At 63.6% G+C, this 49,081-nt stretch carries 39 protein-coding genes (1 of these 39 only partly in view); 20 read left to right on the top strand and 19 right to left on the bottom strand.

Annotation, left to right across the window (positions count from 1 at the left end; all coding sequences use genetic code 11):
- The 3 genes from ACF8FG_RS11090 to ACF8FG_RS11080 all read left to right on the top strand — a co-directional run.
- Positions 1-273 (top strand): hypothetical protein (locus ACF8FG_RS11090; protein ID WP_392518785.1); only part of this gene is annotated, 273 nt, incomplete at its 5' end.
- Positions 274-397: 124 nt separating this feature from the next.
- A complete protein-coding gene (gene purL / locus ACF8FG_RS11085; RefSeq protein WP_070383511.1) occupies positions 398-4,297 on the top strand; it encodes a phosphoribosylformylglycinamidine synthase in 3,900 nt (1,299 codons plus the stop codon).
- A 3-nt stretch (positions 4,298-4,300) separates the two neighbouring features.
- A complete protein-coding gene (locus ACF8FG_RS11080) occupies positions 4,301-4,612 on the top strand; it encodes a YqfO family protein (protein WP_119714109.1) in 312 nt (103 codons plus the stop codon).
- Positions 4,613-4,715: 103 nt separating this feature from the next.
- Here the strand turns inward: ACF8FG_RS11080 and tatC are convergent, their stop codons facing one another.
- Genes tatC through tatA form a run of 3 tightly spaced genes read right to left on the bottom strand, consistent with a single transcriptional unit; the run spans position 4,716 to position 5,997 of the window.
- Positions 4,716-5,477, bottom strand: a complete 762-nt coding sequence (gene tatC, locus ACF8FG_RS11075; protein ID WP_070383513.1) for a twin-arginine translocase subunit TatC — start codon at positions 5,475-5,477, stop codon at positions 4,716-4,718.
- Entirely contained in the window at positions 5,474-5,764 is a 291-nt protein-coding gene (tatB, locus tag ACF8FG_RS11070; protein WP_318078925.1) for a Sec-independent protein translocase protein TatB, read from the bottom strand. Before tatB ends, tatC begins: the two co-directional genes overlap by 4 nt.
- A complete protein-coding gene (tatA, locus tag ACF8FG_RS11065) occupies positions 5,764-5,997 on the bottom strand; it encodes a twin-arginine translocase TatA/TatE family subunit (RefSeq protein ID WP_070383514.1) in 234 nt (77 codons plus the stop codon). The genes tatB and tatA overlap by 1 nt, the downstream gene beginning before the upstream one ends.
- Before the next feature lie 145 nt (positions 5,998-6,142).
- Between tatA and gspK the strand changes: the two genes are divergently transcribed.
- Positions 6,143-7,108: a type II secretion system minor pseudopilin GspK gene (gspK, locus tag ACF8FG_RS11060; protein WP_318078926.1), complete on the top strand. Its 966-nt coding sequence runs from the start codon at positions 6,143-6,145 to the stop codon at positions 7,106-7,108.
- A 118-nt stretch (positions 7,109-7,226) separates the two neighbouring features.
- On the opposite strand, the gene ACF8FG_RS11055 is transcribed toward gspK, so the two are convergent.
- Entirely contained in the window at positions 7,227-9,302 is a 2,076-nt protein-coding gene (locus tag ACF8FG_RS11055) for a PhoX family phosphatase (protein WP_014589884.1), read from the bottom strand.
- A 223-nt stretch (positions 9,303-9,525) separates the two neighbouring features.
- On the opposite strand from ACF8FG_RS11055, the gene ACF8FG_RS11050 reads away from it, so the two are divergent.
- Genes ACF8FG_RS11050 through ACF8FG_RS10995 form a run of 12 tightly spaced genes read left to right on the top strand, consistent with a single transcriptional unit; the run spans position 9,526 to position 19,953 of the window.
- On the top strand, positions 9,526-11,166 hold the full coding sequence (locus ACF8FG_RS11050) for a lipoprotein UxpA (RefSeq protein ID WP_318078927.1): 1,641 nt from the start codon (positions 9,526-9,528) through the stop codon (positions 11,164-11,166).
- Positions 11,166-11,588: a pilus assembly protein PilZ gene (locus tag ACF8FG_RS11045; RefSeq protein WP_070383517.1), complete on the top strand. Its 423-nt coding sequence runs from the start codon at positions 11,166-11,168 to the stop codon at positions 11,586-11,588. Before ACF8FG_RS11050 ends, ACF8FG_RS11045 begins: the two co-directional genes overlap by 1 nt.
- 21 nt (positions 11,589-11,609) lie before the next feature.
- On the top strand, positions 11,610-13,346 hold the full coding sequence (gene gspD / locus ACF8FG_RS11040; RefSeq protein WP_070383518.1) for a type II secretion system secretin GspD: 1,737 nt from the start codon (positions 11,610-11,612) through the stop codon (positions 13,344-13,346).
- Positions 13,346-14,794, top strand: a complete 1,449-nt coding sequence (locus tag ACF8FG_RS11035; RefSeq protein ID WP_014589888.1) for a GspE/PulE family protein — start codon at positions 13,346-13,348, stop codon at positions 14,792-14,794. Before gspD ends, ACF8FG_RS11035 begins: the two co-directional genes overlap by 1 nt.
- Positions 14,795-14,797: 3 nt before the next feature.
- The gene (gene gspF / locus ACF8FG_RS11030) at positions 14,798-16,000 is read left to right on the top strand and encodes a type II secretion system inner membrane protein GspF (protein ID WP_019438123.1); all 1,203 of its coding nucleotides are present in this window, start codon (positions 14,798-14,800) and stop codon (positions 15,998-16,000) included.
- 17 nt (positions 16,001-16,017) lie between these two features.
- Positions 16,018-16,452, top strand: coding sequence for a type II secretion system major pseudopilin GspG (gene gspG, locus ACF8FG_RS11025; RefSeq protein ID WP_003254997.1), 435 nt, complete (start codon positions 16,018-16,020; stop codon positions 16,450-16,452).
- Between the two features lie 2 nt (positions 16,453-16,454).
- On the top strand, positions 16,455-16,886 hold the full coding sequence (gene gspH, locus ACF8FG_RS11020; RefSeq protein WP_003254996.1) for a type II secretion system minor pseudopilin GspH: 432 nt from the start codon (positions 16,455-16,457) through the stop codon (positions 16,884-16,886).
- Positions 16,883-17,251 carry a type II secretion system protein GspI gene (locus ACF8FG_RS11015; RefSeq protein ID WP_014589890.1) on the top strand — a complete coding sequence of 123 codons (369 nt, stop codon included), beginning with the start codon at positions 16,883-16,885 and terminating at the stop codon, positions 17,249-17,251. Before gspH ends, ACF8FG_RS11015 begins: the two co-directional genes overlap by 4 nt.
- Positions 17,248-17,838: a type II secretion system protein gene (locus tag ACF8FG_RS11010; RefSeq protein ID WP_134697469.1), complete on the top strand. Its 591-nt coding sequence runs from the start codon at positions 17,248-17,250 to the stop codon at positions 17,836-17,838. Before ACF8FG_RS11015 ends, ACF8FG_RS11010 begins: the two co-directional genes overlap by 4 nt.
- Entirely contained in the window at positions 17,835-18,911 is a 1,077-nt protein-coding gene (locus ACF8FG_RS11005) for a type II secretion system protein GspL (protein WP_318078928.1), read from the top strand. The genes ACF8FG_RS11010 and ACF8FG_RS11005 overlap by 4 nt, the downstream gene beginning before the upstream one ends.
- Positions 18,908-19,294: a type II secretion system protein GspM gene (gene gspM / locus ACF8FG_RS11000; RefSeq protein ID WP_076402623.1), complete on the top strand. Its 387-nt coding sequence runs from the start codon at positions 18,908-18,910 to the stop codon at positions 19,292-19,294. The genes ACF8FG_RS11005 and gspM overlap by 4 nt, the downstream gene beginning before the upstream one ends.
- The gene (locus ACF8FG_RS10995; protein ID WP_014589894.1) at positions 19,291-19,953 is read left to right on the top strand and encodes a hypothetical protein; all 663 of its coding nucleotides are present in this window, start codon (positions 19,291-19,293) and stop codon (positions 19,951-19,953) included. The genes gspM and ACF8FG_RS10995 overlap by 4 nt, the downstream gene beginning before the upstream one ends.
- Positions 19,954-20,354: 401 nt before the next feature.
- Here the strand turns inward: ACF8FG_RS10995 and ACF8FG_RS10990 are convergent, their stop codons facing one another.
- From ACF8FG_RS10990 to ACF8FG_RS10980, 3 genes are all read right to left on the bottom strand, one after another.
- Complete coding sequence (locus ACF8FG_RS10990) at positions 20,355-21,116, bottom strand: siderophore-interacting protein (RefSeq protein WP_014589895.1); 762 nt, start codon at positions 21,114-21,116, stop codon at positions 20,355-20,357.
- Entirely contained in the window at positions 21,109-21,654 is a 546-nt protein-coding gene (locus ACF8FG_RS10985; protein ID WP_014589896.1) for a PadR family transcriptional regulator, read from the bottom strand. Before ACF8FG_RS10985 ends, ACF8FG_RS10990 begins: the two co-directional genes overlap by 8 nt.
- Before the next feature lie 89 nt (positions 21,655-21,743).
- Positions 21,744-24,893, bottom strand: a complete 3,150-nt coding sequence (locus tag ACF8FG_RS10980) for a transglycosylase domain-containing protein (RefSeq protein ID WP_392518782.1) — start codon at positions 24,891-24,893, stop codon at positions 21,744-21,746.
- Between the two features lie 391 nt (positions 24,894-25,284).
- Between ACF8FG_RS10980 and ACF8FG_RS10975 the strand changes: the two genes are divergently transcribed.
- Positions 25,285-26,703 (top strand): amino acid permease, encoded by a 1,419-nt coding sequence (locus ACF8FG_RS10975; protein WP_003254987.1) that lies wholly within the window; start codon positions 25,285-25,287, stop codon positions 26,701-26,703.
- A 36-nt stretch (positions 26,704-26,739) separates the two neighbouring features.
- On the opposite strand, the gene ACF8FG_RS10970 is transcribed toward ACF8FG_RS10975, so the two are convergent.
- Together ACF8FG_RS10970 and ACF8FG_RS10965 are read right to left on the bottom strand one after the other, a co-directional pair.
- The gene (locus ACF8FG_RS10970) at positions 26,740-28,359 is read right to left on the bottom strand and encodes an FMN-binding glutamate synthase family protein (protein WP_318078929.1); all 1,620 of its coding nucleotides are present in this window, start codon (positions 28,357-28,359) and stop codon (positions 26,740-26,742) included.
- 285 nt (positions 28,360-28,644) lie between these two features.
- On the bottom strand, positions 28,645-32,925 hold the full coding sequence (locus ACF8FG_RS10965) for a DEAD/DEAH box helicase (protein ID WP_318078930.1): 4,281 nt from the start codon (positions 32,923-32,925) through the stop codon (positions 28,645-28,647).
- 136 nt (positions 32,926-33,061) lie between these two features.
- On the opposite strand from ACF8FG_RS10965, the gene ACF8FG_RS10960 reads away from it, so the two are divergent.
- Positions 33,062-33,475, top strand: a complete 414-nt coding sequence (locus tag ACF8FG_RS10960; protein WP_014589900.1) for an NUDIX domain-containing protein — start codon at positions 33,062-33,064, stop codon at positions 33,473-33,475.
- On the opposite strand, the gene metR is transcribed toward ACF8FG_RS10960, so the two are convergent.
- Positions 33,459-34,376, bottom strand: coding sequence for a transcriptional regulator MetR (gene metR, locus ACF8FG_RS10955; protein ID WP_003254981.1), 918 nt, complete (start codon positions 34,374-34,376; stop codon positions 33,459-33,461). The genes ACF8FG_RS10960 and metR overlap by 17 nt on opposite strands.
- Positions 34,377-34,571: 195 nt before the next feature.
- Here metR and ACF8FG_RS10950 point away from each other — a divergent pair, with 195 nt between their 5' ends.
- On the top strand, positions 34,572-35,567 hold the full coding sequence (locus ACF8FG_RS10950) for an alpha/beta fold hydrolase (protein ID WP_392518781.1): 996 nt from the start codon (positions 34,572-34,574) through the stop codon (positions 35,565-35,567).
- A 117-nt stretch (positions 35,568-35,684) separates the two neighbouring features.
- Here the strand turns inward: ACF8FG_RS10950 and ACF8FG_RS10945 are convergent, their stop codons facing one another.
- The 7 genes from ACF8FG_RS10945 to ACF8FG_RS10915 form a co-directional block, all read right to left on the bottom strand.
- Positions 35,685-36,020 carry a GlpM family protein gene (locus ACF8FG_RS10945; protein WP_014589902.1) on the bottom strand — a complete coding sequence of 112 codons (336 nt, stop codon included), beginning with the start codon at positions 36,018-36,020 and terminating at the stop codon, positions 35,685-35,687.
- Positions 36,021-36,044: 24 nt separating this feature from the next.
- Positions 36,045-37,373, bottom strand: a complete 1,329-nt coding sequence (locus ACF8FG_RS10940; RefSeq protein WP_010952238.1) for a sigma-54 dependent transcriptional regulator — start codon at positions 37,371-37,373, stop codon at positions 36,045-36,047.
- Positions 37,370-39,274, bottom strand: coding sequence for an ATP-binding protein (locus ACF8FG_RS10935; protein WP_019438135.1), 1,905 nt, complete (start codon positions 39,272-39,274; stop codon positions 37,370-37,372). Before ACF8FG_RS10935 ends, ACF8FG_RS10940 begins: the two co-directional genes overlap by 4 nt.
- 68 nt (positions 39,275-39,342) lie before the next feature.
- Positions 39,343-40,077 (bottom strand): amino acid ABC transporter ATP-binding protein, encoded by a 735-nt coding sequence (locus ACF8FG_RS10930; protein ID WP_014589904.1) that lies wholly within the window; start codon positions 40,075-40,077, stop codon positions 39,343-39,345.
- Positions 40,074-40,745: an amino acid ABC transporter permease gene (locus ACF8FG_RS10925; protein ID WP_003254970.1), complete on the bottom strand. Its 672-nt coding sequence runs from the start codon at positions 40,743-40,745 to the stop codon at positions 40,074-40,076. Before ACF8FG_RS10925 ends, ACF8FG_RS10930 begins: the two co-directional genes overlap by 4 nt.
- Positions 40,746-41,492 carry an amino acid ABC transporter permease gene (locus ACF8FG_RS10920; protein ID WP_010952242.1) on the bottom strand — a complete coding sequence of 249 codons (747 nt, stop codon included), beginning with the start codon at positions 41,490-41,492 and terminating at the stop codon, positions 40,746-40,748.
- 145 nt (positions 41,493-41,637) lie between these two features.
- On the bottom strand, positions 41,638-42,555 hold the full coding sequence (locus ACF8FG_RS10915) for a glutamate/aspartate ABC transporter substrate-binding protein (protein ID WP_020190710.1): 918 nt from the start codon (positions 42,553-42,555) through the stop codon (positions 41,638-41,640).
- 332 nt (positions 42,556-42,887) lie between these two features.
- On the opposite strand from ACF8FG_RS10915, the gene ACF8FG_RS10910 reads away from it, so the two are divergent.
- A complete protein-coding gene (locus tag ACF8FG_RS10910; protein ID WP_318081857.1) occupies positions 42,888-47,210 on the top strand; it encodes an NEL-type E3 ubiquitin ligase domain-containing protein in 4,323 nt (1,440 codons plus the stop codon).
- Positions 47,211-47,237: 27 nt separating this feature from the next.
- Here ACF8FG_RS10910 and glpD read toward each other — a convergent pair whose 3' ends face one another.
- On the bottom strand, positions 47,238-48,776 hold the full coding sequence (gene glpD, locus ACF8FG_RS10905; RefSeq protein ID WP_070383523.1) for a glycerol-3-phosphate dehydrogenase: 1,539 nt from the start codon (positions 48,774-48,776) through the stop codon (positions 47,238-47,240).
- 220 nt (positions 48,777-48,996) lie between these two features.
- Positions 48,997-49,081: the 3' end of a DNA-binding transcriptional repressor GlpR gene (gene glpR, locus ACF8FG_RS10900; protein ID WP_003254962.1), read on the bottom strand. Its footprint extends 671 nt past the window's final position; only the last 85 of its 756 coding nucleotides appear in the window; the start codon falls outside the window, past its right edge — the gene reads right to left on this strand; it ends in the stop codon at positions 48,997-48,999.

Below are 49,081 nucleotides of genomic sequence, written 5' to 3'. Positions count from 1 at the left end.
CGAAGCGCCGCGCGGGCGGCGCTCGATCTTATAGGCGCAGAATGTGTCGAGCCGGACACTTGGCGGCGCTCGATTTCACAGGCGCAGAATGTCTTAAGGCGGACACCTGCGGCGCTCGATCTCACAGGCGCTGAATGTCTCAATGCGGACACCCGGCGGCGCTCGATCTCACAGGCGCTGAATGTGTCGAGCCGGACACCTGGCGGCGCTCGATCTCGTCTCGAGCCGGACACCCGGCGCCGCTCGATCTCGTCTCAAGCCGGACACCTCTGAAAACTGACCCCGAAGTCCGGTTCCGCCGCCCGGCAGGCGTGGCTTAGAGCAGGTGCCGAAAGCCATCGAATTAGGCTAGAATGCACGGCCTCTAAGCACACCCCTTCCTGAGGCTGTCCCGACGATGTTGATCCTGCGCGGCGCTCCTGCCCTTTCTGCCTTTCGCCACGGTAAATTACTCGAGCAACTGAGCCAGAAAGTCCCCGCTGTTACTGGTTTGTATGCCGAATTTGCCCACTTCGCCGATGTCGACGGCGAGCTGACCGCCGACCAGCAGCAGGTGCTGGGCCGTCTGCTCAAGTACGGCCCGAGCGTGCCGGTACAGGAGCCGACCGGCCGCCTGTTCCTGGTCGTCCCGCGCCTGGGCACCATTTCGCCCTGGGCCAGCAAGGCCAGCGACATCGCCCACAACTGCGGCCTGCAGTCGATCCAGCGCCTGGAGCGCGGCATCGCCTACTACGTGGCCGGCACCCTGAGCGACGCTGACGCCGCCCTGATCGCCGCCGAACTGCACGACCGCATGACCCAGCGTGTGCTCAGCCAGCTGGAGCAGGCCGCTGACCTGTTCAGCCACGCCAAGCCCAAGCCAATGACCTCGGTCGACATCCTGGCCGGCGGCCGTGACGCCCTGGCCAAGGCCAACATCGACCTGGGCCTGGCCCTGGCCGAAGACGAGATCGACTACCTGGTCAATGCCTTCCAGGGCCTCAAACGCAACCCGAACGACATCGAACTGATGATGTTCGCCCAGGCCAACTCCGAGCACTGCCGCCACAAGATCTTCAACGCCAGTTGGGATATCGACGGCCAGGCCCAGGAAAAAAGCCTGTTCGGCATGATCAAGAACACCTACCAGATGCACAACGAAGGTGTGCTGTCGGCGTACAAGGACAACGCCTCGGTGATCGTCGGCAACGTTGCCGGCCGCTTCTTCCCGAACCCTGAAACCCGCCAGTACGGCGCGGTGCAGGAGCCGGTGCACATCCTGATGAAGGTGGAAACGCACAACCACCCGACCGCCATCGCCCCGTTCTCTGGCGCCTCCACCGGCTCCGGTGGCGAAATCCGCGACGAAGGTGCTACCGGCCGTGGCGCCAAGCCCAAGGCCGGCCTGACCGGCTTCACCGTGTCCAACCTGCGCATCCCGGGCTTCGAACAGCCTTGGGAGCAGGCCTATGGCAAGCCCGAGCGTATCGTCGACGCCCTCGACATCATGATCGAAGGCCCTCTTGGCGGCGCTGCGTTCAACAACGAATTCGGCCGCCCGGCACTGACCGGTTACTTCCGTACCTTCGAGCAAGCCATCAACACCCCGCACGGTGAAGAAGTGCGCGGCTACCACAAGCCGATCATGCTCGCCGGCGGTATGGGCAACATCCGTGAAGACCACGTGCAGAAGGGCGAAATCACTGTCGGCGCCAAGCTGATCGTGCTCGGTGGCCCGGCCATGCTGATCGGCCTGGGCGGTGGCGCTGCTTCGTCGGTGGCTACCGGTGCCAGCTCGGCTGACCTGGACTTCGCTTCGGTACAGCGCGAAAACCCTGAAATGGAGCGCCGTTGCCAGGAGGTCATCGACCGTTGCTGGCAGCTGGGCGACGAAAACCCGATCGCCTTCATCCACGACGTGGGCGCTGGCGGTATTTCCAACGCCTTCCCTGAGCTGGTCAACGACGGTGGCCGCGGTGGTCGCTTCGAGCTGCGCAACGTGCCCAACGACGAGCCGGGCATGGCCCCGCACGAAATCTGGAGCAACGAATCGCAAGAGCGTTACGTGCTGGCCGTCAGCGCGGTCGACTTCGAGCGCTTCAAGGCCATCTGCGAGCGCGAGCGTTGCCCGTTTGCCGTGGTCGGTGAAGCCACTGAAGAACCGCACCTGACCGTCAGCGACAGCCACTTCGGCAACACGCCGGTGGACATGCCACTGGACGTGCTGCTGGGCAAGCCGCCGCGCATGCACCGTTCGGTTACCCGCGAAGCCGAGCTGGGCGATGACTTCGACCCGAGCGAACTGGACCTGGACAGCGCCGTCCAGCGCGTGCTGAACCACCCGGCCGTGGCCAGCAAGAGCTTCCTGATCACCATTGGCGACCGCACCATCACCGGCCTGGTTGCCCGCGACCAGATGGTCGGCCCGTGGCAGGTTCCGGTGGCTGACTGCGCCGTTACCGCCACCAGCTTCGACGTCTACACCGGTGAAGCCATGGCCATGGGCGAGCGTACGCCGCTGGCGCTGCTGGATGCCCCGGCGTCCGGCCGCATGGCCATCGGCGAAACCCTGACCAACCTGGCGGCTTCGCGCATCGAAAAGCTGTCCGACATCAAACTGTCGGCCAACTGGATGTCCGCTGCTGGTCACCCAGGTGAAGACGCACGCCTGTACGACACCGTGAAGGCTGTCGGCATGGAGCTGTGCCCGGAGCTGGGCATCACCATTCCGGTCGGCAAAGACTCGATGTCGATGAAGACCAAGTGGAGCGACGAGGGCGTCGAGAAGAGCGTCACCTCGCCGATGTCGCTGATCATTACCGGCTTTGCCCCGGTCACCGACATCCGCAAGACCCTGACCCCGCAACTGCGCATGGACAAGGGCGAGACCGACCTGATCCTGATCGACCTGGGCCGTGGCAAGAACCGCATGGGTGCCTCGATCCTGGCCCAGACCTACGGCAAGATCGCTGCCCAGGCACCGGACGTTGACGACGCCGAAGACCTCAAGGCCTTCTTCGCCGTGATCCAGGGGCTGAACGCCGACGGCCACCTGCTGGCCTACCACGATCGTTCCGACGGCGGCCTGGTCACCACCGTGCTGGAAATGGCTTTCGCCGGCCACTGCGGCCTCGACCTGCAACTCGACCCGCTGACCGACAGCAAGGGTGAAGTGCCGGCCATCCTCTTCAACGAAGAGCTGGGTGCAGTGATCCAGGTTCGCCAGGATGCCACCCCGGACGTACTGGCACAGTTCAGCGCTGCTGGCCTGGGTGAAGAGTGCGTCGCGGTGATCGGCAAGCCAGTCAACAACGCTGAAGTGACCATCAGCCTGAACGGCGAAGTGCTGTTCGACGATGACCGTCGCATGCTGCAGCGCCAGTGGGCCGAGACCAGCTACCAGATCCAGCGCCTGCGCGACAACGCCGACTGCGCTGACCAGGAGTTCGACCTGCTGCTCGAGGAAGACAACCCGGGCCTGTCGGTGAAGCTGGGCTTCGACGTCAACGACGACATCGCCGCACCGTACATCAAGAAGGGCGTGCGCCCGCAAGTGGCTATCCTGCGCGAGCAGGGCGTCAACGGCCAGGTCGAGATGGCTGCTGCCTTCGATCGCGCCGGCTTCGCCGCCATCGACGTGCACATGAGCGACATCCTCGCTGGCCGTGTCGACTTCGAAGCCTTCAAGGGCCTGGTCGCCTGTGGCGGCTTTTCGTACGGTGACGTGCTGGGCGCTGGCGAAGGCTGGGCCAAGTCGGCGCTGTTCAACGCCCGTGCCCGTGACGCCTTCCAGGCCTTCTTCGAGCGTACCGACAGCTTCGCCCTGGGCGTGTGCAACGGTTGCCAGATGATGTCCAACCTGCACGAGCTGATCCCGGGCACCGAGTACTGGCCGCACTTCGTGCGCAACCGTTCCGAGCAGTTCGAGGCCCGCGTGGCCATGGTCGAAGTGCAGAAGTCCAACTCGATCTTCCTGCAGGGCATGGCCGGTTCGCGCATGCCGATCGCCATCGCCCACGGCGAAGGCCATGCCGAGTTCGCCAGCGAAGAAGCATTGCTGGAAGCCGATGTGTCCGGTTGCGTGGCCCTGCGCTACGTCGACAACCATGGCAAGGTCACCGAAGCCTACCCGGCCAACCCGAACGGCTCGCCGCGTGGTATCACCGGCCTGACCAGCCGCGACGGCCGCGTGACCATCATGATGCCGCACCCGGAGCGTGTGTTCCGCGCTGTGCAGAACTCCTGGCGCCCGGACGAGTGGCAGGAAGATGCCGCGCTGATGCGTATGTTCCGCAACGCGCGGGTGTGGGTGAACTAAGGCGTGTACAAGCTCGCCTTCTTCGTCCCCGTCAGCCATGTCGAAGTGGTCAAGGCCGCTGTGTTCGCTGCTGGCGGCGGGCGCATCGGTGACTATGACCACTGCGCCTGGCAAACCCTTGGCCAGGGCCAGTTCCGCCCGTTGGACGGCAGCCAGCCGTTCCTCGGGCAAGCGGGCCAGGTCGAGGCGGTGGAAGAGTGGAAGGTGGAGCTGGTGGTGGCTGACGAGCTGATTGTGCAGGTCGTCGCTGCGCTCAAGCAGAGCCACCCGTACGAGACGCCAGCCTATGAAGTCTGGCGGCTCGCCGAGTTCTAGAACGCATCACGGCTATTCGCGGGCACGCCCGCTCTCACAGGGATATCACAATCTTCAGAACATGTGATATCCCTGTGGGAGCGGGCGTGCCCGCGAAAGGGCCCTACAATCCAGCCACAATCTCCTTGCCTGGCTCCGGCCGCTTCAACATTCCACAAGCCAGCAACCCCACCTCGAACAGCACCCACATCGGCACTGCCAGCATCGTCTGCGAAAACACATCCGGCGGTGTCAGGATCATCCCCACCACAAAGCACCCGACGACCACGTAGGGCCTGCTGCGCCGCAATGTGGCCACATCGGCCAACCCCACCCAGACCACGATGAACGTCGCCACCGGGATCTCGAAGGCCAACCCGAACGCCAGGAACAGCGCCAGGATAAAGTCCAGGTACTGGCTGATATCGGTCATCATCGCGACGCCGTCCGGGGTCACGCTGGCAAAGAAACCGAACATCATCGGGAACACGAGGAAGAACGCGAACGCCATGCCGGTATAGAACAGCACGATGCTCGATACCAGCAGCGGCAGGGCAATGCGCCGTTCACGGCGGTACAGCCCCGGCGCCAGAAAGCCCCAGGCCTGATGCAGCAGCAGCGGCATGGCCAGGAACAGGGCGCACATCGCGGTCAGCTTGAACGGTGTCAGAAAGGGCGAGGTGACGCTGGTGGCGATCATGCTCGCGCCTTCCGGCAAGAAGCGCCGCAGCGGCTCGGAGATGAGCGTGTACAGCGTCTGGGCGAAGGGGAACAGGCCGGCGAACACCAAAGCCACCAGCGCCAGGCAACGCACCAGGCGTTTGCGCAGGTCGCGCAGGTGTTCGGTCAGCGGCATGCTCGCCGCAGGGTCCATGGCAATACTCATGAAGCATTTTCCTTGGGCAGCGCGGCCGTGGCCGCATCATTGGCCGGTTCCGCGTTCAGGCTGATGCCCTGGCGGATCTCCTGTTCCAGGCGCTGCAAAGGTGCGTTGTCGAGGTTGGGCATCTCGATTTCGCGCTCCACCTGCGTGCGCAAGGCGTGCATGGCCCGGCGCGCCTGGCCCAGGCCGCGCCCGAGGGTACGGGCTGCCACCGGCAGGCGCTCAGGGCCCAGCACCAACAGAGCGACGACGCCGATCAGCAGCAACTCGCAGAAGCCTACCTCGAACATCAGGCCTGGCGGTCCGCTTGAGTTTGTTGCGCAGCTTGGCCGTTCAGCGGGCACTGTTGCTGCACTTGCGCCTGGCCAGCGGCGCTGGCGTCATTGTCGCCGCCCATGGACTTACGAAAGCCCTGGATCGCCTCGCCCACATCGCTACCCAGGCCCTTCAGGCGTTTGGTACCAAACAGCAAGAATACGATCAGCAGTACGATCACCAGTTGCCAGATTCCAATGCCACCCATAGCGACCACTCCTGTAAGGTCATGAAAAGGAAGGGCAATCCTGCCTTGCCCAGATGACGTGCACATGACGAACGGGCATTGCCATCTAGCTGAAACACCCCGCGTGTTGACTGGCGTTTTTATTCCGCGAGCGAGGCACGCACGGATGGGTGGAAGGCAACAGCAGGGTGCGGCCCTGTTGATGGTGATGGTGGTGCTGGCAATGCTGGCGGCGGGCATGGCCTGGCTGGTGGAAGATGGCCGGCGCCAGGTGGATGAAGTACGCCTGCTGCACCAGCGAGTGCAGGTGCGGGCCATGGAGCAGGCCGGCCTGGCCTACGCCGCGCAGGCCCTGCGTGACCCCGCCTGGCGGCTTAGTCCGCTGTTCTGGCAAGCCTTGCGCGGGCAGCCGCTGAACTACGACTTTGGCGCTGGCCAGGCGCAGTTGCGGGTACGCGACCAGCACACCTGCTTCAACGTCAATGCGTTGCTGGGTGCCGATGGCGAGCGCGCCGAGCGCCAGTTGCGTTACCTGATGGGCGACGACATGGCCGCAGAACGCCTGGTCGACGCCTTGGCTGACTGGCTCGACGCCGACAGCGATGCGCGCCTGCAGGGCGCCGAAAGCGCCCAGTATCTGCGCCAGCAACCACCCCGGCTGGCGGCCAATCAGCCGATGCTCGACACCAGCGAGCTGAACCTGCTGCTGGAGCCGGACGCCAGCCGCCAGGCGCGGTACCCGATGCTCTGTGCGTTGCCGCAGACCACCGGCTGGCGGCTGAATGCCAATGCCTTGGGGTTGGAGCATCTGCCGCTGCTGGAAGCGCTGTACGAAGGGCGATATCCACGTTCCTTGCTCAGCCGCATCGTCAGCGGCCGGCCTGCGTCGGGCTATGTGGATGCGACCGCATTGCGCCAGGCGCTGGGGGCGGTGGATGACGAAACGTTCGAACGGTTGAGCGAAGGGCTGCTGCTCAACAGCGGGCATTTTCTGTTGCAGCTGTCGTTCGAGGAAGAGGGGCGGGTGATGCGCAGCGAGTTCCAGGTGGAGGCGCTGGGGGTGGTGCAATGGCATGCCCGGGTGCCCGCGCAGCAAGTGCGGGTGCGTAGCCGGGAGCCAATAGCCTGGTAACGTTCACGGGCAAGCCCGCCCCTACGCCGGTTTTCAAACCCGTGAGATCCCTGTAGGAGCGGGCTTGCCCGCGAAGAGGCCGGTACAGCCAGCAAAAGGCTGGCTGACCGGTACTGGATCAAACGGTGCCGATCTCACCGCCATCGATCCGCTGGATCACCACCGTCGAAGCCCGCGGCCGCACGGTAGCCCCAGCCGGCGTTGCATCGGTCGCCTTGTCGGTATACGGCCAGTTGTCAGGGTGTTGAATGTTGACGAACAGCGTCTTGTTGTCCGGGGTAAAGGTAATACCGGTCACCTCGCAACCATTTGGCCCGACGAAGAAGCGCCGCAGGTCCACCTGGTTCTGTGCGTTCACCGGCACCTGCTTGCCGCTGGCATCCACCAGGTCGGTAGGGATCACCGCCAGCAGCTGGTCGTTGGTGTAGTCGGTCAAGGTGCTTTCGCCGTTATCGGTCTCGAACCACAGCACGCCACGGCTATCGAAGCTCATGCCGTCGGGGCTTGCGAACTGGTTCAGTTCGGTCAGGCCGGAGCGGTTGATGTCGGCGGTACCGGCAGCGTTGGCGCCGAACACGAAGATGTCCCAGGTAAAGCTCAGCTGGTCGTCGCTTTCGTGCCAGCGAATGATGTGACCATGTCGGTTCGGGCCGCGTGGGTTCGCTGCATCGACCTTTTCCGGGGTACGTGCACTGTTGTTGGTCAGGGTCAGGTACACGTCGCCGTTCAGCGGGTTGACTGTCGTCCATTCCGGACGGTCCATCGGCGTTGCGCCCACGGCATCGCCAGCACCACGGGTGTTGAGGATGATGCCCGGCAGGTCACCATACAGCGCACCCAGGGTGCTGCCGCCCGTGGTGGCGGTGGCCACGTCCAGCAGCAGCCATACGCCGGTGCCGTCGGCATTGAAGCGGGCTACGTAGAGCTTGCCCTGGTCGAGGTACTTGGCGCCGGTGGCCAGGCGGTCGGCCGGGGTGGCGTCGGCGGGATCCCACACGGCGGTAGACACCCACTTGTACAGGTACTCGTTGTTCGAGTCGTCACCCATGTACCACACCAGCGGCTTGCCGGCGACGGGTAGGCCGGGGGCGCAGCCCTCGTGGCGGAAACGGCCCAGTGCGGTGCGTTTGGTGGCCAGGGTGCTGCTGTTGTACGGGTCGATCTCGACAATGTAGCCGTAGGTGCTGGCTTCGTTGCGGTAGTCGTCGGTGGCGCTGGCGCCTTTGACCGTTACGTCGAAACGGGCGAATTCGTCGTCCACTTCGCTGCTGTCACCGGCAGCGGTTTCCCACTTGTACTGGCCGCTGGAGGTGCCCACGCCAATGCGGCGCTGGTCCTCGGGGCGGGTGCCCTTGTTGACGAAGATGCCCGGCCAGTTCTCTTCGCAGGTCAGGTAGGTGCCCCACGGGGTGTAGCCGTTGCCGCAGTTGTTGTTGGTGCCGCGGCAGTGGGTGCCGGCGGTGGAGTACTTGGTCTTGACGTGGTCGCTGCCACGCAGCGGGCCGGTGATTTCCATGCGCGAAGCGGTAGTGAAACGGCGGTTCAGCGGGTCGTTGTCGACAACCTGCCAGCGGCCGTTGATTTTCTGCAGGCGCACTACGCCAGCGCCATGTGCGTTGATTTCCTTGCGCACTTCTTCGACCGGGCGCTTGCCGTTGACATCGGTGGTCGGGCCGGCCGGGTGCAGGGCGGCGGTGTCGATGTACTCGAAATTGATCGCCAGCAGGCCGTCTTCCGAGCTGCCGTTGATGGGGAAGAAGTGCATGCCGTCGTGGTGCATGCCCATGGCGTTGGCCTGGTCGGTCGAGGTGTTGCTGCCGTCGGACTTCCACGGGTTGCCGTTGCTGTTCAGTGGCGTACCCCAGGGCGCCAGCACGTAGGCGCTATAGCCGGCGGCGACCACACAGGCGTCGGTGCGCGAGCCTGGGATGGACTGGAAGCCCAGTGCCAGTTTGGGCACTTCCGGCTCGGTGACTGGCGGTTCGGTCACCGGGGGCTCGGTGACCGGATCATCGTGATCGGAACCACCACCGTCGAAGCAGCCTGTCAGGCCGGTACCGGCGATCATGGCGATGGCGGCGCCCAGGCTGCCGCGCATCACGCTGCGGCGGCTCAGGTAGGCGTCCATGACGTTGGCCATCGGCAGGTTGCCGCTTTGGTTCCGGTCCAGGTTGTCGCCGGTATCTCGACTCATCAGGGTGTCCTTGTGTTCGCTGAGTTGGAGGAAACCGCGACTTTAAGGCGCAAGTGTGATGATTCCTTGGCAGAAATATTAACGAGCTTTTAAAACTGTCTGATCTTAGATTGGTGATCTACAGATCAATTTGGAATTGCTGTCGGATTTCTGCCATCAAACTGTAATGCCAACGCCGCAACATCCGGGTCCCTGAATGGACGTGGATAGGATGGCGGATGCGATGGCGAGCAGTGTGCACAGGCGCGAAGTGATCGGCTGGATGGGTATCGGTGCCTTGGCACCGCTGCTCGGCGCCTGCACAGCCTTCCCAGGGCAGCAGGGCGGCAACGCCCAGCTCGACTTGCTGTACGTCGCCGATACCCTCGATGCCCGCCAGTCTGGCCAGGCGGTGGTACCGGCTACCCGGTTGGGGCCGGTCAGCCACTTGGGCCGCGCGCCATGGATGACCGGCAGCAGCGCCAGTATCGCCTACCCGCAACTGGCGCCGCTGCTCGATGCCGGCCAGGCAACGACAGCCCAGCTGGGCGGTTATGCGGTGCTCGCGGCGTTGCTGGAACAACTGCGTGGCGAGGCCGGTGCGGACAACAGCCTGACCCTGGAAAACGGCCAGGGCTGGAATGGCAGTGGCCTGGCCTACCTGACCCAGGGCGAAAGTGGTGTGCAAGGCAGCCAACTGCTGGGCATCGAAGCGCGGGTCAGCAGCGACGAGCGTGTGCTGTGGCCACAACGCAGCACGGGCCTGTATCGCCAGGCCAGCGCCATTACCCTCGGCGCCGGGCTGGCTGACGCGCAACGCCAGGCACTTGGCCTGGAAGCCTTGCATGTTTTTGAGCGCGGCGGTGCCCGTATCGCAGTGGTTGGCGTGACCGACCCCTACGCCCAGGACCAGAAAGCCTCTCTCAAACACTGGTACCAGTCACTGCAGCCGGTCTTCGAGCAAGCCCGGCGCGAGGCTGACCTGGTGGTGGCCATGGCCGATGCAGGCACGGGCCCCGGCCTGTGGCTGGCTGAACGGGTGCCGCAAGTCGACGTGCTGTTGTGCGCCCGTGGTCAGGACCTGTGGCCCGCGCCGGTCGAGGTCACCCAGGCCAGCGGTCGCCGTGTACCGGTGCTGTTTGCCGGCTGCCGGGGCAGCGGTGCCTTCCGCCTGCGCTGCCAGCGTGTGGCCGGCCAGTGGCAGTTCGACGGGCGTTTTTTCCCGGCCTTTGAACAGCAACTGGTGCCTGCTGCGCAGCTGCGTGTCGCGCAACTGCAGGCGCAACTGCGCCAGCAACGTGCCGGCCACGCGGCCTGGCTCGACCAACCGCTGGCCCGGGCGCCCCAGGCCTTGTGGCGCCGCGATACCCGTGGCGGCAGCTGGGACCGTCTGCTGCATCAAGCCCTGGCCGACGATAGCAGCATGCCCGTGTTGCTGCCGGGCCTGCGTTATGACTACCCGCTGTCAGCGGGGGCGTCTATTACCCGCGAACACCTGATCAGCCTCACCGGTGGCTACCCGGCGCCAGTGGTCGAAGCACCGGCCAGGCAGGTCGAGCAAGTGCTGGAAAACGCCGCTGAGCAATTGTTCGGTGACCCGCTGCTGCTGGACAACAGCCAGGACCTGCCGCGCTGGCAGGGCCAGGCCTGGAGCGTCAGCTACAGCCCGCAAGGTAAGCGCATCACTGGGCTGGAGCCGGTGCAGGGCCTGTGCCGCACCTTTGGCCTGCAATTCGAAAGCCAGGCCGGCGAGCCACTGTGGCAGCGGGTCGAAGCCTGGCTGGCCCGCCAGCCTGACAACTGGCAACTGGCGCCGCTGCAACTGCCCGAAGTGCGTTACGTGCAGGGGCACCCAGGCTGGCACCCACGGCAGTTGGCCTCGTGATGCTCACCTCGCGCCTGCTCACCGGCGCTGGCCTGACCCTGGCCGGCTGGCTGTCTGCGCAGTGTGTGCTGCAGTTGAGCCGGCAGCCACAAACGGCCACGGCGCCTGCGGCGGCCGACAGCCCGCTGCCCGGGCTGATGGTCGGTCACTGGCAAGCGCAGCCCGACGACGGCGCCATCGCCATCACCCGTCTGCCGCTGCAATACCTCGGCGGCCTCAAGGCCCAGCCATTGGCCTCCAGTGTGGTGGTGCTGCGCTACGGCGAGCACGTGCGCACCTTGGCCCGCGGTCAGCGCCTGGCGCCTGGGATCGTGCTGCAGGACATCGACAGCGATGGCCTGATTTTCAACAACCAGGGGCGGCGTGAGCGCCTGCCCTGGCCGCCACGCCCCGCCGTGACCGGCTTCAAGCGGCAAGGATGAACGATGCCTGTTAGATACTGCATGGCGGCTGCGCTGAGCCTGGCCTTGTCCATCGCCTATGCCCAAGAGCCGGTGTTCGATGACAACGGTACGCCGGTGTACGAAGTGAATTTCGTCGATACCGAACTCGGCGAGTTCATCGACAGCGTGTCGCGCATCACCGGCACCACCTTCATCGTCGACCCCCGGGTCAAGGGCAAGGTCACGGTGCGCACCGTGGACCTGCACGACGCCGACGCCATCTACGACATCTTCCTGGCCCAACTGCGCGCCCAGGGCTATGCCACCGTCGACCTGCCCAACGGCAGCGTGAAAATCGTGCCAGACCAGGCCGCGCGCCTGGAGCCGGTGCCAGTGGAGGCGGGCGGGCAGCAGGGCGAGGGCAGCGACAGCGTGGCCACCCGCGTATTCAGCGTGCGCAACGCCGCCAGCGAACAGGTACTGGGCATCCTCAAACCGCTGATCGACCCTCGGGTTGGGGTTATTACACCTTACCCGGCGGCGCACCAGTTGGTGGTGACTGACTGGCGCAGCAACCTCGAACGCATCGCCAGCCTGCTGCGCCAGCTCGACCGCCCTCAAGAGGCACCGGGCAGCGGCAGCACCCAGGTGATCTACCTGCGCCATGCCAATGCCGGTGAAGTGGTTAAGGTGCTGCGAGGGCTCAGCCAGGACGGTGCGGTGCCGGCTGAAGGCGCGGGTGAGGCAGAGGGCAAGGACAGGCCCGTGATGGCAGCCGCCGGTGGCTCGGGCATCCGCCTGGAATACGAAGAAGGTACCAATGCCGTGGTCATGGTGGGCCCCGACAGCGAGCTGGCGGCGTACCGGGCCATTGTCGAGCAACTGGACATTCGCCGTGCCCAGGTGGTGGTCGAAGCGATCATCGCCGAGGTGTCCGACAGCAGCGCCCAGGAGCTGGGCGTGCAGTGGCTGTTCGCCGACGAGAAGTTCGGTGCCGGTATTGTCAACTTCGGCAGTAACGGGGTGAATATCGCCAGCATTGCCGGGGCCGCCGCCAGTGGCGACAACGAGGCCCTGGGCGATCTGTTGTCCACCACCACCGGTGCCACGGCAGGCATCGGCCATTTCGGCGGTGGCTTCAACTTCGCCATGCTGGTCAACGCGCTGAAGGGCAAGAGCGGCTTCAACCTGCTGTCCACGCCCACCTTGCTGACCCTAGACAACGCCGAAGCGTCGATCCTGGTCGGCCAGGAGGTGCCCTTCGTCACCGGCTCCGTGACGCAGAACAACGCCAACCCGTACCAGACCATCGAGCGCAAGGAAGTCGGGGTGAAGCTGCGCATCAAGCCGCAGATCAATGTCGACAACAGCGTGCGCCTGGACATCGTTCAGGAGGTGTCGTCGATTGCCGATACCAGCTCGGCCAGCGACGTGATCACCAACAAGCGCGAGATCAAGACCAAGGTCATGGTCGAGGACAACGGCCTGGTGATACTCGGCGGCCTGATCAGCGACGAGTTGAGTACCAGCGACCAGCGTGTGCCACTGCTCGGCGACATTCCTTATCTTGGCCGGTTGTTCCGCTCCGATGCCACCAGGAACACCAAGCAGAACCTGATGGTGTTCATCCGCCCCCGCATCCTGCGCGACGGGCCGAGCCTGGCGGGCCTCAGTGAAGACAAGTACCGCACCCTGCAGCAGACCACACCGCTGCAATTGCCGGACCTTGCAGAGGGTACGCCGCTGTTGCAGGTATTCCCCTCCAGCCGCGCACGCCTGGAAGGCGGTGACTGGTGATGCTGCCCTATCGTCAGGCACGGCAGAGCGGAGTGGCCATGGCCCCGGCAGAGCAGGGCTGGCAGCTATGGCTGCGGCCCGACGCCGACAATGCCCAGTTGCAGGAACTGCTGCGTGTGCATGGCCAGCCAAGCCTGCTCGAATACCTGGAGCCTGCGCTGTTCAACGAACGCCTTGGCCAGCTGTATCAGGCCGGCGATGCCGCCACCGAAGCGCTGATCGAAGGTATCGGCGACCAGGTCGACCTGGATAGCCTGATGAGCGAGATGCCGCGCATCGAAGACCTGCTCGAAAGCGACGACGAAGCCCCGGTAATCCGCCTGATCAACGGCCTGTTCGGCCAGGCGCTGCGGCTGCGCGCCTCGGACATCCATATCGAGACCTTCGAGCAGAGCCTGGTGGTGCGCTTGCGGGTCGATGGCCACCTGCGCGAGGTGCTGCGTCCACCGCGTGCGTTGTCGGCCATGCTGGTGTCACGGATCAAGGTCATGGCCCGCCTGGACATCGCTGAAAAGCGTCAGCCCCAGGACGGTCGCATCACCTTGCGTGCGGCGGGGCGCGAAGTGGACGTACGGGTCTCGACCTTGCCCGGCATCCACGGCGAGCGGGTGGTGATGCGCGTGCTCGACAAGCAGGCCAGCCTGCTGGCGCTGGATAACCTGGGCATGCCGGCAGCGGTCTTGCAGGGCCTGCGCAGTTGCCTGGCGCGGCCCAACGGCATCGTGTTGTCCACCGGCCCGACCGGTTCGGGCAAGACCACGACCCTGTACGCCAGCCTGAACAGCCTCAACGATGGCAGCCGCAACATCCTCACCGTCGAGGATCCGGTGGAGTACGCCATCGCCGGCATTGGCCAAACCGCCATCAACCCGCGTGCCGGGCTGACGTTTGCCAGTGGCCTGCGTGCCATCCTGCGTCAGGACCCTGACGTGATCATGCTCGGCGAAATCCGCGATCAGGAGACTGCACAGATCGCCGTGCAGGCCAGCCTCACCGGCCACCTGGTGCTGTCGACCTTGCACACCAACAGCGCGGTAGGCGCAGTGACCCGCCTGCGCGACATGGGCATCGAGCCCTTCCTGATCGCCTCGTGCCTGCGCGGCGTCCTGGCTCAGCGCCTGGTGCGGCGTTTGTGCAGCTGTGCCGTGGCGCATCCGCTACAGGTTGCCGAGCGCGAGCTGTGGCCTGAGCTGGCGGCGCTGGGCAGCACTTATCACGCCGTGGGTTGCGAGCAGTGCCAGGGCAGCGGTTATATGGGGCGACTGGGGCTGTACGAATTCATCGAGCTGGACGCTGGGCTCATCGGTCTGTTGTACGACGGCGCCAGTGAGCTGGCCATGCAGGATTACCTGGCTGACCGGCGCCAAAGCCTGGTAGCGATGGCCAGCGATTGCCTGGCCCGCGGTGAGACCAGCCTGGCCGAAGTGCTGCGCGTGGTGCAGGGCTAAGGCATGCCGACCTATCGCTACCAGGCCGTTGACCTTGCCGGCAAATCGCACAAGGCCAGCCTGCAGGCTGACAGTGAACGCCACGCTCGCCAGCTGTTGCGCGAACAGGGCCTGTTCGCCCGCCAGTTGCAGCGTCATGACGCCGGCAGCCGACAGCCCCGACGCCAGCGCCTGAGCCGCGCCCAGCTGTGTGAGCTGACCCGTCAGCTGGCCACCTTGACCGGGGCCGGCATTCCCTTGGTCGATGCCCTTGCCACCCTTGAACGGCAACTGCGTCAGCCTGCCCTGCACAGTGTGCTGGTGGCCTTGCGCGGCTCACTGGCCGAAGGCCTGGGCCTGGCCCGCAGCCTGGCCCGGCAGGGCGCACCGTTCACTGGCTTGTACTGCGCGCTGGTCGAGGCCGGCGAACGTTCCGGGCACCTGGCCCAGGTGCTGACCCGCTTGGCCGACCACCTGGAGCAGGTGCAACGCCAGCAACACAAGGCCCGCACAGCGCTGATCTACCCCGCTGTGCTGATGGGTGTGTCGCTGGCCGTGGTGATTGGCCTGATGACGTTCGTCGTGCCCAAACTCACCGAGCAATTCGCCCATGCCGGGCAAAGCCTGCCGCTGATCACCTCGTTACTGATCGGCCTGAGCCAGGGGCTGGTGCACGCCGGGCCCTGGCTGTTAGGGGTGGCGCTGTTGCTCGGGGGGCTGGCTGGCTGGTTGTTGCGCAAACCGCACTGGTGCCTGCGTCGCGACCAACTGCTGCTGCGCCTGCCGCGTATTGGCAGCCTGCTGCAGGTGCTGGAGAGCGCGCGCCTGGCGCGCAGCCTGGCGATTCTCACTGGCAGTGGCGTGGCCTTGCTCGAAGCCTTGCAAGTGGCCACCGAAACCATCGGCAACCGGCGTATCCGCCTGGCCATGGAGCAGGTGCGCCAACACGTGCAGGGCGGCACCAGCCTGCACCGTGCGCTGGATGCCAGCCAGCAATTCCCGCCGCTGCTGGTGAACATGGTCGGCAGCGGCGAGGCCAGCGGCACCCTGGCCGACATGCTCGAGCGCGTGGCCGACGACCAGGAGCGCGGCTTTGCCCGCCAGGTCGATACCGCCATGGCGCTGTTCGAACCCCTGATGATCCTGGTGATGGGCGCCGTGGTGCTGTTCATCGTGCTGGCGGTGCTGCTGCCGATCATGCAACTCAACCAGGGCCTGCAATTGTGACGACGAGGAGTATTGCCATGCAGCATCGACGTAACCGCCAACGCGGCTTCACCCTCATGGAAATCATGGTGGTGATCTTCATCATCGGCCTGCTGATTGCCGTGGTAGCGCCCAGCGTGCTGGGCAACCAGGACAAGGCCATGAAGCAGAAGGTGATGGCCGACCTGGCCACCCTGGAGCAGGCGCTGGACATGTATCGCCTGGACAACTTGCGCTTCCCCAGCAACGAACAGGGCCTGGCCGCGCTGGTGAAAAAGCCGGCTCAGGAGCCGCTGCCTCGGGCCTGGCGCAGTGATGGCTATGTGCGTCGACTGCCGGAAGACCCGTGGGGCACCCCGTACCAGTACCGCATGCCCGGGGAACATGGCCGGGTCGATGTGTACTCGCTGGGCGCCGATGGCCTGCCGGGCGGCGAAGGCCAGGATGCCGACCTGGGTAACTGGGCGCTGTAACGGTGCGTCATCAGCGCGGCTTCAGCCTGATCGAACTGTTGGTGGTACTGGCCATTGCCGGGCTGATGACCGGGCTGGCGGTGGCCGGCCTTGGCAACGGCCAGGCCAGTGTCGAGCAGGCCCTGCAACGGCTGGCGGTCGAGGTCCGTGGCCAGGCCGCGCTGGCCCGGCATGCCGGGCAACTGCGCGGGCTGCGCTGGAATGGCCAGCGACCGGAGTTCGTCCGCCGCGAGGGCAATGCCTGGGTGGTCGAAGCGGTCCCGCTCGGCGACTGGCCCAAGGGCCTGCACCCGGACTGGCCGGCCAGCCCGCAACCGCGCGTACTGTTCACGCCGCATGGCTGGGCGCAGGCGGGTAGCGTGCGCTGGCGCTGGGCCGATGGCAGTCAGCAATGGGCCTGGAGCCGCACCGATGGCATGTGGGTAGTACCATGAAGCAAGCACAGCGTGGTTTCACTCTGCTGGAGGTGACCGTAGCCCTGGCAATCGCTGCCGTGCTGGCAGTGATCACCAGCCAGGTGCTGCGCCAGCGGCTTGCAGTGCAGGACAACCTGCAACAGCACCGTCTTGGCCTGTTGTGCGCGCGTGAGCTGCAAGCCCGCTTTGCCGTCGAGCAGTACTGGCCTGCCGAAAACCAGGTAGCCGGCGAGCTCGGCCAAGGTGGCCAACTCTGTCACTGGCAATTGCAACTGCGTCGCACCGGCGTGCGAGACCTGCGCCGTGGCGAACTGCAATTGTTCGCCGACCGCGACCAGCGCCTGCCACTGGGCCAGTACACCGTGTTTCTGGAGCGCCCATGAAACACCGCCAGGCAGGTCTGACCCTGATCGAACTGATGGTCGCCCTGGCCCTGACAGCCGTGCTCGGCATCATGCTGGCCGCGCTGGTCAATGGCTGGCTGAAGGTGCGCGAACGCCTGCAGGACACCACTCGGCAAACCTCGGTGCTGGACTTTTGCCTGGCCCTGGAGCGGCGCTTCGACAGCCCGGTGCTGCGCCGTGTCTACGACCAGCGTCTGCCGCTGGCCAGTCGTTGGCTGGACTGGCAGCCCGCCAGCAACCAGTTGCTGTGGGTCGCCAGCACCGGCCTGCCGGCAGCCGAAGGTGGCTCGCGCCTGCAACGCCAGCGCCTGCGGTTCGAGGCGCGTGAGCAACGCCTGCTGCTGGAAAGCTCGGCCGATTTGTACGCCGCCGTCGCCCCGCGCTGGGTACAGCGCGAACGACTCGACCAGGTCAGTGCCATGAACGTTCTGTATTACCAGGGCGGCCGATGGCTGGCCTGGCCTTCTGACCAACCGGTGCACCCAGGCCGTGGTGTGCGTCTGGAACTGCTGCGTGATGGAGCCCCCTATGTCTGCACCTTCGCCCTCCCATGGGGGCGCTCATGAAACTTGAATGGCGGCGGCGTACGCCGGCCCAGGCGTGGCTGCTGCTGCGCCCGGGGGCTGTCTGGCACTGGGCGCTGGTTCAGGACGGTATTTTGCAAAGCGAAGGGCAGGGCGAGCCACCGGCCAACCCGCAGGCCCATGTTGCGCTGGTCCTGCCTGCCGAGGCGTGCAGCCATTTTCGCGTGCCGGCCCCGCCCGGGCTCAAGCGCGAAGAGTGGCCTTTGCTGCTTGAGGATCGCTTGCTGCAGGCCCCGCATGAGGTGGCCTGTGCTTGCCTGGCCCGTGAACCCGGGTACCTTCGTCTGTTGGTAGTGGCGCGTCAGCAGCTGGATGACTGGCGTGGCCAATGTGGCGAATGGGGCTTGCAGACGGTACGTTGCTGGGCGGAGCTGCAGCTGCTGCCATCACCCGAGCCAGGATGCGCCTGGCAATGGCAACGCCCCCCCGGCATGTCGCTCTACAAAGGCTTGGCCGAAGATGGACAGGAGCACTGGCTGGCGTGGCCTGATGCCTTGGGTGGCGTGCCGCAGCCACCGTGGGCAGGGCTGCACAAAACGTCGCTGAGCGGCAATTGGCCAACCGTATTTGCGCCGCTCGACACAATGCCCGGCCTGTTCGACCGCGCCCGCAAGGTGCGCTCGTTGCCGGCGGCCTCCCGCCAGCAGCAGTGGTTGCTGGCAGCTTGCCTGGTGCTGGCCACCGTTTGGGGTGGCCTGTGGTTGAGCCAGCAATGGCGTCAGGCGCAACTCTGGCGTAGCCAGGTCGTTGCCGTGACCGGCGAGCAGGCCAGCCCTCGGCACGCGGCACAGGCCCTCAAGCGCCTGCGCGAGAGCGTACTGCAGCAGCAACTGCGTACACGTCAGCTAGACGACCTGCAGGCTCGCTTGCAGACCTGGCTGCGTGACAACCCCGGCTTGCGCCTGCGAGCGGTGCGCTTCGATGGCCAGCGTTGGCACCTGCGCCTGGAGGGCGAGGGCGGTGCGCCGCCATGGCGTGATATGGCGGCTGCCGCTGGCGCCACAGTGCAGGTTCAAGATGGCCAAGTGATCTTCGACCTGGGAGCAGCCTCATGAACCGCGACTGGCTACAGCGTCATCGCTTCACGTTCGCCTGGGGGCTGATCGCCCTGCTGCTGGCCTTCCTGGCCCTGCGCGAAGGCATTGCGCAATGGCGCGTGCTTGGCCAGTGGCGTGTGCTGGCCGAACAGGCGGCCAGCTTGCAAGGCGGGCCCGGTTTGAACCTGGAGCGGCTACGTCAGTCGGCCCAGGCCCGTGGGGTTGAACTGATCGAAGTCGATACGCAAGGCAAGACCTGGCAACTGCGTGGGCAGGTGGCCGATGAGCGCATACTGCAAGGCTGGGTGCAGAGTCTGCGTGCAGAAGGTGCATTGCCGTTGCAATGGGGGCTGGAGCAGCAGGGCAAGGCTTTGCGATTCGACCTGGTGGTGCAGCCATGAGCCGCAGTGCAGCAATGGCCTGGGTGCTATTGGTATTCGTGCTCACGCTGTTTATCGAGCTTCCGGCCAATTGGGTGGTGCGTGCGTTCGGCCTGCCGGTACGTGATGTCGGCGGAAGCCTTTGGCAAGGGCAGGCACAACAATGGGGGCCGGTCGGGCCTTTGCGCTGGACGGTGCAGCCCTGGCGCTTGCAGGCGAATGCGCAAGTGGGGTTCCAGGGCCAGGCCTGGCAGTTGCGTGCAGAAGGCTGGCCCTGGCATTGGCGGCTTGAGGCATCAGCCAAGGGGGCTTTGGCGACGGTCTCGACGGATTACCGCCTGGCCGGCCAGTGGCAGGGTGTGTTGAGGATGCAGGGGGCAGGGCGCCAATGCCAGGCCAGTGAAGGCCGCGTGATCGTAACCGACCTAGCCCTCAGCGACCCTTGGTCCCTAGGCCTTGGGCACGGCTGGCTGGAAATGGATTGCCGTAGTGGCTGGCACCTGCGCGGGCAGTTGGCGCAGCAAGGGCAACATCAACTGGCCGTGGATGCCGACCTGCCAGGACGCCAGGCGCAGGTGGTGTTCCAGCTGCAGCCTGAAGCGCAGTTGACGCCATTGTTGCGTGGGGCTCAATGGCTCGGGCCGCAGGCCCTGGCGGGGCAGCGAGACCTTCGTTGGTGAGCAACTACGTGGCGCCGCCTCCTGTAGATGCTCTGTGGGCGGTAGAGCTTTTCTGAGGTGCTCGGGGCTGAAGCGCTTGGTCGTATCAATGGTGCATACCCGCGAAGCAGGCGGCGCGTTGCTTGGCACCGGCTGGGCCGGTGTTCGCGGGTGAACCCGCTCCTACAACGGCCTGTGCCCAACAATCGATTTGTGTCCAACCACCGATTTGTGCCCAACCGCCGATTTGTGTCCAACCACCGATTAGTGTCCAACCGCCGATTTGTGTCCAACCAGCGATTTGTGTCCAACCGCCGATTTGTGTCCAACCAGCGATTTGTGCCCAACCACCGATTTGTGTCCATCCCCGATCAGTGTAGGAGCGGGCTTGCCCGCGAATACGGCAGATCAGGCAATCACGTTCACTCGTCGTCGGCAGTCCCGTTGGCCCGCCAGTAGGCTGCAGCCTTTAGCGCGTCTTCCTTTACCCCTTTCTCCAGCAACAACGCCTTGGCCTGGCGAGTCAGGGCTTTTTCCAGCGCCACCCAGGCATACAGCCGACCTTGCGGCAAGCTCAGGTTCCGCACCAGTGCCAACAAGTCTTCCTCTTGGCGACGTACCCAGATCACTTCCACCTGGGCCTTGCTTGGCAGCGGCTGGCGCTCCTGCTCGTCTTCGATCTGGATCACTGCCAGCACCTGGCGGCCCGCCGGCAACTCCTCCAGCCGACGGCCAATCGCCGGGATGGCAGTCTCATCACCGATCAGCAGGTAGTTGTCGAAAATATCCGGCACCACCAGCGAGGCCCGTGGCCCTGCGATGTCCAGGGTTTGCCCGGGCGCGGCTTGCGCGGCCCAGGTAGAGGCAGGGCCGTCGCCGTGCAGCACGAAGTCGATGTCCAGCTCATGTGCCACCAGGTCGATGCGCCGTGGTGTGTACTCGCGCATGGTGGGCCGCGCGCCACCGTCCTTGCCCAGATTACGGGCCTCGATGGCCTGTCGTTGCTCCGGCGTTTCGGCGAACAGCAGCTTGATATGGTCGTCGCTGCCCATGCTGGTAAAGCCTTGCAGCTCGGCACCCCCCAGGGTGATCCGGCGCATGCGCGGGGTCAGCTCGGTGACCCGCAGCACCTGCAGACGGCGCTGGCGGATCTCGTGGTTTACGCGGTGAATGGTGTCACTCATGGGGCGTCTCCCTGAAAGGTTCGGTGGGCCCGGAGGCGATGGCCTTGGCGGTATGGTTGAGCAGGTCACGGACCCGTTCGATTTCTTCCACTGTCCAGCGGCCGCTGTGCATGTGCAGTGCATGGCGCAGGTTGCCGACCGCTTCATGAATCTCTGGTGGGCGGTCGTGGCCGCGCAGGGCGCGTTTGCTGACCTCGATGCGCATGCGCACGCCATCCAGGGCTACTGCCTGATCCGCCAAGGCGCTGCGGCCGGCATCGGTGATGGCATACAAGCGTTTGCTGCCTTGTACCTGGCCGCTGATCAGTTCGGCCTCTTCAAGGAAGTTCAGTGTGGGGTAGATCACCCCTGGGCTTGGGCTGTAGCTGCCGTCGAACAGATTTTCGATCTGGCGGATCAGGTCGTAACCGTGGCCGGGTTGCTCGGCCAGCAAATCCAGCATCAGCAGCTTGAGGTCACCCGGGGCGAAAACACGCGGGCCGCGCTCGCCACGGGCGGGGCGCCGCTCGAAGGGATCATGAGAGGGATGTTCGCGCATAAGGATAGGGCTCCGTCGTTTGCGATATATCGTAAGATATTACTCAAGATATATCTAAAGACAAGCCCTTCAATGCTGATGATTATCATCTACTGCGTCGATGTGTTCCCTGCCGGTGGCGGTGTGTGCAGGGCAACCTGTGGCGGCTTGCACTCATTCGGATTGCCCGGCTGCAGGTAAGGCATGAGGATCGGTGCCATGCCCTTGAGCACCTGCACCGGCAGCGCCGAGGTAAATTTGAACGCTTCTGCCGTGCGACCCGGCACGAAGGCGGTCAGCGTGCCGAAATGGTTGTCGCCAAGGAAGAACACGAAGGTGGCGGTGCGGTTCAGCGAGCGCGAGCCGATCAGCCGGCCGCCGGCGCCGAAACTCTCGATTCGGTTGTCGCCGGTACCGGTCTTGCCGCCCATCACCAGCGGCGTGCCGTCCTGCAGCTTGAAACTGCCGGAAATACGCCGCGCGGTACCTGCATCGACCACTTGCGACATGGCGCCTTTGAGGGCACGCGCCACTTCGACTGGCAGAATTCGCACGCCCCGGTCAGGGTCTGTGATCAACTTGGTCTCGTAGGGTGTATTGGCTGCAAAGTGCAGGGTGTCGATGCGCAGGGTAGGCAGGCGAACACCGTCGTTCTGGATGATCCCGACCAGTTCGGAGAGGGCAGCGGGGCGGTCGCCGGAGCTGCCGATGGCGGTGGCCAATGAGGGCACCAGGTGGTCGAATGGATAGCCCACGCGTTTCCAGCGTTGGTGGATATCGAGGAAGGCTTCGATTTCGACCATGGTGCGGATGCGGCTGTCACGAGCGCCCTGGTGGCGGCTCTTGAACAGCCAGCCGTATACCTCCTGGCGTTCGAAACGACTGGCGTTGATCATCTCGGTCAGTGTCGAGCTTGGGTTCTTCAGCAGATAGCCAAGCAGCCACAGGTCCAGCGGGTGGACCTTGGCGATGTAACCCTGGTCAGGCAGGTCGTACTTGCCGGGGCCGTAAGCTACGTACATCTCGGACAGACGGCCATCGGTCAGTTTGCCCAGCACGACCTTGTCACCCTTGAGGTGGGCACGCACGAACGCGTTGAAGGTTTCCTGGCTTGCCTCGGGGAACAGGTAGCGGTGTACCGCCGCCAACCGCTGTGGGGTCACGCGCATGCTGTCGAGGAAGGTGTCCAGGCGTTGTTGCGAGGTTTTGCGCTGGTACTTCTTCCAGAAGCGCATCAGGTAGTTGGTGCCTTCCTTGTCGGCAAAGCGCGCAAGGTACTCCTGGCGGCGCGGGTCGGCATCGTCCTTGAGCAGCGGCACGCGATTGTACGGCTGCTGGTAAGTCACGTAGCGCACCAGGTCGCGCATCAGGCGGATGAACGGCAGGTTGATCGACTCGCGCAGTGCATCCTTGAGTGTCGGGTTGCGGTTGTTGTCTTCCTTGCGGAAGTTGTTGAACACATGCATCCCGCCACCGGTGAAAAACGCTTCGCCGGTGTTGGCCGAGTACTTGCGCTCCAGGGCGGCGTCGAGCATGGCGTCCAGGCTCTGGTTCTTGCTGTTCTGCGCCAGCCATTCCAGCGACCATTGCGTGATGCGGTCGAGTTCGGCCACTTCGACCTTCTTCAGCTCGGCGGCAGGTTTGCCAGCGTACTTGTCGTGCAGCTCGGCGATAATTTCCAGGTAGGTGGTCAGTACCCGCAGCTTGGCGGTTGAGCCCAGCTCCAGCTTGCTGCCTTCATTGATGTCGAAGGGCTGGTTGGTGCTGTCGGTCTGCACCCGTACCCGCGAGCCATCGGCGGTGCGCTCGAACAAGGTGAAGCTGTAGTTCACCTGGTCGGTGGTCTTGGCGGTGAGCAGCCGCTCGCCGATCAGGCCGATCTGTGCGGCAAACTCCGGGTCGGCAAGGTTTTTCAGGTACTGGCTGACCTGTAACTGCAGGTCGGCCTGCAAGGTACTGGTGGCTGACACGTCGAGGCGGTCGAGGTCGTACAGCGGGCGGTTGAGCATGGCCGACAGGCGGTTGCGCGCCAGGCTGATGCCCTTGTTGGTGATGATCGGTACGATGGTCGGCTGCGCTACCCAGTCACGGTACACCGCCTTGCTGGCCAGCGCGGCATCGGCCAATGGCTGCTCGATGACCCTGTTGGCGGTAAGCACGCGAATGTGCGAGTCGGTGAGTTCGGCCAGCTCGACCCGGCCCTTGGACAAGTAATGCGAGGGGCGGCGCTGGGCAATCATCAGCGACAGCACCTGGCGCATAGCCAGGCCACGCGCAGCCATGCTCTCGGGGTCGGTGGCGGTGGCGTTCAGGGCCTGGTTGACCTGGTCGAAGTCGGCGCCGTACCACACCCGCAGGCCCTCGGCCATGCCATGTACCTCACCATGCCCAGGCACGGCCGACAGCGGTACGCTGTTGAGGTAGTCGCGCACGATGCGCTGGCGTGCCTCGGTGGTGTCGGGGCCGCCCTGGTAGGCACGCACGCTGGCAGAAATCATCTGCCGGATCTTCTCCGCGCCCGACACCGTCAGGCCGTCGGGTGAGTGGCGATATTTCTCCAGTTGTGTGGCCAGGGTGCTGCCGCCGGCAGACTGGCCGGGCAGGGCCAGGTACTTGGCGACCTGGCTGTAGGCGGCCTTGGCAAAGCGTGGCCAGTCCACTGCCGGGTTGTTACGTGGGTCCTTGGTATCCAGCAGGTCGCGGTTTTCGATGAACAGCAAGCTGTTGACCATCACTGGAGGGATCGCTGCAAAGTCCGGGTACAGGTGCTGGGGGTAGTTGTACTGGTACAGCGTGTCGCCGCGGCAGTCGGTGATCGACAGGCCGGCCTGGATCTTCTCTATATAGGGAGCGAACAGCCCATGTTCGACGTAGTTCATCAATGCGGGTGAGAACTTCACCTGTTCGCTGATGAGGTAGTCGCGCTTGAGCAGGCGTGGCAGGAATTCACCCAGTGCGCTATAGCCCAGGCGTTTGTCGAACGGCCCGTCACCGGGGTAGATGATGGCATCGCTGGGACCGGGTTGCAGCGAATAGGTCAGTGTACTGGCCAGTTTGCTGAACTCGCGCGATTGCAGTTCGGAGGTACGGAATTCGTCATACGCGGCAACACCGATGGCTACCAGTGCCACCAGCAGGATGAGGATGATCAGCCGCCACCATAACCGACGCTGACGGGGGGACTTGGGTTGTGGCGTCTCGGCCGGAGGTATCTCGGGTGCTTCCGTTCTGCTTGGTTCCGATTGCCACAGTGCGCCCATAATCTTCTATCCGGCCAAGTATTTTCGTCTTGCTTGTCTGAAGCTTAGACGTTGAGTGGATAGGGTGAAAAATTTGTAAGAAGAAGGAAAAAGTCATGTGGGGCTATGCGGCTTTGGTGTGGGTTCCTTCAACGGACGATGTTGCTATGGTGCCTTGGCGATTCGTGGGGCACGTTGAGGCCCCAGAGTTCTAGCCAAATTTCAGCACATATACAGTGAAAACACCTACAACGGTCTTCCTATACTGCTCGCCCCCTTCGCCCTGCCGGGCGCTCTAGTCCGGCACATGGGCCGGCCCACAAGGCCAGCCTGGCAAGCCAACGCCACGCCTATCGGCATGGTCGCGGCTGCACGAAGGTCAAATCCAATAACAAAATGAGGTTGTATTGCTATGCCAGTCGGCAACCACTCTGCCCACGGCCAGGCCACTGAAGGCGGCCCGCTCAAGCGTGAACTGGGCGAACGGCACATCCGCCTGATGGCGCTGGGCGCCTGTATCGGTGTCGGTCTTTTCCTCGGTTCGGCCAAGGCGATCGAAATGGCCGGTCCGGCCATCATGTTGTCCTACATCATCGGCGGCCTGGCCATCCTGGTGATCATGCGCGCCCTTGGTGAAATGGCCGTGCACAACCCTGTCGCCGGCTCGTTCAGCCGTTATGCCCAGGATTACCTCGGCCCATTGGCGGGCTTCCTGACCGGCTGGAACTACTGGTTCCTGTGGCTGGTGACCTGTGTTGCCGAAATCACGGCAGTGGCCATCTACATGGGCATCTGGTTCCCCGACGTTCCGCGCTGGATCTGGGCCCTGGCGGCGCTGGGCAGCATGGGCGCGGTCAACCTGGTGGCGGTGAAGGCTTTTGGTGAGTTCGAGTTCTGGTTCGCGCTGATCAAGATCGTCACCATCATCGCCATGGTGCTTGGCGGCATCGGCATCATTGCCTTCGGCTTTGGCAATGACGGTGTGGCAGTGGGGATCTCCAACCTGTGGAGCAACGGCGGCTTCATGCCCAATGGTGTGACTGGCGTGCTGATGTCGCTGCAGATGGTGATGTTCGCTTACCTGGGCGTGGAAATGATCGGCCTCACCGCCGGTGAAGCACGCAACCCGCAAAAGACCATTCCGCAGGCCATCGGCTCGGTGTTCTGGCGCATCCTGCTGTTCTACGTCGGCGCGTTGTTCGTGATCCTGTCGATTTACCCGTGGAACGAAATCGGTAGCCAGGGCAGCCCGTTCGTCATGACCTTCGAGCGCCTCGGCATCAAGACCGCCGCCGGCATCATCAACTTCGTGGTCATCACTGCGGCGCTTTCGTCGTGCAACGGCGGCATCTTCAGCACCGGGCGTATGCTCTATAGCCTGGCGCAGAACGGCCAGGCGCCGGCGGCCTTCGCCCGCACCTCGAAGAACGGCGTGCCACGCAATGCGCTGCTGCTGTCGATCGGCGCGTTGCTGCTGGGCGTGCTGGCCAACTACCTGGTGCCAGAAAAAGTCTTCGTCTGGGTGACCTCGATCGCCACCTTCGGTGCGATCTGGACCTGGGTGATGATCTTGCTGGCGCAGTTGAAGTTCCGTGCCGGCCTTACCACTGCCGAGCGCAAGGCACTGAAGTACCGCATGTGGCTGTGGCCGCTGAGCTCGTATCTGGCACTGGCCTTCCTGGTGCTGGTGGTGGGGCTGATGGCGTACTTCGAGGATACGCGTGTGGCCCTGTACATCGGCCCGGCGTTCCTGGTGTTGCTGACAGTGCTGTATTACACGTTCCGCCTGGCGCCGAAAGACGCACAAGGTGTGACCAGTACAGCCTCCTGACCTGACGTGGGGCCGCTTTGCGGCCCCAGCGTTCTCTCAGGCCGCCACTTCGCTGTGCGGCTCGAAACTGTCCGCCCGGGCCAGTTGCCACATCCGCGAATAGAACTGCCCGTTCACCTCGCCGGTCAGCAGCTCACCTGGCTTCAAGAACACATGCATCTGCGAGAACAGCTTGATTTCGGTGGCCGAAATGCGCCGCACCAGGTGCTTGGCCTCCAGTTGTGCCGGATGCTCCAGGCCTGCCGCCGCCAGCATTTCTGCCAAGGCACGCAACGTGTTGTGATGGAAGTTCAGCACCCGCTGGGCTTTGTCGGGCACCACCAGCGCGCGCTGGCGCAGCGGATCTTGCGTGGCCACGCCGGTCGGGCACTTGTTGGTGTGGCAGCTTTGCGACTGGATGCAGCCGATGGCGAACATGAAGCCGCGTGCCGAGTTGGCCCAGTCGGCGCCAATGGCCAGCACGCTGGCGATGTCGAAGGCGCTGACAATCTTGCCGCTGGCGCCCAGCTTGATCTTGTCGCGCAGGTTCAAGCCGACCAGGGTGTTGTGCACGAACAGCAGGCCTTCACGCAGTGGCACGCCGATATGGTCGGTGAACTCCACGGGCGCTGCGCCGGTGCCGCCTTCCTTGCCATCGACGACGATGAAGTCGGGCAGGATGCCGGTTTCCAGCATGGCCTTGGCGATGCCCATGAATTCCCACGGGTGGCCCAGGCAGAACTTGAACCCCACTGGCTTGCCACCGGACAGCTCACGCAACTGGGCAATGAACTGCATCATTTCGATCGGTGTCGAGAAGGCGCTGTGGCGCGACGGTGAGATGCAATCCTCGCCCATCAGCACGCCACGGGTTTCGGCAATTTCCTGGGTGACCTTGTGTTTGGGCAATATGCCGCCATGGCCGGGCTTGGCGCCCTGGCTCATCTTGATCTCGATCATGCGCACCTGAGGGCTGCGCGCCTGGGCGGCAAAACGTTCGGGATCGAAGCGCCCATCTGGCGTGCGGCACCCGAAGTAGCCGCTGCCCAGTTCCCACACCAGGTCACCACCGTGCTCGCGATGGTAGGGGCTGATGCTGCCCTCGCCGGTGTCATGGTGGAAATTGCCCAGTTTGGCGCCCTGGTTGAGCGCACGGATGGCATTGGCACTGAGTGAGCCGAAACTCATGGCCGAAATGTTGAAGATCGACGCGGAATACGGCTGGCTGCACTGCGGCCCACCGACGATGACGCGGAAGCTGGCCGGGTCGGCCAGCGGTGCCGGGCGCATGGAGTGGCCGATGAACTCGAAACCGGATTCATATACGTCGATCAGGGTGCCGAAAGGTTTGTCCGAGGCTTCGTTCTTCGCCCGGGCATACACCAGCGAGCGCTGGGCGCGGGAGAAGGGCAGGGCATCGCTGTCGGACTCCAGCAGGTACTGGCGGATTTCCGGACGAATGGCCTCGACCAGATAGCGGATGTTGCCAAGAACCGGGTAGTTGCGGCGGACGGCGTGGCGCTGCTGCAGCAGGTCGAACAGGCCGATCAGGCTGAGAATGCCTGTGGACAGGGTGAACGGCCACAGCCATTCGTGGTGGCTGAAGGGGAGGCTCGCCAGGGTGAACAGCACACAGGCGGCGAAGAAGGCATAGCGACTGAGAAGTGACAGGCTCATACAGGGTCCTTGCGATGGCGCGGTCAGGCTCAGGGCCTGGGGGCAAACCCCGACCATAGCCAAGTTGCCGGGCGCTGCAAAATAAAATTGGGGTAGCGAAAATCATTCTCGACCCGAGCCAAATTGCCTGGGCGCAGCGCAGATCGGTGGTGGGCACACATTGATGATTGGGCGCAGGCCGTCGTGTAGGAGCGGGTTTACCCGCGAAAGGGCCGGGCCTGCTGGCCAATTTCTACCCGCCGGTCAGCGTTGCCGCCGCCACCGTATTCGCGGGTAAACCCGCTCCTACAGGGGGTCGCGCAGCAGTTTTTGCCGCCAGCTTTCCTGCTCCTGTGCGGACGCCTCGACCAGATACGCGTAACGCCCGGCCATCCGCACCGCCACCGGTATTCCGTCGCGATACAGAAGCCGGTTGCCAATCACTGCCGGCACTTTCGCCCCGGGCAGCAACGAGCCGATCAGGTTCAGCGGGTCACCGGCGCTCACCACCTGCAGCGTTCCGTCCGGTTCACGTCGTCTCACTTGCCGCAGCAATACTACCGCCTCAGGCACGGCGAACTGTTCACCGGCCAGCCCGGCAATGAAGCGCCCGCCCCGGATCTCGCCACGCGCTTCCAATCGGTGATAGCAGCGCAGCAGCTCACGCCAGGGCGGCAGTACATCACTCTCGCGCGCCAACAGCCGCCAGCAGATCACGCCATAGCGGCGCAGCAGCGTGCGGGCAATGTGCTCCAGGCGCTGGTCGTGATCCGGGGGGGCATCGCTGCGGCGCAGCAGGGCCCAACGTCCGGCATGCGCCATGCTGCTGGAAAGCGGCGGGTGGCCTCGGCGGCTGTTACGTGAGCTGCGCTTGGTTGCAGGCGTGATCAGGCTGCGCAAGCCAGTGAAACTGTCCGCCCCGGCCAAGCCCGAGCCCACCAGCTCCTGCAGTGCAGTTTCCAGTTCACTGGGCAGCAGGTGTGCCTCATGTGCCAGTTCATCGAAGAACAGCGCACCCTGGGTTTTCAGCGCTTCGTGCACACGTTGCGCACGTAGGCCAAGGGCGTCGACAGCAGGTGCGGGCGCCAGGCTGCGCCACGTGTTCAACTGGTCCCGCGGCAGCAACACCAGTGGGGTACTGGTCAACGTGCTGCTCGCCACTGTTGCCGCCAGCCGGCTCCAGGCAAACTGGCCGCTTCGGCAGGCTTCGTCGAGCCAGTGCGGACTGTAGTCTTTGATACGCGCCGGCAGCAGTTCCGCCTCCCAGGCCGCTGCTGCGCTGGGGAACCCTTGTAACTGGCCCAGCACTTCGGCCACCGCCTGCGGACCACGCAGGCGCTCGTCTGGCGCCAGGTGCTGCCAATCGAACAGAAAGCGCATGAAGTCTTGCAGGCTGACCGGTTCGATCTCGCGGCGCAGGCGTTTGACCGTGTAGCGGTGGATGCGTGCCAGCAAGTGGCGTTCGCACCATTGCAGGTCAGTTGCACCTGGGCTGAAATGCCCGCGCAGCACATAGCCTTCGGCTTCCAGGCGGGCCAGAGCCTGCTCGATATCGGTTACCGGTTTGCCCAATGGCGCAGCGATCTGCGCCAGGGTCTGTGGGCCATGGCCGCTCAGGCGGGCGCGCAGCAGTTCGCTCAGTGCGTTGTCGGGCTCGATGGGCTGGTCGAAGCCAGCGAGCCGTTCGAGCGCTGGCTCCCTGTGCGCTGTGGGGTACAGTGCCAGCAGCAGGTTCAGGCGTTCGCGGGCCAACCAGAGCTTTTCATCGGGCAGGCGCAAGGCACGCCCGGCCTTGGCCAGCTGCCTTAGCAGCAAATCCCAGCAGGGGTTGGCATCTATCTCGACCTGAGCGATGGCACCCAGGCTCATCAATGCTTCGTGCATTTCGTCGGGATTGGTCGGCTGTGGCCAGGCCTCGGCCGCGACGGCAGCAATGGCATCAGCGTCCAGCGCGCCCAGGTCGTCGCTACTGTGCACGTCGTTCCAGCGCCGGTTGAGCACCGCCTGGGTACGTCGTTCTTCCAGTGGCGCATCGTCCAGAAAGGCATAAGGCCGGGCGTTGAGAATCGCTGAAGCCAGCGGCGAGGGGGCGGGCAAGTCTCGGCACAGCAAGCGCACTGCACCGCTTTCCATGCGCCGCAGCAGGGCCAGCCAGCCTTCGCTGTCCATCGCCTCGTGCAGGCAGTCGTCGAGGGTTTGCTCGACCAGCGGGTGGTCGGGAATCTGCCGCTCGCCGACGATGTTCTCCAGGCAGGCGATCTGGTCGGGGAACACGGCAGCAACCAGGTCCTCACTCTTCATGCGCTGGATTTGTGGCGCCACCTTGCGTCCGCCCACAAAGCGCGGCAGTGCCATGGCCACGCCTGCATTCCAGCGCCAGCGCACGCCAAACAGCGGTGCATCGAGCAGGGCCTGGATGAGAATCGGCTCGGCGCTGTGGCTGTTCAGGTAACGCCACACTTCGTCCAGCTCGAAACTGTGGCTGGTCGACAGTGACAACACGATGGCGTCCTCGCTGGCGGCAGCCTGCAATTCGAAGTTGAAGGTGCGGCAGAAGCGCTTGCGCAGGGCCAGGCCCCAGGCGCGGTTGATGCGGCTACCGTAGGGTGAATGAATGATCAGTTGGGTCCCGCCGGACTCATCGAAAAAACGTTCCATCACCAGCGTATCCTGCGAGGGCAGGGCGCCAAGCACTTCACGGGTGCGGGCCAGGTAGTCGAGCAACTGGCCCGCACAAGCTTCGTCCAGTTCGAAGGTCGCCTGCAACCAGGCCAGTACCTCCACCGTGTCGCCGCCTGCCTGCGCCAGTTGCTGGTCGATTCCCGCCTGCAGCCGGGCCACGGCTGCCGACAGTTCGTCACTGCGCCCCGGCGCTTCACCCAGCCAGAACGGAATGGTCGGTGGCAGACCATGAGCATCCTCTACGCGCACCCTGCCCGGCTCGACGCGCAGAATACGATAGGAGGTGTTGCCCAGCTGGAAAATATCGCCAGCAATGCTTTCCACGGCAAAGTCTTCATTGACGCTGCCGATGTTCAGCGCCTGCGGTTCCAGCAACACGGCGTAGTCGGCGTTGTCGGGGATGGTGCCGCCGCTGGTCAGCGCGGTCAGTTGGCTGCCACGTCGGCCACGCAGCGTGCCGCTCACTGCGTCACGGTGCAAGTAGGCACTGCGCACACCCTGGCGGCCGTTGTAGCCCTCGGCGAGCATGCGCAGCAGGGCCTGGTAATGATGCTGGTCAAGCTCGGCGTAAGGTGTTGCCTGGCGTAGGCAATCCAGCAGATCCTGTTCGTGCCACGCCTGGTTGCTGGCTTCTGCGACGATCTGCTGGGCCAGTACATCCAGCGGTGCCCGGGGGATGTGCAGTGCGTCCAGTTCGCCCTGTCGAACGCAGTCAAGCAAGGCAACGCATTCGATCAGGTCATCGCGTGAAGTGGGGAACAGGCGCCCCTTCGGCACACCATCGACCTGGTGTCCAGCGCGGCCAACCCGTTGCAGGAAGGCGGCAATCGAGCCCGGCGAGGCGATCTGGCAGACCAGGTCGATATCGCCGATATCAATGCCAAGCTCCAGCGATGCGGTCGCTACCAGCACCTGGAGCTGGCCGCTCTTGAGCCGCTGCTCCGCATCCAGGCGCAGCGCTTTGGACAGGCTGCCATGGTGTGCGGCAACCGCCTCCTTGCCCAGCCGGTCGCTGAGGTGGCGGGTGATACGTTCGGCCAGGCGCCGGGTGTTGACGAATACCAGCGTGGTGCGGTGTTCACGGGCAAGTGTGGCCAAGCGGTCATACACCAGGCCCCAGACATCGGTGGCCATCACCGCCCCCAGCGGTACCGGCGGCACTTCGATGGCCAAGTCACGCTTGCGGGCATGGCCGATATCGACAATGGCGCAGGGGCGCCCGCTACCCATCAGAAACTGTGCCACCCGTTCGACCGGGCGTTGTGTAGCGGACAGGCCGATCCGCCGCAGTGGCTTTTTGCACAAGGCTTGCAGGCGCTCCAAGGTCAGGGCCAGATGGGCGCCACGCTTGTTACCGGCCAAGGCATGGATTTCGTCGACGATTACCGTGTGCACATGGGCCAGGCCTTCACGGCCAGAAGCCGAGCCCATCAGCACATAAAGCGATTCGGGGGTTGTCACCAGAATGTGCGGGGCCAGCTTGCGCATGGCGGCGCGTTCCTTCTGCGGAGTATCGCCGGTGCGTACCGCCGTGGTGATGCGTGGGGCGTTCAGGCCTTGCTCTGCAATGGCTTGGCTGATGCCTTCGAGCGGGGCCTGCAGGTTCAGACGAATGTCATTGGACAGGGCCTTCAGAGGTGAAACGTAGATCACCAGGGTCCGTGCGGGCAGTTCGCCCTGGTGCTTCATGCCTTCACGCAGCAGCTCATCAAGCACGGCCAGAAAAGCGCTCAGGGTCTTGCCTGAGCCGGTTGGCGCGGCCAGCAGCATGGATTGCCCGGCGTGGATCAACGGCCAGGCCTGAGCCTGGGCATCGGTGACCGTGGCGAAGTGGCGGCGGAACCAGGTGCTGACGGCAGGGTGGAACAGCTCGAGCACTGGGTGGTGTTTGGCGGGCAGGTTCATGTGTTGTTTATGGAGGGTGTGCAACAGGTTGGCAAGGGGCCGCTCGTCTGCCAGGCCGATACAGGAATGACCGGCCTTGTCAGGCCAATGACCCCATGGGATCCTCGCGGGTCATTTTATTCAGCGAGCCCACTTCATGCCCAACATCATCCGCATCGCCGCCGCCCTGCTGATCGACCCTCAGGGCCGCACGCTGCTGGTGCGCAAGCGTGGCACCGAGGCTTTCATGCAGCCAGGCGGCAAGATCGATGCCGGTGAAACGCCGGTGCAGGCGCTGGTGCGCGAGTTGCAGGAGGAACTGGGCCTGCGCATCGACCCGGCTCAGGCCATGCACCTGGGCCAGTTCAGTGCCCCCGCCGCCAACGAACCAGGCTTCGAAGTGCAAGCTGAACTGTTCCGTGTCGACAGCGCCGCTGCCGTGGTGCCGGCCGCAGAGATCGAGGAGGTGGTCTGGCTGGCTGCAGATCAGGTGCCCGGCATGCGACTGGCTCCCCTGACCCGCGACCTGATCCTGCCGCTGTATCGCCAGGCGCTCAACGCACCGCGCTGACACCGTCGAGAGTGGCGAACGAGGTGTCCTTGGCCGTCAGCAAAAAATCGCGCATGTACGGGGCATCGAGCATGTCGGTGCGTACGGCGGCATAAAGCGTGGCAAACAGGCCTTTCTCGCCCAAGCGTTTGCCCTTCACATAGCCACGCGAGCTGTACTCGTGCAGTGCCCAATGCGGCATGCCGCATACGCCACGGCCACTGGCCACCAGCTGCATCATCATCACCGTCAGCTCTGAGGTACGCACGGCGGCTGGCTCGATGTCGGCCGGCTCCAGGAAGCGCGTGAAGATGTCCAGGCGATCGCGCTCCACCGGGTAGGTGATCAGCGTCTGGTCGAGCAAGTCTTGCGGCACGATGTAAGGCTTGCTGGCCAGCGGGTGCTGGTTGGCCACTGCCAGCATCGCCTCGTAGGTGAACAGCGGCACATAAGTGATGCCTGCCAGGTCCACCGGGTCGGAGGTCACCACCAGGTCAAGGTCGCCGCGGGCCAGGGCTGGCAGCGGGGCGAAGGCAAAGCCCGAGGCCAGGTCCAGTTCCACTTCCGGCCAGGCATCACGGAACTGGTCGATGGTCGGCATCAGCCACTGGAAGCAACTGTGGCATTCGATAGCCATGTGCAGGCGTCCGGCAGTGCCTCCGGCCAGACGTGCGATGTCACGTTCGGCACTGCGCAGCAACGGCAGGGTGGCATCAGCCAGTTGCAGCAGACGCAGCCCGGCACTGGTGAAGCGGATCGGCTTGGTCTTGCGCACGAAAATCGGGAGGCCCAGGCGCTCTTCCAGCTCCTTGAACTGGTGCGACAACGCCGACTGGGTCAAGTGCAGGCGTTCGGCGGCCTCCACCAGGCTGTCGGCTTCGCGCAAGGCATGAAGGGTTTTCAGGTGACGGATCTCCAGCACAGATGACTCCGGGGTGTGGAATTGAAGAAACAGGGAATGAATTGAGTTTCTCTCATGATGCGGCATCTGTCGACTGGGCGATCGTCGCACCGCCTGGCGGGAGTCATGAAACTGTCACCGAACTGTGGCAGCGCGCCCGAACAGAATTCATCAGACTCGCGCTCTACTGGGGATCTGCATTCTGGTATTTCTTTCATGCGGGCTTTTTGGCTTTTTCTTTTCTTCCTGTTCAGCGTACCGGCGAGTTTCGCCGAACAGCACTGTGACGCCCGGGTGCCGGTGCAACGTGCCGAACTTGGTGCCGTCAGCCTGGTATACCAAAGCGTGGGTGCGCCACGCGACCCGGCCTTGCTGCTGGTCATGGGCTTGGGCGGGCAGCTGATTCATTGGCCAGATGATGTGGTCGAGGCATTGTGCCGCCAAGGTTTTCGGGTGATCCGCTATGACAACCGCGATGTCGGCCTGTCACGCTGGAACCAGGTGACACCGCACGCCAACCTGACGCTCGAACTGTTGCGTTACAAGTTGGGCCTGCCCGTGTCGGCGCCCTATACGCTGACTGATATGGCCGATGACGGCTTGCGCCTGATGGACGCGTTGGGCGTGCGCCAGTTTCATGTATTGGGGGTAAGCATGGGTGGCATGATTGCGCAGCACCTGGCGGCGATGGCGCCCGAGCGAGTGCGCAGCCTGACGCTGGTCATGTCCAGTTCAGGGGCGGCGGGGCTGCCGGCGCCGGACCCGGCGCTGGTGCAGTTGCTGGCCCGGCGCAGCGCACCGAACCGAGAAGTGGCAATCGAGCAGCAGGCCGACCTGCTGGCGGCCTTGGGCAGCCCTGAGGTACGGGACGACCGCGAAGTGTTGCTGCACCAGGCGGCGCAGGCCTACGACCGGGCGTTCAACCCTGACGGGGCCAAGCGCCAGATCATGGCGATACTGGCCGAGCCGAGCCGCGTCGAGTTGCTCAACCAGTTGCGAGTGCCGACCCTGGTGGTACACGGCACGGCTGATCCGTTATTGCCGGTCATGCATGGCGTGCACCTGGCGGCGCATATCCAGGGCAGCCAGTTACGCTTGATCCCGGGGTTGGCGCACCGTTTTCAGGAGCCGTTCAAGGCGCCGTTACTGGGGGCGGTGTTGCCTTATTTGCAGGCGCATAGGCAAGCGGTCACGCACATCGCAGGGCTCTGAATCCGCGCTGGCTGCTTCGCGGGCTTGCCCGCTCCCACAGGTGCTGCACCGATCTCAGACATTGTGGAGACCCTATGGGAGCGGGCGAGCCCGCGAAGCAGCCAGTGCCGATTTCGATCAGTGCATCCGCACCCACACAGTCACCAGCACAGTCGCGGCGATCAGCCAGGCCAGCGTGGCCAGCGCCATCGAAGGCTCGAGGCGCAAGCGGTCGACCAGTACATACAGGGTTGCCAGGTACACGAAATACGGAATGATCGACCACATGCCAAACAGGATGGTGGTCTTCAGGTCGGCAATGCTGCGCCCCTTGCCGACGATGTAGTGCGCAATCAGGGCAAAGGTGGGGAACAGCGGCACCAGTCCTGCGATGTAGTAGTTGCGCGTTTTCGACAGCACCGCCAGCAACAGCACTACGCCTGCGCCCAGGGCCGCTTTGAATACCAGGTCCACGTTGTTTTCCAGTTTGGGTTCGAGTCAGGCGAGGCCGTATTTTTTCACTTTGTCGAACAGCGTGGTCTTGGCCATGCCCAGCTCCTGGCTGGCCTGGCTCAGGTTGCCACCCGTGCGTTGCAGGGCATCAGTGAGCAGGTTGCGTTCGAATGCTTCCACCGCCTCGGCAAAAAGCAGGCCTTGGTTGGCACCACCGCTGGGGCCTTTCTTGAACGCTGGCAGGCCGAGGGCATAGCGCTCGGCCACGTTACGCAACTCGCGCACGTTACCCGGCCAGTCATGGGCCATCAGGCGCGACAGGGTCTGGCTGTCCAGTGTCGGTGTTTCGCGGTCGAAGCGCAGGGCCGACTGCTGCAGAAAATGTTCGAACAACTGCAGGATGTCTTCACGGCGCTCACGCAGCGGCGGCAGCTCCAGGGTGACCACGTTCAGCCGGTAATACAGGTCGCTGCGGAACTGGCCGCTCTGGCCCAAGGCATCGAGGTCGGCCTTTGTCGCGGCGATCACCCGGCAATCCACCGGGATGCTCTGGTTCGAGCCCAATCGCTCCAAGGTGCGCTCCTGCAGCACACGCAGCAGCTTGATCTGCAGGTTGATCGGCATGCTCTCCACTTCATCGAGGAACAGCGTGCCGCCATTGGCGTGTTCGATCTTGCCGATGCGGCGTTTGCCGGCACCGGTGAAGGCGTTGGCTTCGTGGCCGAATATCTCGCTCTCAAACAGGTTTTCCGGCAGGCCGCCACAGTTCAGCGCCACGAACGGGTGGCTCTGGCGTCGGCTGAAGTCGTGCAGGCACCGTGCGACCAGCTCTTTGCCGGTGCCGGTCTCGCCTTCGATCAGCACGTTGGCTGAGGTGTCGGCGACGTTGGCGATCAGTTCGCGCAAGTGCTCCATGGCCGGTGAGCGACCAATGATGCGTCCCTCCAGGCTGCTCTGTTCGGCCAGCTGGCGGCGCAGGGCCACCACTTCGCGTGACAGCCCGCGCTGTTCCAGCGCGCGGCGTACCACATCGACCAGGCGCTCGGGGGAGAACGGTTTTTCCATGAAGTCGTAGGCGCCGTTACGCATGGCGCCGACGGCCATGTCGATATCGCCATGGCCAGTGATCAGTACCACCGGCAGGCTGCGGTCACGGGCCTTGAGGCGATTGAGCAGCTCCAGGCCATCAATACCCGGCAAGCGGATATCGCTGACGACAATGCCGGCGAAATCGTCGCCGATGCGTTCCAGCGCCTGTTCGGCGCTGCCTACGCCCTCGCAGGCGATATCCTCCAGGGCCAGCGCCTGCTGGCAGCCGAGCAGCACATGCGGGTCGTCTTCGACGATCAGGACGGTAAGAGGCGCTTGGTTCATGGATGCTCTGCCGATTCGCTAGGGGGTGAAACCAGAGGCAGGGCCAGGACAAAGGCCGTGCCGCCGGTGACGGGATGCTCGACGTTTAGGCTTCCCTTGGCGGCGGCGGCAAGGCTCGCCGACAGGGTCAGGCCCAGGCCCAGGCCATGCTCGCCCGGTTTGGTGGTAAAGAAGGGTTCGAACAGGTGCTTGCGCGCTTCGGGGTCGATACCGTGGCCATTGTCGCGCACCTGCAAACGGTACTTGTCACCCTGCAACTCGCCTTCCAGCCATAGCTCAGGCTGCGGTTGCGCGGCCATGGCGTCAAGGGCATTCCCGATCAGGTTGACCAGAATCTGCTCCAGGCGGGTCTGGTCGATGGCCAGTTGCTGGTCCTCGAACTGGTGGTGCAATTGCAAATGACAGGCACTGATGCGGTTGGCCAGCACCTGCAGGGTGGCCTCTACTGCCTTGGCCAGTGAAGCCTGGCCGCTGTCATCGCCGCGCCGGGCGAACGAGCGCAGGCTGGCGGTGATGCGGCCCATGCGGTCGATCAGGTCATTCATGGTGCGCAGGTTGGTGCTGGCAGTTTCCAGCGCCCCGCGCTCAAGGAAGCGCACCGTATTGCCAGACAAGGTGCGCAGCGCAGCCAAGGGTTGGTTCAGCTCGTGGGCAATGCTGGTAGACATTTGCCCGATGGCGGCCAGCTTACCTGCTTGCACCAGCTCATCCTGGGCGTGGCGCAAGGTCTGCTCGGCATGCCGGCGCTCGCGAATCTGGCCCTTGAGGCGTTCGTTGCTGGCGCGCAGGTCGGCGGTGCGTTCGGCAATCCGTCGCTCCAGCTGGCTGTTGGCCTCTTCAAGGGCTTCGCGGGCCGCCAGGCGGGTGGCGATCACTTTGCGCCGCTCGTTCCAGGCAATGCCGAGGATCGCCAGCAAGGCAAAGGCCACGCCCACCAGAATGCCCTGCACCATGGATTCGCGACGCAGGTCCTGCAGTGGGGTCAGCAGGGTGAAATGCCAGGGTGTGTCGACCAGGCGCCTGGTTTGCGCCAGGTAGGCCACTTCGTGCGGTTTGCCATGAGCGGTTTCGGTGTTGGCAGGGAAGGTCAGTTTTTCCACACCATCGGCCAGGGTTTCCCGGGCCAGAGGCTGCAATTCGTTCAGCGGCCACCAGTAGTACTGCAGGCTTCGCGCCAGGCGCTCCTTGATTTGCGGGGTCAGCGGGCGCACCGACTTAAGCCGCCGTGCCGGGTCGCTGGAGAGAATGATGATGCCATTCTCGTCGCTGACGAACGCCTCCAGGCGGGCACGCTGCCAGCGCTCCTCGAGGGTGTCCAGGCGCACCTTGATCACCGCAACGCCTATGATCTTGCCGTGCTCCTCAAGGCCATGGGCCAGGTAATAGCCAGCCTCGCCAGTGGTACTGCCGATGCCGTAGAAACGCCCGGGCTCGCCGCGCACGGCAGTCTGGAAGTAGGCGCGGAACGACAGGTCTTCACCCAGGAACGAGTCGGCATCGCGCCAGTTGCTGGTGGCCTGTACCCGGCCATTGGTGTCCAGGACGAAGATGGCCCGACTGCGACTGCGACGGTTCAGGCCTTCAAGGTATTCGTTGACCGTCTGGCGTGAGGCGCCGTCCGGGTCGGTGAGCAGGTGCGAGACGCTGTCTTCCAGCTCCAGCAGGCTCGGCAGGTAGGTGTACTTGCTGATTTCGCTTTCGACCGTGCGTGCATGCAGCTCCAGCTGGCGTTCGCCGTTTTCGCTGAGGGTGCGGATACCATTGCTCTCGCTGATCAGGTAGCCAGCCATTCCCAGGCCGACCATCAGCAGGATGATCAGTGGTGGTAACAGCAATTGACGGATCAGGCGGGAATTCACGGCAGGCTTGGCAGGGCGAAGTAGCGAGGGATCGCATTTCATCACAGTGGCCTTGTTACGACCAGCTTCCGCTGCCTGGTGGGTCCCTGGCAGCGGAAGCTGTGGCCGGGTCAGTGCTGCAGGATCTTGCTGAGGAAGTGCTGGGTGCGCTGGTCGCGGGCGCTCTGGTCACCGAAGAACGCTTCCTTGGTGCAGTCTTCGATGATGCTGCCCTTGTCCATGAAGATGACCCGGTTGGCGACTTTGCGGGCAAAGCCCATCTCGTGGGTTACGCACATCATGGTCATGCCTTCGTGGGCCAGTTGCACCATCACGTCCAGTACCTCGCTGACCATTTCCGGGTCCAGTGCGGAGGTGGGTTCGTCGAACAGCATGACGATCGGGTCCATCGCCAGGGCGCGGGCGATTGCCACGCGCTGCTGCTGGCCACCGGAGAGCTGGCCGGGGTGTTTCTTGGCATGGGCACTGAGGCCTACACGCTCGAGCAGCGCCAGGCCCTTCTTGGTAGCTTCCGCCTCGCTGCGGCCCAGCACCTTGCGCTGGGCAATGGTCAGGTTCTCGGTGATGGTCAGGTGCGGGAACAGCTCGAAGTGCTGGAACACCATGCCCACCCGCGAGCGCAGCTTGGGCAGGTTGGTCTTAGGGTCGGCAATCGAAGTGCCATCGACCACGATGTCGCCCTTCTGGAACGGCTCCAGCGCGTTGACGCACTTGATCAGGGTGGACTTGCCCGAGCCCGACGGGCCACAGACCACCACTACCTCACCTTTCTTGACCTCGGTGCTGCAGTCGGTCAGTACCTGGAAGTCGCCGTACCACTTGTTGACGTTCTTGATGGAAATCATACGGTGATCCTTTTTTGCAGGCGCTTGACCAGCCACGAAGCGGAGAAGCTGATGAGGAAGTAGACGACGCCGGCGAAGATCAGGAACTCATGGGAGCGCCCGATGATGTCGCCGTTGGAGCGTGCGGAGTTGAGGAAGTCGACCAGGCCCACGGTGTACACCAGCGAGGTGTCCTGGAACAGGATGATGCTCTGCTGCAGCAGCAGCGGGGTCATCTTGCGGAAGGCCTGGGGCAGGATGATCAGGCGCATGGTCTGCGCGTAGTTCATGCCCAGCGCTTGTGCGGCGCCCATCTGGCCCTTGGAGATCGACTGCACACCGGCGCGTACGATTTCGCAGAAATACGCGGCCTCGAACATCATGAAGGCGACCACGCAGGAGGTGAAGGCACCCACCGGGGTATCTTCGCCGGTGATCCAGCGCAGCACGAACGGTACCGCCAGGTAGAACCAGGTGATCACCAGCAGCAGCGGGATCGAGCGGAAGTAGTTGACGTAGGCGCCGGCCACGTTCGACAGCAGTTTGCTCGACGACAGGCGCATCAGGGCCAGGATGGTGCCCAGCACGATACCGCCGATGACGCCCATGACCATCAGTTTGAGGGTCATGACCATGCCCTCCCAGAGGGCAGGCAGGGCGGGGATGATTTCGCTGAAATCCATTTCCATTTACTTGCCCCCCACGGAAATCAGGCCAGGCACGGCGACTTTCTTCTCGACCATGCGCATGAGCAGCATCAGGCCCATGTTCAGGGTGAAGTAGATCAGCGTGGCCAGGGTGAACGCCTCGAACAGGTTGGCGGAAAACTCTGCGGTCTGTTTGGTCTGCGCGAGCAGCTCCATCAGGCCAATCAGCGACGCCACCGAGGAGTTCTTGAATACGTTGAGGAACTCGGAGGTGAGCGGCGGAATGATGATCCGGTAGGCCTGCGGCAGCAGCACATTGTTGTAGATCTGCGGGAGGCTGAAGCCCATGGCGCGAGCGGCAGCTTCCTGGCCTTTGGGCAGCGCCTGGATACCGGTACGCACTTGCTCACAGACGCGCGCGGCGGTGAACAGGCCCAGGCAGATGACCACGCTGATCAGCGCCGAAGTGGTCGGGTTGAGGTCCTGCTTGAACCATTCCTGCAAGCCTTCTGGCAGCAGGTCCGGCACCAGGAAGTACCAGATGAACAGTTGCACCAGCAGTGGCACGTTGCGGAACAGTTCCACGTAGGCGGTGGCGATACCCGATACCAGGCGGTTCGGTACGGTACGCATGACACCGAGGAGCGACCCCAGCAGCAGCGCGATGATCCAGGCGGTGATGGCGATGGCGATGGTCCAGCCCAGGCCGGTGATGTACCAGTCCAGATAGGTTTCGCTGCCCACGCCGGTGGACTTGAAGAACACGCCCCAGTCCCAGTTGTAATTCATCGGGATTTCCCCTCAGACGGTTGTTTCACGGGCACCTTCGAGCATCCGGGGGCGCAAGGCGCCCACGGATGAAAGGTTAGACACTAATGAGTGGCCTGCAGAATTGATTCGTGCTTGTGAGCACCAGGCCACTATTTACTGAGGATCAGGACTTCTTCTCGTCCGCAGCCTTGTCGGTCGGCTCGGCGATCAGTTTTTTCAGCTCGTCGCTCATCTGGAAGTTGAGGTTCAGACCTTTAGGCGGGATCGGCTGCATGAACCACTTCTCGTAGCTCTTGTTGACTTCGCCCGACTTGAAGTAGGCAACGATGGCGTCGTCGACCGCTTTCTTGAACGCAGCGTCATCCTTGCGCACCATGCAGCCGTAGATTTCGTACGACTGAGGGGTACCGGTGATGACCCAGTCCGCTGGCTTGCGCGCCTTGGCCATTTCACCGGCGAGCAGGGCGTCGTCCATCATGAAGGCCACGGCACGGCCGCTTTCGAGCATGTTGAAGGCTTCACCGTGGTCCTTGGCGGAAATCACGTTCATCTTCATCTGCTTGTCGGCGTTCATCGCCTTGAGGATGCGCTCGGAGGTGGTACCGGCGGTGGTCACCACGTTCTTGCCGGCCAGGTCCGGGAAGTCTTTGTATGCCGGCTGACCATCCTTGACCTTGGTCAACAGGCGGGTACCGACTTCGAAGATGCCGACCGAGAAGCCAACCTGTTGCTGGCGCTCGACGTTGTTGGTGGTGGAGCCGCACTCCAGGTCGACGGTGCCGTTCTGCACCAGCGGAATACGGGTTTGCGAGGTGACCAGGTTGTAACGGACCTTGATGTCCGTGCCCAGTTGCTTTTTCAGCGCGTCGACGACGGCCAGCTGGATGTCATGCGAGTAACCGACGGGCTCGGGTTTGCCGGCCAGGTAGGAAAATGGAATGGAGGAGTCGCGGTGCCCCAGGGTGATGGTGCCCGATTCCTTGATCTTCTTCAGGGTGCCGGTGAGCTCCTCGGCCATGGCCGGCGAAGCGATGACTGCAGCCGCGATGGCTGCGCCCAGCAATTGACGAACGATACGCATCAAATTTTCCTCGACGTGTTTGTTTTTTTTATGGAGCCGTTGGCGGACTCTTCGTTCAACGAATACAGCAAGAAGCGGGTGCATTCGGCTACCAAGTGTAGAGCATGACTCGTGCCAAGCCCTGCTGTCGACCTTAAACCACTGGTATTGCTCGTGCTTGACAGTCTCGACCTCTCTCCGGGGTTCGCCAGGCCGAATAAACAGCGATTGCTCGTTCGGTTATCCGAACGCATGGGCAGCCACCTATCCCGGTATCGCTTGCGGTAACTATGCAGTGCGCGGCAAGGGCTCAGACGTAGTGAGCTTTGCTCTTTGCCTGGAGAGTTCCACAGATGTCACCGCACCTGCTCCCGAACGATTCCATCGATAGCCTGATCGCCCAGAATTTGCCTGGATGGCTAGTCGACCACGCCCAACCGGAAAGGCTCGATGCGTTACGTAATGCCCTGAGTCGCCAGGCGCACTGCAATGCGCGGCTTGGCCCGATCCTCCAGGCCATCCCTTCTTTGCAGGCCTACGCAGCAACGTTGCTCAAAACGAAACTGCGCAAGAGCGGCATCAGCAACCCGGACGTGACGGGTTGGAGTGTACGGGTCTCGCAGCGGTTGTTGCTGCCCAGCGCTTCGCCTGTTCTGCTGCGGCCAACCTATGTTCGCCGCTCCGGGCGATCTCTGCTGGCGGCGGCGCTGCATAATTATCATCGCAAGGAGACGCGCCCCGGGCACATGCTCAAGGGTGAACTCGTCGATGGCGACGGCAAACGCCTGCCAATGAGCTTCCATGCGTTTGCCTCGGCGTGTCGTGAAATAGATGCCGGTGGTAAGTATCAGGCGTTGCTCACCCACCACCTGCAGCCTGAGGATGGCCCCCAGGATGAGCCGGGCCAGGCCATCGCTCGCTTGCACGGGCAGTTCGAGGGGAGTTTCAGGGCCAATTTCGAGGTGGCGATGCGGATCGCTGCGTTCAAAGGCGAAATTGACGAGCGCACGTATTGGTTGCTGTTGCCGCTTATCGCCGAAAAACCGGTGGTGCCTGTGCTGGTTGGCACTGTTGTACCCCGACAGCTGTACCTGCTGGGCCGCCCCATTCAAGGTGTACTGACGCTGGAAGTACGCCCTTCGGCGGATGGCGCAGTAGAGTCGGTGGTGCTTTGGATACCCGGTGACCCACTTGAGCCTGTCTCCCAACACGTCAGCTGGGACGCACTCGACACCTACCTCGGAAAACGTTTTCGGAAGCCGGCATATCGGCGCTTTTTCGCACGCTTCATTACCGAGCGAGAGCGGGTCAATTTCTATCGCGTATTGAACGAACGGGTCGCACAGGCGCAGGCGGCGGGGGTTGAACTTGACGCTCGTTCTGCAACGATCACTGATGCGCCGTTCGCACACCTGCGCCGGCAATTCATCGCCAAGGTCAGGGACGACGCCAAAGTGCTCGCCGTGCCCACCGATGTCGAGGATGATGAAGACCGCGAAGCGCGCATGCGGGGCTACAAAGAACTGGGTATGGACTTGCTGAACGTGGCGGGGTTCTTCGTGCCAGTGCTGGGTGAAGTGTTGCTGGTGGCCAATGCGGTACAGCTGGCTGATGAAGTGTATGAAGGGTACCAAGATTGGCGCATCGGGGATCGCGAAGGGGCGTTGAACCACCTGTTCAACGTTGCCGAAAACGTTGTGGTAGGCGGGATGATCGCCGCCGGCAGCCACATCGCCCAGCGCGCCCTGGAGCGTGTGGCCTTCGTGGATGACTTGGCTCCGGTGTGCCACGCTGCTGGCAAGGTCAAGCTCATGGCCACGGATCTGTCAGGTTACGATGCCCAACCATTGCGTGGCGTCGGCGCGCAGGAATGGCTCTGGCACCTTGATGAGAGGGGTTACAGGGTGATGGAGGATCCGTACGATGGTCGCTCCAGGATCCTGCACCCTCGCCGTCCCAGTGCCTACCGGCCGGTGATCGAACCGAACGGAGCCGGCGGCTGGCGTCATGAACTCGAAGCTCCCCAGAGCTGGGAAGGGCGGGCCCAGCTGGTCCGCCGCTTGAGTACACCGCTGGCAGAGCTACCGGCGCAGGCTTGTGATTACCTGCTGCAGGTGACAGGGCTGAGTGAAGCACAGGTTCGCCGTTTGCACGTGGAGCACATGGGCGCACCTGCACGGTTGCTGGATGCCCTGGAGCTTTACCAGGCCCATGAATTACATCCGGATTTCAGCGCGCCGCAATTGGCGCAGCACGTTGCTGCTCGGCAAGTGCTGCCCAATGGCCTCGAGCGGATAGTGCAGCGCGCTTACCCAGGCCTGTCGGCCCGCTGCACGCGTGAAGTGCTTCAGCAATGCACCGCTGCGCAACTCGATACACTCAGCACCGCACAGAGGATCCCTTTGGCAGTGGCCGAGCGCGCACGATGGTCACTGAGAGAAAGCCGTCTGGACAGGGCGTGCGCCGGTTTACGTCTGCCGCGTTGCGTCAATCCCGACACCGAACGCCTGGCTTTGGGCTTGCTCAAGCGTCAGCTGAAATGGCCGGACACCCTACGCATCGAACTGCGCGAAGGTAGCCCGGGTGGCCGATATCTGGCCGGTATCGGCGCCGAGTCTGCAGAGGATGTACGGTGTATCGTGCGCCGCGGCGACGGCTACCGCTACGCCGGTCAAGGCACATCCGGCCCCTACCTGGCGGCACTGCTGTCTGCGTTGGACGAGACGCAGACTGCCGATCTCGGCGATGCTGCTGTCAGTCCAGGCGCCCTGGGCTCGTTGTTGATCGAGGCCGCTGCCGGTGATCGTACCCAAGCGGCGGAGCTCTGTGGCATGCCCCGTCTGGGCGTTGGCCTGCGACCCCCGACCCGTTTGGGGGATGGGCGTATTGGTTATGTCTTGAGTGGGCGAGGTGAGAGCAGCCGACGTGCCATAGGTCGTGGTATTCACCAAGTGTTTCCGACAATGACTGACGGGGAAGTCCAAGCCTATCTGCTCGACCTCATGGAGCGGCGAGTAGGATTGTGGGAGCATTACAGCCAGCTCACGGATCAGCTGGCGCGTATGCGTCTGAGCCTGCGCCAGTGGCGCCGGGACGCCAGTAATCCGCTCGATGCGCTACGCCGCCGTCAGGTCGCTAGAGCTATACGGCGCAGTTGGCGGCGTAAGATCACCGACCAGGCCGGGGACTACGCGTTGATTATCAACGGCGAGCGTGTCGGTAGCCTGCCCGATTTACCTGAGGGGGTAAGCTTTGATCACGTGCAACGGCTGATCCTCAGAGACCTGCGCCTTGGTGAAATCAGTTGGGACTTCCTGCGGCGTTTTCCCAATCTGGTGGAACTCGACCTGTCCGATAATCGCCTGACTGCGATTCCTCAGGGCATTGAACGGTTGCCCCGCCTGCGGCAGCTTCATCTGGGCAACAACAGGATAGTGATGGATGAGGCCGGTGAGTTGCGTCTTGCCGGGGCGAGGGCGCTGCAGCGCCTGGACCTCAACGACAACCCGTTGGGAAGGGCGCCGGTATTGACAGGCCTGGGCAATCTGCGTGAAGTCAACCTGCGCTCTGCGGCTCTGGAGGCGTTGCCTGAGCGCATTTCGTTTCGTGCCCACGTTGACTTGCGTGACAACAACATCCGCACGCTGCGCCGAGATTTGCACCGGTTGCGCTTGCAGGTGCGCCAGTTGTCCTTGCATGACAATCCACTGAGCGAAGCTGACGCATTGTTGCTCGACGAGGCGCGAGGAGTGACGCCGGGGCAGTGGGGATCAGCATCCGCACGCCATCGTGCAATTGACAGCGATCTGTTAAGTCGTTGGGCCAGCAGTACATCCGGAGCTGAGCGTGATCGCCAGCAGGCGATATGGACAGCGCTACGGGAGGAGCCGCAATCGGACGGATTGTTCAGCTTTCTCGCGGACTTCGTCATTACCGCGGACTTCAATGAGCACCCTGGGCATTACCGCAGTCGTATCTGGCGGATTCTGGAAGCATGCGAACAGCACGAGCAGTTGCGTCAACAGTTGTTTATCGAGGCATCTGGCCAACGCCGCTGTGTAGACCAGTTGCTGATGCTGCTGGAGCAGATGGAACTTGGGGTTTTGGTACTGCGTGCCGTCGAAGATGCCCATGGCAACCAGATGGAAGCCCGGTTGCTGAACTTGGGGCGTAGCTTGTTCAGGCTGGACGAGGTCGACCGCCTCGCTACCCTGCACGTGCAACGCTTGCATGCCGAGCACGCCCCTATTATCGATGAAATTGAGACCAGGCTCTTCTACAGGCAGCGGCTTGCGCGTCCGTTGGGCTTGCCTGTCGAGATCGACGAAATGCATTTCCCGAGTTTTGCGAACGTAACCACCAGTGATCTGCTGCGGGCCCAGGACACGGTCTTGCAGCACGAGTCGGCGGATGCTCTGATTGCCTCGTTGGCACAGCGGCCTTTCTGGGAGCGATACGCGCGGGACTTTCATGCCCAGCGATTTGAAGAGCTGGTGCAACCACTGCACCAGCGCATGGAGGCCCTACAGGCTCAGGTAGATGAGCAAGTGATCAACGAAAGCGAGTTTCTGCAACGCTGTGAAGCACTGAAGACTGATTACGATCGCAGCGAGCGGGCATTGCTGGCGCGTTTGGCGCGTGAAGCCTATGAGCGCTGGGCTAATACGCCCCCTTGACGAATCAAAAAGGCTTCACCGTCGGTATCAGGCTGCGCGGCTATTCGCGCGCACCTTGCGGGCTTGCTGCAGATACGCCTCCAGGGCCATCTGCTCCTGCGCGGTCAGCGACAGGCCCAGCTTGGTGCGACGCCAGATAATGTCAGCGGTTTGCTCTGCCCATTCCTCTTCCAGCAGGTAGTCCACCTCGCGGGTGAACAGCCCGGCACCGATAGCCTGCCCGAGGTCTTCGGGGCCGTGAACGCCATCGAGCAGTCGCCACACACGGCTACCATAGGTGAGCACCCAGCGTTTGGCCAGGTCGACAGGCAACCAGCCGCAACGTGCCAGTACGGCATCGATCAGCGCCTGTACCGTTGTCATGCCCTCTGCGCCCGGCAGTGGCGCACTGGCGGTCCAGGGGGCGCGCATCTGGGTGAAGAAGGGCTTGAGTTCAGCCATGGCCGATTCGGCCAGTTTGCGGTAGGTGGTGAGCTTGCCGCCGAATACCGACAGCAGCGGTGCCTGGCCGGCCTCTGCCGAAAGGGCGAGTGTGTAGTCCCGGGTCACCGCCGAAGGGTTGTCCGACTCGTCGTTGCACAGCGGCCGAACGCCGGAGTAGGTATGCAGGATGTCGGCTTGGCTCAGTTGATGATTGAAGTGCTCGTTGACGACCTTCAACAGGTAATGTGTTTCCTGCTCGGTAATGGCTACCGCGGCCGGGTCGCCGCTGTATTCCCGATCAGTGGTGCCGATCAGGGTAAAGCGGTCCAGGTACGGGATGCAGAAGACAATGCGCTGGTCTTCATTCTGCAGAATGTAGGCATGTTCACCTTCATACAGGCGCGGCACGATAATGTGGCTGCCCTGGATCAGGCGGATGCCGTAAGGCGCATCGAGCTTGAGGTCGTCCTTGATGAAGCTGGCCACCCACGGGCCCGCGGCGTTGACCAGCGCGCGGGCATGGATCGTCTGGAGGCTGCCGTCGGCGTGCTGCAGTTCTACCTGCCACAAGCCCTCTACACGCTCGGCGCGCAAGCAGCGGGTGCGGGTGTGGATATGTGCGCCAAGCTCACGGGCCGCCATGGCGTTGAGTACTACCAGGCGGGCGTCATCGACAGCGCAGTCGGCGTATTCGAAGCCGCGGGTGATTGCCGGCTTCAGCGGGTAGCCCGGACCGAAGCGCAGGCTACGCGAGGCGCCCAGGCGCTTGCGCTTGCCCAGGTGGTCGTAGAGGAACAGGCCGGCGCGGATCATCCATGCAGGGCGCAGGTGCGGGCGGTGCGGCAGCACGAAGCGCATAGGTTTGACGATGTGCGGCGCCTTGGCCAGCAGCACTTCGCGTTCAGCCAAGGCCTCGCGTACAAGACGAAATTCGTAGTGCTCCAGGTAGCGCAGGCCACCGTGAATCAGTTTGCTGCTGGCTGACGACGTGTGTTGGGCCAAGTCGTCTTTTTCGCAAAGGAAGACCTTCAAGCCGCGACCAGCGGCGTCGGCAGCGATGCCCACGCCATTGATGCCACCGCCGATCACGGCAAGGTCATAGCAGTCGGCTGTTGGGAGCTGGGACGAAACTGGCTGGGACACGGGCAAGGCCTCCTGGGGCTGTTCACATCGAATATGAACATTGATGTTCGTTTGCGAAAATATTAGCGCAACGGAAAGCCGGTCGCCAGTCAGTCTCTATAGAAAAAACTGATCAAATGACAATGAAGTGAACATTTACGAAAATTTAGCGGGTACCGCTTGGGTGAGGGGCGCTTGCTCCGCAGACACCAAAAATCTGGCGGCATGCACCCACCAGCCCTCAAACCACCTCAAGCCTGATCTTGTTCTGGTTCAACAATTGGGTAAGGGTTGGGGTCGGTGTCTGGTCGGTCACCAGGCAGTCG

It is taken from the genome of Pseudomonas sp. YQ_6, assembly GCF_043103245.1.
GTDB lineage: Bacteria > Pseudomonadota > Gammaproteobacteria > Pseudomonadales > Pseudomonadaceae > Aquipseudomonas > Aquipseudomonas alloputida.
Note: the sequence above shows the minus strand (reverse complement) of the source record. Positions and strands in the feature narration are given on the sequence as shown.

Bases quoted from the DNA above. Each gene is read 5' to 3' on its own strand.
- ACF8FG_RS10970 (WP_318078929.1), bottom strand. From the start codon at position 28,359: ATGAGCCTGTCACTTCTCAGTCGCTATGCCTTCTTCGCCGCCTGTGTG.
- ACF8FG_RS10930 (WP_014589904.1), bottom strand. From the start codon at position 40,077: ATGATTTCCATCAAGAACGTCAACAAGTGGTACGGCGACTTCCAGGTA.
- ACF8FG_RS10935 (WP_019438135.1), bottom strand. From the start codon at position 39,274: ATGAAATGCGATCCCTCGCTACTTCGCCCTGCCAAGCCTGCCGTGAAT.
- ACF8FG_RS10990 (WP_014589895.1), bottom strand. From the start codon at position 21,116: ATGAGTGACACCATTCACCGCGTAAACCACGAGATCCGCCAGCGCCGT.
- ACF8FG_RS11005 (WP_318078928.1), top strand. From the start codon at position 17,835: ATGAAACTTGAATGGCGGCGGCGTACGCCGGCCCAGGCGTGGCTGCTG.
- ACF8FG_RS11055 (WP_014589884.1), bottom strand. From the start codon at position 9,302: ATGAGTCGAGATACCGGCGACAACCTGGACCGGAACCAAAGCGGCAAC.
- ACF8FG_RS10980 (WP_392518782.1), bottom strand. From the start codon at position 24,893: ATGGGCGCACTGTGGCAATCGGAACCAAGCAGAACGGAAGCACCCGAG.
- ACF8FG_RS11050 (WP_318078927.1), top strand. From the start codon at position 9,526: ATGGCGAGCAGTGTGCACAGGCGCGAAGTGATCGGCTGGATGGGTATC.
- ACF8FG_RS10995 (WP_014589894.1), top strand. From the start codon at position 19,291: ATGAGCCGCAGTGCAGCAATGGCCTGGGTGCTATTGGTATTCGTGCTC.
- gspG (WP_003254997.1), top strand. From the start codon at position 16,018: ATGCAGCATCGACGTAACCGCCAACGCGGCTTCACCCTCATGGAAATC.
- ACF8FG_RS10960 (WP_014589900.1), top strand. From the start codon at position 33,062: ATGCCCAACATCATCCGCATCGCCGCCGCCCTGCTGATCGACCCTCAG.
- ACF8FG_RS10925 (WP_003254970.1), bottom strand. From the start codon at position 40,745: ATGGAAATGGATTTCAGCGAAATCATCCCCGCCCTGCCTGCCCTCTGG.
- ACF8FG_RS10950 (WP_392518781.1), top strand. From the start codon at position 34,572: ATGCGGGCTTTTTGGCTTTTTCTTTTCTTCCTGTTCAGCGTACCGGCG.
- ACF8FG_RS10940 (WP_010952238.1), bottom strand. From the start codon at position 37,373: ATGAACCAAGCGCCTCTTACCGTCCTGATCGTCGAAGACGACCCGCAT.
- ACF8FG_RS11035 (WP_014589888.1), top strand. From the start codon at position 13,346: ATGCTGCCCTATCGTCAGGCACGGCAGAGCGGAGTGGCCATGGCCCCG.
- tatC (WP_070383513.1), bottom strand. From the start codon at position 5,477: ATGAGTATTGCCATGGACCCTGCGGCGAGCATGCCGCTGACCGAACAC.
- ACF8FG_RS11015 (WP_014589890.1), top strand. From the start codon at position 16,883: ATGAAGCAAGCACAGCGTGGTTTCACTCTGCTGGAGGTGACCGTAGCC.
- gspM (WP_076402623.1), top strand. From the start codon at position 18,908: ATGAACCGCGACTGGCTACAGCGTCATCGCTTCACGTTCGCCTGGGGG.
- gspD (WP_070383518.1), top strand. From the start codon at position 11,610: ATGGCGGCTGCGCTGAGCCTGGCCTTGTCCATCGCCTATGCCCAAGAG.
- ACF8FG_RS10915 (WP_020190710.1), bottom strand. From the start codon at position 42,555: ATGCGTATCGTTCGTCAATTGCTGGGCGCAGCCATCGCGGCTGCAGTC.
- tatA (WP_070383514.1), bottom strand. From the start codon at position 5,997: ATGGGTGGCATTGGAATCTGGCAACTGGTGATCGTACTGCTGATCGTA.
- ACF8FG_RS10975 (WP_003254987.1), top strand. From the start codon at position 25,285: ATGCCAGTCGGCAACCACTCTGCCCACGGCCAGGCCACTGAAGGCGGC.
- tatB (WP_318078925.1), bottom strand. From the start codon at position 5,764: ATGTTCGAGGTAGGCTTCTGCGAGTTGCTGCTGATCGGCGTCGTCGCT.
- gspF (WP_019438123.1), top strand. From the start codon at position 14,798: ATGCCGACCTATCGCTACCAGGCCGTTGACCTTGCCGGCAAATCGCAC.
- ACF8FG_RS10965 (WP_318078930.1), bottom strand. From the start codon at position 32,925: ATGAACCTGCCCGCCAAACACCACCCAGTGCTCGAGCTGTTCCACCCT.
- ACF8FG_RS10985 (WP_014589896.1), bottom strand. From the start codon at position 21,654: ATGCGCGAACATCCCTCTCATGATCCCTTCGAGCGGCGCCCCGCCCGT.
- ACF8FG_RS11010 (WP_134697469.1), top strand. From the start codon at position 17,248: ATGAAACACCGCCAGGCAGGTCTGACCCTGATCGAACTGATGGTCGCC.
- ACF8FG_RS11045 (WP_070383517.1), top strand. From the start codon at position 11,166: ATGCTCACCTCGCGCCTGCTCACCGGCGCTGGCCTGACCCTGGCCGGC.
- gspK (WP_318078926.1), top strand. From the start codon at position 6,143: ATGGGTGGAAGGCAACAGCAGGGTGCGGCCCTGTTGATGGTGATGGTG.
- ACF8FG_RS10920 (WP_010952242.1), bottom strand. From the start codon at position 41,492: ATGAATTACAACTGGGACTGGGGCGTGTTCTTCAAGTCCACCGGCGTG.
- purL (WP_070383511.1), top strand. From the start codon at position 398: ATGTTGATCCTGCGCGGCGCTCCTGCCCTTTCTGCCTTTCGCCACGGT.
- ACF8FG_RS10910 (WP_318081857.1), top strand. From the start codon at position 42,888: ATGTCACCGCACCTGCTCCCGAACGATTCCATCGATAGCCTGATCGCC.